Here is a 44905-nt window from a genome sequence, read left to right as displayed (position 1 = left end):
TGAGGGAGGGCGGCTACCCTCTCTCAGCGTTCCTTTCTGACCCATTCGGCAGCGAAAGTCATAAGACAAGCAATTCCAGGAAAAGTGTGAAACGGTTTTCCGTCCGGAATTGCGCAACAAAGACGCCCGGCCGTCGATCCGCCGATACCGATCCGGCACTAAAGCGCGTCGCGTTCGACCGTCGTCATGCGACGCGCTATAGGTTCTTGTTTTGATGCATGGTCGTTATCGCAAAACCGCTGCACACTTTTGCGCGACATGCATTATCGATCGGAGCGGCCCCGCCAAAGCGTCGCAGCACGCTTGTGTTGGCAGGGCAAGGGTCTCGTTCTATTGGAAGAGCCATGCTGTTTTGGGTCATAGCCGCACTCCTGACGCTGGGCGCAAGCTTGGCGGTGCTGCTGCCGTTGGCCGGCGGATCGAAGAACGCGTCCGCTGCCGGCGATCACGACCTTGAAGTCTATCGCGACCAGCTGGCCGAGCTTGACCGCGATATGGCGCGTGGCCTGATCCGGCCAATGGAGGCCGAAGAGGCACGCGCCGAAATCGCCCGCCGCATCCTTCGCCTGAGCAATGCCGGCCACGCCGACGAGACGGCGACGCAGCCGTCGCGGTCGACAAGGCTGGTGGCGACGGCGGCCGTGCTGCTGGTTCCGCTGGTCAGCTGGGGCCTCTATGGCCAGCTCGGCTCACCCGACCTGCCGTCGCAGCCGCTCAGCGAACGCCTGGCCAAGAACCCCGCCGACAGCTCGGTCGACGAGCTGATAGCCCGCGCCGAGGCGCACCTGGCGGCCAACCCATCCGATGGCCGCGGCTGGGACGTGCTGGCGCCGGTCTATCTGCGCATGCAGCGATACGCCGATGCGGTGACCGCCTATCGCAACGCCATCCGCCTCGACGGCGACAGCGCCGCCCGCCAGGCGGGTCTTGGCGAGGCGATCGCCAATGCGGCCGGCGGCATTGTCTCCGCCGAAGCGCAGGCGGCTTTCGAGGCGGCGTTGAAGCTCGATCCGGCCAATCCGAAGGCCTCGTTCTATCTCGCCATGGGCATGGCACAGGAAGGCCGCATAGCTGAAGCCACGGCGGCCTGGCAAAAGATGCTTGCCGCCTTGCCGCAGGGCTCGCCGTGGCGCGGCGCCGTCGAGCAGGCGCTGGCCGAATCCGCCGCCCGCAGCGTCGCTTCTGAGGCGCCCGCGAAAGGGCCGAGCGCCGAGGATATCGATGCTGCCTCCTCGATGTCGCCGCAGGACCGGCAAGCCATGATCAGCACCATGGTTGCCGGCCTCGACGAAAGGCTTCGGCAAAATCCGCGCGACGAGGAAGGGTGGATGCAGCTCGTTCGTTCCTATGCCGTGCTGGGCAAGACAGATCAGGCGCGTGACGCGCTCAATCGCGGTATCGCCGTCTTTGGCGCGGACAGTGACCAGGCCAGGAAATTCACCGCCTTTGCCGCCTCGCTTGGCGTGACGGCGACGGAGTAGACGATGACGCGCAAGCAGAAACGACTGTCGGTGATCGCAGCGGGGCTGGGGTTTCTCGGTGTTGCCACGGGGCTGACCTTCTATGCGCTTGGCCAGAAGGCCTCCTATTTCTACATGCCGGCCGATCTGGCCACCGCCAGCCTTCAGCCGGGCCAGCGCATAAGGCTCGGCGGTCTTGTCGAAAAAGGCACGGTCGAGCGTGGCCAAGGCGCCACCGTCGCCTTTTCGGTGACCGACAACCAGAAGGACGTCAAGGTCACCTATACCGGCATTCTTCCCGACCTCTTCCGGGAAGGACAGGGCGTGATCACCGAAGGCTCGTTTGGCCCTGACGGAATCTTTGTCGCCGACAGCGTGCTGGCCAAGCATGACGAGACCTATATGCCCAAGGAAGTGGCCGACGGCCTCAAGGCCAAGGGCGTATGGCAGGAGAGCAAGAGTGACTAGCGGGTGCGGTGACAATGGTTGAAACCGGACATTTCGCCCTGGTCCTGGCGTTTGCGCTGGCCCTGGTGCAGACGATGGTGCCGCTGTTCGGTGCGCGCACCGGCAACCACAAGATGATGGCCGTCGGCGCACCGGCCGCGCTGACCGGCTTTGCCTTGACGGCGCTGTCTTTCGTGGCGCTGGCAACCGCCTACGCCGGCTCCGACTTCTCGGTTGAGAGCGTCTGGGAGAACTCGCATTCGCTGCAGCCGCTGATCTACAAGATCACCGGAACCTGGGGCAATCACGAAGGTTCGATGCTGCTCTGGGTGCTGATCCTGACCTTCTTCGGCGCGCTCGTCGCCGTCTTCGGCGGCAATCTTCCGGCGACGCTCCGGGCCAATGTGCTTGCCGTGCAGGGAGCGATCGGCGCCACTTTCTTCCTGTTCATCCTGACGACGTCGAACCCGTTCGTCAGGCTCAATCCGGCGCCTATCGAGGGCCGCGATCTCAACCCGATCCTGCAGGACCTCGGCCTCGCCATCCATCCGCCGCTGCTTTATCTCGGCTATGTCGGTTTCTCGATCTGCTTTTCCTTCTCTGTCGCTGCCCTCATCGAGGGCCGCATTGACGCTTCGTGGGCGCGCTGGGTAAGGCCGTGGACATTGGTTGCCTGGATGTTCCTCACCGGCGGCATCGCCATGGGCTCCTACTGGGCCTATTACGAGCTCGGCTGGGGCGGCTTCTGGTTCTGGGATCCGGTCGAGAACGCATCCTTCATGCCGTGGCTGGCGGGCACGGCGCTGCTGCATTCGGCGATCGTCATGGAAAAGCGCTCGGCGCTGAAGATCTGGACGCTGCTTCTGGCGATCCTGACCTTCTCGCTGTCGCTGCTCGGCACCTTCCTGGTGCGTTCCGGCGTGCTGACCTCGGTGCACGCATTCGCCACCGATCCGACGCGTGGCGTGTTCATTCTCTGCATCCTGACGCTGTTCATCGGCGGCTCGCTGGCGCTGTTTGCCTTGCGCGCCTCCCTGCTGACGGCCGGCGGCCTGTTTCACCCGATCTCGCGCGAAGGCGCGCTGGTCCTGAACAATCTGTTCCTGACCACCGCCACCGCCACCGTGCTGGTCGGCACGCTCTACCCGCTCGTCGTCGAAGCCCTATCTGCCGACAAGATTTCGGTCGGCGCGCCGTTCTTCAACCTGACATTCGGCCCGCTGATGGTGCCGCTCTTGGTCGTCGTGCCGTTCGGGCCGCTACTCGCCTGGAAGCGCGGCGACATTTTCGCGGTCGCCCAGCGCCTGATGGCGGCTTTCGCGGCGGCGCTGCTCGCGGTGCTGGTGACGGCCCTGTTCATCGATGGCGCTTCGGTGTTGGCGGCACTCGGTGTCGGCCTTGCCTTCTGGCTGATCTGCGGCGCGCTCACCGATCTCGCCGTCAAATCCGGCTTCGGCACCGTCGCGCCCGCCACCATGCTCAGGCGCTTCGCCGGCCTGCCGCGCTCGGTCTTCGGCACAGCGCTTGCGCATCTCGGCCTCGGGCTGACAACGCTCGGCATTGTCGGCACGCTTTGCTTCGGGACCGAAAAAATCCTGTCGATGCATGCCGGCGAGACCGTCGAACTGTCCGGCCACAAGCTGCGCTTCGAGGGGCTCTACCCGGCCCAGGGGCCTAACTACAGTGAGGATCGCGGCCGCTTCACCCTGCTTGGCGCCGACGGCAGCGTCGCAGGCGAGATCACCTCGGCCAAGCGCTCATATCCGGTGCGCCAGATGACCACGACCGAATCCGGCATCAGGACGATCGGCTTCAGCCAGCTCTATCTTTCGCTTGGCGACGAGGGCAGCGATGGCTCTGTGGTCGTTCGTCTGTGGTGGAAGCCGCTGGTGACGCTGATCTGGGGCGGCGGACTGGTGATGATGGCGGGCGCGGCGATGTCGCTGCTCGACCGCCGCCTGCGCGTCGGCGCACCGTCGCGCCGCAAGGCTGCGGCCGGCGTGCCATCGGCGAGCCTGCAATGAAAAGGGCCACGCTGGCCTCGCTGGTCCTGCTGCTGGCGCTGTTGTTCGCCGGCGCCGCGCAGGCCGTCAAGCCGGACGAGGTGCTCGCCGACCCGGCACTCGAGGCGAGGGCGCGCGCATTGTCGGAAGGCCTGCGCTGCATGGTCTGCCAGAACCAGTCGATCGACGAGTCCGATGCCGACCTCGCCCGCGACCTGCGCGTCCTTGTGCGCCAGCGCCTGGTCGCCGGCGATACCGACCGGCAGGTGATGGACTATGTCGTTTCGCGCTACGGCGAATTCGTGCTGCTGAAGCCACGCTTCAATCTGCGCAATGTTTTGCTCTGGGGGACGCCAGTTCTTCTGCTGCTCGTTGGCGGGACATTCATCCTGCTGGCCGCCCGCTCGCGCCGTTCGACGGTGACCGCTGCATTAACTGCCGAGGAACAGGCGGCGCTGGACAAGATGCTCCGCCGCGATTGATCGATACATTACGAAAGTTTCATGTACCGGAAATGGCGCCGTAATGTGCGGCCCTCTATTTCCTTTGTCGAGGATGCCAATCAAGGGGCGTCCCTTGAAAAGAGGATACGATAACCATGAATGTTGCCCCCAATTCATATCTACGCACCCGCAAACGCCTTTTGGCCGCAGCCGCATCCCTGGCCATTGCCGGCGCGATCGGCTTTGGTGCTGTTGCCACCGGGACAGCCCCGGTGCTGGCCGACGCCGTGCGTGTCGAGGCACCGCAGGTCCCAAGCTTCGCCGATGTGGTCGAGCGCGTTTCGCCGGCGGTCGTCAGCGTGCGCGTCAAGGCCAAGATCCAGTCGACGGCCGATGACGGTTCCGGCCAGATGGACGACGAGGACGGTCTAGGCAATCTTCCCGACAACCCGCAGCTGCGCCGGTTCTTCCGCGAATTCCGCGGCTTTGGCGATCAAGGCGGCGATCAGGGCCCGAACGGAATGCGCCGTTTTGGACACCGTGACCGCAACAACGACCAGCCACGGCCGGTGGCGCAAGGGTCCGGTTTCTTCATCTCCGATGACGGCTATCTCGTCACCAACAACCATGTCGTCGAGGAGGGCACCGCCTTCACCGTGGTGACCAATGACGGCAAGGAACTCGACGCCAAGCTGATCGGCACCGATCCGCGCACCGATCTTGCGGTGCTCAAGGTCGATGACGGCAACAAGTTCACCTATGTCGACTTCGCCGATGATTCCAAGGTTCGCGTCGGCGACTGGGTGGTGGCTGTCGGCAATCCGTTCGGCCTCGGCGGCACGGTTACCGCAGGCATCGTTTCGGCCCGCGGCCGCGACATCGGCGCCGGTCCCTATGACGACTTCATCCAGATCGACGCCTCGGTGAACCGCGGCAATTCGGGTGGCCCGACCTTCAACCTCAACGGCCAGGTTGTCGGCATCAACACCGCGATCTTCTCGCCGTCGGGCGGCAGCGTCGGCATTGCCTTCGACATTCCCGCTTCGACCGCCAAGCAGGTCGTGCAGGATCTGATGAAGAACGGTACAGTGCAGCGCGGCTGGCTCGGTGTCGAAATCCAGCCGGTCACGCCCGAAATCGCCGAGTCGCTTGGCCTTGGGTCCGGCAAGGGCGCGCTCGTTGCCAGCGCGCAGGACAACGGTCCCGGCAAGAAGGCCGGCATCACCGCCGGTGACGTGATCACCCAGGTGGACGGCAAGGACGTTGCTTCGCCGAAGGAACTCGCCCGCCTGATCGGCGCTTACCCGCCCGGCAAATCTGTCGATGTCACGGTGTGGCGCAACGGCAAGAGCGAGGCGGTCAAGGTCGATCTCGGCAAGCTGCCGTCGAGCGACAAGCAGGCCTCGGCCGACCAGCAGCCTGCCCCAGCGCCGAAGACCGACACGCTCGCCGATCTCGGCCTGACCGTCACCAAGTCTGACAATGGCAAGGGCCTTGTGGTGACCGATGTCGAACCCGACAGCGATGCCGCCGATCGCGGTATCCAGCCCGGCGACGTCATCACCTCCGTCAATTCGGCGGAAGTGAACGGCGCCGGCGACGTCGACAAGGCGATGGCCGACGCGGTGAAGTCCGGCCGCAAGGCGGTGCTGATGCAGATCACCCGCGACGACAGCAACCGCTTCGTCGCACTGCCTGTCGCCAAGGGCTGAGCGCATGACCCCGAACACGTATTCCGTTTTCGGAAAGGCTCATGCGCCGATTCAAGGTGCTAGAGCGCCCTTTGCGCGTCCAAGAGGACGCGCGGCGCTCTAGTGGTCGACTTTTCCGGTGCGGCGGTTTTCAACACCCCCGAGCCGCCGCACGGGAAAGCACGGGGCCTGAATACGTTCGTCAGTCATCGTGTTCCGCCCCAGCGGCAGCGGGCTTCCCATCGCCCGCTGCCGCTCGAACATGCCGCTCAAGGCGTGAAGCGGTTTTAGGCTACGACATGCTAAAACAAAGACTTACCGCGTATCCCTGAATCACTTTGTTCGCGATACGCCATGGAGAAGGCCACGATGCATATGCCGGCCACTCAATCTTCCAGCGAAATCGCGTATAACGGTTCTATGAAGATTCTCGTCATAGAAGACGATCGCGAGGCAGCCGACTACCTGCAGAAGGCGTTCGCCGAGGCCGGCCATACCGCCCATGTCGCCGGCGACGGCGAAACCGGCTTCGCGCTCGCCGATTCCGGCGACTATGACGTCATGGTCGTTGATCGCATGATGCCGCGCCGCGATGGCCTGTCCGTCATTGCCGGGCTCAGGTCCCGGGGCAATACGACGCCCGTGCTGATCCTGTCGGCGCTCGGCGAAGTCGACGACCGGGTCACCGGTCTGCGCGCCGGCGGCGACGACTATCTGACCAAACCCTACGCGTTTTCGGAACTGCTCGCCCGCGTCGAGGTGCTGAACCGCCGCGCCAGCGCCAGGGAAGCCGAAACCGTCTACCGGGTCGGTGATCTCGAACTCGACCGGCTGTCGCACTCGGTGCGCCGCGCCGGGCGCGAGATAACGCTGCAGCCGCGCGAGTTCCGCCTGCTCGAATATCTGATGCGCCATGCCGGCCAGGTGGTGACGCGGACCATGCTGCTCGAGAATGTCTGGGACTACCATTTCGATCCGCAGACCAATGTCATCGACGTTCATATCTCGCGGCTGCGGGGCAAGATCGAGAAGGGCTTCGACAAGCCGATCCTGCACACGGTTCGCGGCGCCGGCTATATGCTGAAAAGCGGCTAGAACCCCATGGCTCTTTCCGTGCCGGCCATCATGAAGACGACGGCAGCGCGGCTTTCGGCGCTCTACCTCCTGCTGTTCGCCATCTGCGCGGTGCTGCTCGTGTTCTACATGACCTCGCTGTCGGCGCGCATGCTGACCGGCCAGACCCAGGACACGATCAACGACGAGGTGCTCGGCCTCGCCCGCGCCTATCAGCGCGGCGGCCTCCCGCTGCTGGTCCGCGTCGTCGAGCAGCGCTCCCGCCAGCCCGGCGCCAATCTCTATCTGATCGCCGATGCCAACGGCCAGATCCTGACCGGCAACGTGCAGAGTCTGGAGCCGGGCGTGATCGAGGCCGAGGGCTGGACTACCGAGCCGTTCTCCTACCGCCGCTTCGGCGAGGGCGAGCTCGAGCGGCAGCGCAACCCGGTCTCCGACCCGAACGAGCCCGCCCAGAGCGAAGTACAGGCCGAAGGCGAGAAGGGCCATAACGCCATTGCCCTGGTGCTGCGCCTGCCCAACCAGATGATCATGCTGGTCGGCCGCGACCTCGGCGAGCCGGAGCGCTTCCGCGCCGTCATTCGCCGCGCTCTGATGCTGGCGCTCGGCATGATGGGCGTCGGCGGGCTGCTGATCTGGTTTTTTGTCGGGCGCGCGGCGCTGAAGCGCATCGACAGCGTGTCGGAGGCGAGCCGCCGCATCATGGGCGGCGATCTTTCCGGCCGGCTGCCGGTCACCGGCGCCGGCGACGAGTTCGACCGGCTGTCGGAAAACCTCAATTCCATGCTGGCCAGGATCGCCACGCTGAACGAGGGCCTGAAGCAGGTCTCCGACAACATCGCCCACGACCTGAAGACGCCGCTCACCAGGCTGCGCAATCGCGCCGAGGCGACGCTTTCCGGCAAGCACAACACCAGCGACTACCGGCAGGCGCTGGAAGGAACGATCGCCGAATCCGATCAGCTGATAAAGACCTTCAACGCCATCCTGATGATCTCGCGACTGGAAGCCGGCTATTCCTCGGAAAGCACCACCAGGGTTGATCTGGCCGCTGCCGTGCACGACGTCGTCGAACTCTACGAGCCGGTAGCGGAGCAGGCGGGCGTGACGCTCGAAACTTCGGTGCAAGGTTCCTTCGCCGTCAACGGCAATCGCGAGCTGATTGGCCAGGCGCTGTCCAACATCGTCGACAACGCGATCAAATATTCGACCGACTCGACCTCCAGGCCTACGGTTCGCGTGACGCTGGAGCGTGTTGGTAGCGAGATCAGACTCGCCGTCTCCGACAACGGCCAGGGCATTCCCGACGATGTCGACCGCGCCAGGGTGACCGAGCGTTTCGTGCGGCTGGAAAAGAGCCGCTCGCAGCCGGGTTCCGGCCTTGGCTTGAGCCTCGCCAAGGCGATCATGACATTCCACAATGGACGGCTTGAGCTTCTGCCCGGCAATCCCGGATTGTCGGTCGTCATGAGTTTTCCCGGGCGGGACGATCGCTGATGGTTGCAAGGATAGCAGTGCGACGCCTCGAAACGGACTGGCTGTTGAAGCCGGCGGTAGAGCTCGTTCCGCTGGATGCAAGCCGCGCCAGGCAGGAATTGTCGGAGATCGCCGACGCCGCGCGGCAAAAGGAACTGCCGCGACTGGCGAAATCTCTCGCCGGCAAGGGGGTCGTCCAGGATTTCCTCGCCGCCGTGTTCGACCTGTCGCCGTTCCTGCGCGATACCGCGCGCCGCCGGCCACGGATACTCGATGCGCTTTTCGACGGGAGCGTCGAGGCGCGGCTGTCATCGATCGGCGCCGCGGTCGACACGGCAGCACGCGTAGAGGCCGTCTCCGAAAGCAGCCTGATGATGGAGCTGCGCCAATGTAAGGCGGAGGCGCATTTCCTGATCGCCTTGGCCGATCTCGCCGGCGAGGCCGAGACCTCGCTGACGGTGCGGCGACTGAGCGACCTTGCCGACGCCTGCACGCGTGCGGCTGTCGATTTCCTGCTCCGCGACGCGCATGAGCAAGGCAAGCTCCGATTGCTGGATGCCAAAAATCCGGCGCGACGCTCGGGCTGGATTCTGCTTGGCATGGGCAAGCTCGGCGCGCATGAGCTGAACTTCTCCTCCGACATCGACCTCGTCGTCTTCTTCGACCCCGATGCGCCTGCCGTCGTCGATCCGCTCGATGCCACAGAGCTGTTTTCGCGCCTGACCCGCCGGCTTGTTCGTATCCTCCAGGACCGCACCGAGCACGGTTACGTCTTCCGCACCGATCTCAGGCTTCGTCCCGACCCCGGCTCGACGCCGCTGGCGATCCCGGTCGAGGCGGCGCTGCGCTACTATGAGGCGCGCGGCCAGAACTGGGAGCGCGCCGCCATGATCAAGGCCCGCCCGGTGGCTGGCGATCTTGCCGCCGGCGCCGCGTTCCTGAAGGAACTCCAGCCCTATATCTGGCGCAAATACATGGACTATGCGGCGATTGCCGACGTCCATTCGATCAAGCGCCAGATCCATGCCCACAAAGGCCATGGCGAGGTCGCGGTCAAAGGCCACAATGTCAAGCTCGGTCGCGGCGGCATCCGCGAGATCGAGTTCTTCGTCCAGACCCAGCAGCTTATCGCTGGCGGCCGCTTTCCCGAACTGCGCGGCCGCGAGACCGTGCCGATGCTCGGCGAGCTCGCCGCGCGCGGCTGGATCACCGCCGACGCGCGCGATGCGCTCACCAGGCAATACTGGTTCCTGCGCCGCGTCGAACATGCCATCCAGATGATTGCCGACCAGCAGACGCATATCCTGCCGGAGGACGAAGAGGGGCTGGAGCGCGTCGCCCGCATGCTGGGCTTTGCCGATGCGGCAGGCTTTGCCGAAACGTTCCGCGCGGCGCTGCACCAGGTCGAGCGCCACTACGCAGCGCTGTTCGAAACCGCGCCGGAGCTTTCGGCCGGCATCGGCAATCTGGTCTTTACCGGGGACGTCGACGATCCCGATACCTTGCAGACCTTGCAGCGGCTCGGCTTCCAGCGGCCGAGCGACATCTGCCGGGTTATCCGCGGCTGGCACTTCGGCCGCTACCGCGTCACCCGGTCGGCGGAGGCGCGCGAGCGGCTGACCGAACTGACGCCGGCGCTGCTGCAAGCCTTCGGCCAGACGCGGCGGGCGGACGAGGCAGTGATCCGCTTCGACGAATTCCTTGCCGGCCTGCCTGCCGGCATCCAGCTGTTTTCGCTGCTGCAGTCGAATCCGGCTTTGCTGAAGCTGATGGCGACTATCATGGGCGCGGCACCGCGGCTGGCCGCCATCATCACGCGCCGGCCGCATGTCTTCGATGGGCTGCTCGATCCGGCGCTGCTGAGCGAACTGCCAAACCGCGCCTATCTGTCGGCGCGCCTTGCCGCCTTCCTCGAAGGCGACAGAGCCTATGAAGACGTGCTCGACCGGCTGCGCATCTTTGCTTCGGAGCAAAAATTCCTGATCGGCGTCAGGCTGCTTGCCGGGTCGATCGACCCGCCGCGCGCCGGCCGCGCTTTTTCCGATCTCGCCGACCTGACCATCGAGGCGGCATTGCAGGCGGTGATGGCGGAATTCGCTTTGCGTCATGGCTATATTGCCGGCGGCCGGGTCGCGCTGCTCGGCATGGGCAAGCTCGGCAGCCGCGAACTGACGGCGGGCTCCGACGTCGACCTCATCCTGCTCTACGATCACGACGCCGATGCGGAGGAGTCCGACGGCGACAAGCCGCTTGCCCCGTCGCATTACTACAGCCGGCTGACACAGCGGCTGATCGCCGCCGTTTCCGCGCCGACCGCCGAGGGCGTGCTCTACGAGCTCGACCTTCGCCTGCGGCCGTCCGGCAACAAGGGGCCGGTGGCCACTCATGTCGACGCCTTCAAGAAGTATCAGCGCCAGGACGCCTGGACATGGGAGCACATGGCGCTGGCGCGGGCCCGCACGATCGGCGGCGATGCCGAGCTCTGCCGCGAGATCGAAGGGGACGTTGCCGCAGTACTCGCTCTGCCGCGCGATCCAGCCAAGGTGATGGCCGAGGCATCCGAGATGCGCGCCATGGTCGACAAGGAGAAGCCGCCGCGCGATCCCTGGGACATCAAGCTGATCCCGGGCGGCCTCATCGATCTCGAATTCATTGCCCAGGTTGCGCTGATCACCGGAAAGATCGAGGCAGGCCGCAGGGCCACCGGCACGGCTGAGGTCCTGTCGCGCCTGGCGCCGGATTTCGCCAAGCCCCGGGTCAGGCAGGAACTGGTGGATGCCTATTCGCTCTATCTGGCGCTGACCCAGATGATACGGCTTTGCCTCACCGGCGCGTTCGAACGCGACGACGTTCCGCCAGGGCTTTCCGATCTGCTTCTTGCGGTCACCGACCTGCCGGATTTCGGGGTGCTTGAAGCGCACCTCAAGGAGACGTCGCAGAAGGTCAGAAAGGATTTCGACCTTCTGCTTCGTGCGAAACAACCGTGACGGCAACCAGCCGTACGGGCGAGAGCATCGGGCCCAAAATTGCGACCTGCTTTGGGAGGTTCCGATGTTCAATCAAAGAGATAGAGCGGGGGATTGAAGGTCCGCCGCTCTAGCATCGGGGGTGACGATGCAACAGGAGAAGACCATGAGAAAGACAACCAGACTTGCACTCGTTTTCGCAGCCCTGGCCGGCGCCGTCGGCACCGCTGCCTATGCAGACGAGCACTCCGTGGCCGGGCCGCGCGACGGCATGATGATGCGCCTCGGCAAGGTCATGAAGGACAATGACGGCACCATCACCTTCGACCAGTTCTCCGACGCCATGAACGCGCGGCTGAAGAAGATGGTCGCCGACAATGGCGGCAAGCTGACCGTGGCACAGCTCGCCGACGCGCTCGAGAAAGCACGCTTCGAGCAGATGGCCAGGCGCATCATCGCCCGTTACGACACCAAGGGCAACGGCACGCTGACCGCCGATGACATCACCAGCCGCCAGAAGAAGGTCTTCGCCATGCTCGACCGTGACAATGACGGGAAAATCGAGAAGAACGAACTGCCGAAGGGTCCCGGCGGTCACCGCCAATGGGACGGCGAGGGCAATGATGGCACTGACGGCATGCAGTGAGAAGTGATAACGCTCCGGCGGTGCGAGCCGCCGGAGACTTATTTTGTCATTCAGGCGGCGGCCTTGACCGCCTGCGCGGCTTTCTTGATCGGGATGCGTACCGAGACGATCGTGCCGGTGCCTTCGGTCGAGCGGATCTTCAAGGCGCCACCCTGAAGTTCGGCCAGCGAGCGCGAGATGGCGAGGCCGAGGCCGGAGCCGGCATGGCTCTTGGAGAACTGGTTTTGCACCTGTTCGAATGGCCGCCCGAGCTTGCTCAGCGCCGCCTTCGGGATGCCGCAGCCATTGTCCTCGATCGTCAGGATCAGCGCGCTGGAAATGCTGCGGGCTCTGACCGAGATGTGGCCGCCTTGCCCGGTGAACTTCACCGCATTGGACAGAAGGTTGATGAGGATCTGCTTGATCGCCCTGCGGTCGGCGAACAGCGTCAGCGAATCGGCGATGCGGGTTTCGACGGTGATCGACTTTTCCGCCGCCTGCAGAGAAACGACGCGAACCGTCTCCCTGATGAGCGGGCAGAGATCGATTTCTTCCTGATCCAAGGCGAACTGGCCGGCCTCGATCTTCGACATGTCGAGGATGTCATTGATCACACCGAGAAGATATTTGCCGCTGCCGTTGATGTCGGTGGCATACTCTTCGTAGCGCGGCGAGCCCAGCGGCCCGAACAGCCGCCGCTCCATCAGTTCCGAGAAGCCGATGATCGCGTTGAGCGGGGTGCGCAACTCGTGCGACATGTTGGCCAGGAATTCGGATTTGGCCCGGTTTGCCGCTTCGGCGCGCTCGGTTTCCTTCATGTATTTGCGATTGAGTTCGACGAGCTCACGCGCCCGTTCTTCTTCCGCGCGGCGGGCAAGGCTGAGGTCATGGATTGTCGCCATCAGCCGGCGCTCGCTGTCGACCAGCTTCTCCTGGTGCAGCTTGATCTGGGTGATGTCGGAGCCGACAGAGACGGTACCGCCGTCCCTTGTCCGCAACTCGTTCACCTGCAACCAGCGGCCGTCGGCAAGCTGGCGCTCGAAGGTCACGCCTCCCTGCGGTCCGTTGGTGTTGGCAAGCCGCCGCTCCGAGGCGAAGGCCAGCATGCGTTCCTCCAGAACGGCGCGCGGAGCGCCCGGCATCACGTCGCGATCCAACAGGCCGTTGTCCTGCTGGTATTTGGAATTGCACATGATCAGGCGCTCGGACGAATCCCACAGCACGAAAGATTCGTTGATGTTTTCGATGGCCGTCCTCAGGCGCAGGTCCGCCGCTTCGGAGCGCAGCGCCAGATGCCGCTGCTCGGTGACGTCGACGGCGATGCCGATCAGCTGGATCTCCGGCGCTTCCGGGTCGATAACGTGTGCTCTTGCGCGCATCCAAACCCATTGCCCGTCGGCATGGCGCATCCGGAACACCTGGTCGATATGGTCGATCTCGCGTGCGACGATCCTGTTGGCGAGTTCGAACAAATCGCCGTCCTCGGGATGAATGATTTCATCGACTTCGCCGAACGACAGCATCGTGTCACAAGGCTCGTAGCCCAGCATGTCGTACATCGAGCGCGACCAGTACATCTTGCCGCGCACCATGTCCCAATCCCACAGGCCGCAGCGGCCGCGCACCAGCGCCATGTCGATGCGCTGGTGGGCTTCGAGATAGATGCGATCGGCGGCCTGGGCGCGCGCCGCCTGGCCGAAATAGGCGTAGAGGATGATGATCAGCACACCGGCCGTCAGCACGAACAGCGTGACGTTGAGTGAGACCGTCTTGCGCCAGGCGTCAAAAACTGCCTCCCGCGGCACGAACGCTGCCGCGGCACCCTTTCGGCCGTTCGCCAGGCTCACTGCCGCGTACCAGTCCTGTCCGCCGATGCTGACCTCCATCACCCCGGCGCGGTCGCCGAACATGAACAGCGGCTGCCCGCCCTGTACGACGCCATCGAGCGACCGGCCCTCCCAGTGCATCGACTGCGGCGATACGGCAATGATCTTGAAGGCGCTATCGGTGATCGCCAGTACGTGGCTTCGGCCCATCGCGCCCTGACGACCGGTGCTCTCCAGCAGGTCCTGGATCGCGCCGGGCGTGGAACCCATGGTCGCATCGGCAGCGATCGAACTGGCCAGTTGGCCGGCGGCCAGCGCAAGGATCGCCTTGGCGTCGCGCTCGATCTCGTCGCGCTCGTTCATCAGTGACAGAAAGCGCAGTACTGCGATGATCAACAGAAACATGATAATGAGGGCCGGTATCGATCGCCGCAACAGCGGCTCGGCTGCCAGCAGCCGTCGGTAGGCAGGTTCGGCGATGAGCCGCGTATTGCCCGCGAGACCGTCGCTTCGCGCCTCGCGCCGCCCAAAAGCCGTCCCACCGGGCGCGCCCCACGCGTCCGCCTTCGCCATAAATGGCACTCCCCGATTTTCTGTCCCGCTTGACGATCCGGCAACGCCGCACTTCCGAATCGTCACTAAAGAATCAAAGGTGATTCGCCTTGTCCAGAGGCGCGGCGAAAAAAGATTAAAAATCGACTAAAATAACTGGGTTTTCGGGAGGTCTTCCCTTTTTCCCACAAGGGGACAACGGAGGTCGCTTACGCCAGGGTGCGCTCGACGATGTCTCGCAAATCGGCCGACAGCTTCTCGGTATTGGCGATCGAAAGCAACGCCTCCCTTGCCTTGGCCTGCCGCACCGGTTCGAGCGAGCGCCACGACCTGAGCGCCGTCGCCAGCCTGGCGGCCACCTGCGGGTTGCGTTTTTCGACCTGCAGCACCGTTTCGACGAAAAGCCGGTAGCCTTGGCCGTCGGTGCGATGGAAGCCGGTCTGGTTGGCGCTGCAAAACGTGCCGATGAGTGCCCGTACCCGGTTCGGGTTGGCCATCGAGAACGCAGGGTGGCCTGTCAAGGCGCGCACCGCGTCGACGGTTTGCGGGCCGGGCACGCTGGCCTGGATCTGGAACCATTTGTCCATGACCAGCGGATCGGTTGCATATTTCGCCTCGAAATCCGCCAGCGCCTTGGTCGCCTCCGGTGAGCCATGGTGACGGTGCGCAAGCACGGTCAACCCCGCGGCCCGGTCGGTCATGTTGGTCGCCGACTGGAAGTGCCGGGCAGCGAGTTCCGCACCTCCCGGCAGCAAGCACAGATAATCCAGCAGGACATTGCGCAGCGCCCGCCGCCCGGCACTGGCCGCATCCGGGCTGAACGGACCGTTGTCGGCGAGCCGATCGTAAAGTTTGGAGAATATCTCGCGGTTGGTCTCGGCGATCGCAACCGCCAGCGCCTCGCGCGCCGCGAAAATGGCGTCGGGGTCGATGTTCTTGCCGATGTCGCGGGCGATATCGGCCTCGCCGGGCAGCGCCAGCGCCAGTGCCCGATAGGCGGGTTCGAGCGCTTCGTCGCCGCCTATTTTGCCGGCAAGCCCGGTCAGCCGGGCGCTGAACTCGGGTTGCTTGTGGTCCAGGATCTGGCGGAAGGCTGCAATCAGCGCATCGGTCAAAAGCGAGTTGAACGACTGCCAGCGCGAGAAGGCGTCGCTGTCGTGGCCAGCCAGAAAAAACTGGTCGTCGGGCCGCTGCTCGACCGAAAGTGTCACCGGCGCCGAAAAGCCGCGGTTGAGCGACATGGCTGGACGCTCGGCAATCCCGGAAAACCTGACGACATGGCGGCGTTTGCGGATATGGATGACACCGTCCTCGACGTTCGCCCCTTCGGCGCCGCTGTGGGCTATCGCCTCGCCACCGGCGCCAACCAGGCCGAAGGCAAGCGGAATGTGCATCAGCCGCTTGCGGCTTTCCGACGGCGTTGGCGGCACCGACTGCTCGATTTCGAGCGTGAATTCCCGCGCTGCCGGATTATACGCCGAACTGACGGTCAGGTTCGGCGTACCGGCCTGATGATACCACAGCGAAAACTGCGACAGGTCGCGACCCGAGACGTCTTCGAACACTTTGATGAAGTCTTCGATCGTCGCCGCCTGGCCGTCGTGACGTTCGAAGTAGAGGTCCATGCCGGCGCGGAACGTCTCGGCGCCGAGGATGGTATGGATCATGCGCACGACTTCCGAGCCTTTTTCGTAGACCGTCGCCGTGTAGAAATTGTTGATCTCGCGGTAGCGGCGAGGCCGGACCGGATGCGCCAGCGGCCCTTGGTCCTCGGGAAACTGATGGGCGCGCAGCGTACGAACCTCGGCGATGCGCTTGACGGCGCGCGAGCGCTGATCGGCGGAGAATTCGTGGTCGCGGAAAACCGTCAGGCCTTCCTTCAGGCAAAGCTGGAACCAGTCGCGGCAAGTGATTCTGTTACCTGTCCAATTGTGGAAATACTCATGGGCAATGATGGCCTCGATATTGGCGAAATCGGCGTCGGTCGCGGTTTCCTGGTCGGCCAGCACATATTTGTCGTTGAAGATGTTGAGACCCTTGTTCTCCATTGCGCCCATATTGAAGTCGGACACGGCGACGATGTTGAAGACATCGAGGTCGTATTCGCGGCCGAATGCCTCCTCGTCCCATTTCATCGACCTTTTCAAAGCGTCCATGGCGTAGCCGGCGAGCCTCTCCTTGCCCGGTTCGACATAGATTCCGAGCTCGACCCTGCGGCAAGACAGGGTGACAAAACTGTCCGAGATCTTGCCGAGGTCGCCCGCCACCAGCGCAAACAAATAGGACGGCTTGGGGAAGGGGTCGTGCCAGACCGCATAGTGCCAGCCGCCGGCAAGCTCGCCGCTGCCGGCCGGGTTGCCGTTGGACAAAAGCAGCGGCGCCTCATTGCGCTCAGCTTCGATACGCACCGTATAGACCGACAGGATGTCGGGACGGTCGAGGAAATAAGTGATGCGGCGAAAGCCTTCGGCCTCGCATTGCGTGCAATAGACGTCGCTCGAGCGATAGAGGCCCATCAGCGCTTCGTTCTGCGCCGGCGCCAACACGGTTTCAATTCTCAGCTGGAAGCGCCTTGTCGCAGGGGGGCTGATGATTGTCAGTTGATCGGGCGTGACGAGAAAATCCGCAGGGCTCGGCTCCTGGCCGTCGATGGCGATGCCGCGGAGCGTCAGCCCGTCGCCATCCAGCACCAGTGGCACCGACGCCGCAATCCCGTCGCGGCGTTCGACCGTCAGCACGGCGGTCACATGCGTTGCTTCAGGCGAAAGGCGGAAAGTCAGGCTGGTTTCCGGAATGAGATAATCACTGGGGCGATAGTCTTCGAGCTTGAAGACCTGGCCGGTATCTGTGCGCATTCCTTGATTTTTCCTGTCGATCCGGGTGCGGCGGGCGGGTCCGCTGGTCCAAATAATTTGAAGTCTGCGCTCTTTACACGAAACGCTCCCTCGACAAAACTGCAGCGACGTCTATTTCAGGCGATCATTTCCCAAGCATCATCGCGAGGCTTCCATGACCGTCGTCACGCCGAAATTCGGAACGAGCGCCTCTGTGTTGCGTCGCGAGGATGTGGCCTTCATCAAGGGCGCGCGGGAGGCGGGTACGATCGGGTCGACGCCTGCCGCGCTCAATGCGGTGACCGACGCGCACTACCGCACCTACGGCATCAGGCATATCGACATGCCGGCAACGCCGGCGTGCATCTGGGCGGCGATCGAGGAAGCAAGAGGGGCGTGACAGCCAGACCGGATTTGCCAGTGCTTGCAGTTGGCGACCTTGCCGGCGAGCACAGCACGCTGACCGGAATCTTGCTCAAGATCGTATCGGTGGCGGTCTTCGTCGGCATGTCGTCCTGCATCAAGGCGGCAGGCACCGTCCCGGCGGGCCAGATCGTCTTCTTCCGCTCCTTCTTTGCCATTTTTCCGATCATCGCCTTCCTCGCCTTCCAGGGAAAACTCGGAACCGCCTTTTCGACAAAGCGCCCGCTCAACCACATTGCGCGCGGCGTCGTCGGTGTCTGTGCCATGGGGCTCGGCTTCTTCGCGCTGACGCGGCTGCCGCTGCCGGAGGCGATCACACTGAACTACGCGCAGCCGCTGCTGGTCGTGGTGTTCAGTTCGATCTTCCTCGGCGAAGCCATCCGCATCTATCGCTGGAGTGCGGTTGCCGTCGGCCTGGTCGGGGTGCTGATCATCTCGTGGCCGGAACTGACGCTGCTCAGTTCGGGCGCTGCCCTTGGCGATCAGGAGGTGCTTGGCGTCATCGCCGCCCTGATAGCCGCGGCGATCTCGGCCATCGCCATGCTCCTGGTTCGCAACCTCGTCCAGAGCGAGCGGACGGCGACCATCGTGCTGTGGTTTTCGGTAACCGCGAGCGTCATGGCGCTGCTTTCGCTGCCATTCGGCTGGCAGGCGCTGACGCCAGCACAGGCGGGGCTTCTGATTGCCGCGGGTTTTTGCGGCGGGCTTGGCCAGATTCTGATGACCTCGGCCTATCGCCATGCCGAGGCTTCCGTCGTAGCACCTTTCGAATACACTTCGATGATCCTCGGCGTCGTCGTCGGCTATCTGGTCTTTGGCGATATCGCCACGATCAACATGCTGGTCGGCGGCATGATCGTGGTTGCGGCGGGGATTTTCATCATCTGGCGCGAGCGCCAGCTGGGTCTCGAACGCACCCGCACCCGCAAGGCCGTCGCGCCGGAAGGGTGATCAGCCCGCTGCGTCGGTCCGCTCTTTCGCCAGCCGCATCAGCACCGCCCGCGTCTGCTCGTCGGCGGGGAAAAAAGATTCGATCGCCAGCTCCGCCAGCGTCACGTCGAGCGGCGTGCCGAACACGGTGATGGTGCTGATGAACGACAGCACCGCGTCGCCATGGGCAAGCTTGAGCGGATGGACAATCGCGTTCGGTTCGACCGGCGCCGGCCGGCTGCTTTTAAGGCCGGACGGATAGGCCCGAAGCTCGCGCTCGAGCTCGACCAGAACCGGATCGGCGGCAGCGTCGTTCTGCCGCTTCAGCCGCTCCAGAAGATGCGTCCGCCATTCCGCAAGGTTGACGATGCGCGGCGCGATGCCGCCGGGATGCAGGCTGAGGCGCAAAACGTTGACCGGCGGCTTCAGCAGGGAGGCGTCGGCGACATTGGCGAGGAACGGGCCGATGGCGGCGTTCGCCGACACCAGGTTCCAATGCCGGTCGACGGCAAGCGCCGGGAACGGCTCGTGCGCCTTGAGCACGGTCTCGACCGCCGCCATCGCCGGTGCCATCGAGGCATCGTCAAGTGGTCGTTCGCTGAAGCTCGGGGCAAAGCCGGCGGCCAGCAGCAGCTGGTTGCGCTGCCTGAGCGGGATCGAAAGCTGCTCCGCCAGATGCAGCACCATGTCACGCGAGGGTGCGGCGCGGCCGCTTTCAACGAAACTCAGATGCCGCTGCGAGATCTCGGCCTCCATGGCGAGGTCGAGCTGGCTCATGCGCCGGCGTGTACGCCATTCGCGAATGAGACTGCCGGCGGAAATCTGGGCTGCTGTCATAACGAGATGACTAGGCCGGCAGTGGGCGCATTTCAATTACCTGCGAGATCATGATGCCGCCCTTCCTTCCTCGCAAGGGGAGGACGGAAGACGCGTTCTGCACCGTTACCCAAGTGCCCGCAACTTCGCCTTCACTTCGAGGAAATCCCGCCACGCCAGCTTCTTGTGCGCAGGCGTTCTCAACAAATAGGCCGGATGCAGGGTCGGCATGGCGGGAATGGCGACGCCAGACGGGGTCGTGTGGACGCGCCAGTTGCCGCGCAGCCGCAATATGCCTTCGGAGGTGTTGAGCAGGGTCTTTGCCGACGGGCCGCCGAGATTGACCAGCACCTTCGGATTGACCAGTTCGATCTGCCGCTCGATGAACGGCCGGCAGATCTCGGTCTCGTGCGGCGTCGGCGTGCGGTTGCCCGGCGGCCGCCAGGGAATCACGTTGGCGATGTAGGCAGATGTCCGGTCAAGACCGATCGCGGCCAGCATGCGGTCGAGCAGCCGGCCCGAGCGGCCGACGAACGGCAAGCCCTCTATGTCCTCGTCGCGGCCCGGCGCTTCGCCGACCAGCATCACCGCGGCAGTCGGATTGCCGTCGGCGAACACCAGGTTCTTGGCGGTGAATTTAAGATTGCAGCCGTCGAATGCCGCCATGTGCTGGCGAAGCTCGTCGAGGTTTGCCGCCGATCTCGCCAGTTGCCGCGCCAATGCCGCCTGCGCCTCGTCGGGCACCGTTGACATGGCCGGGGACGTTCGCACTGCCGGTGCCGTATTCGGTCTCTCGCCCATTTCGCCGCGCGACACGCTCGTCGAGCGATGAGGCGATGCATTTTCACCGGCCGGCAGAGCGGCCGCCGCAGGCACCCGCTCCGGCGGCCTGGCTTCTGCAAACCTGTTTACCGGCTGTTCTTCAAGTGCCTCGTCGACGCCGGCGCTGGCGTAGAAGGCCAGCAGCTCGGCGAGATCGGCTCGGCTAGTGTGGGGGGCGGCAGTCATGGTTTCACATTCGGCCGCGGAGCTTGAATTTGCAAGTTCAGCTCGACGGTATGCGCGGATCCTGCACCAGATAGAACGTCCAGCGCGGCGTGTAGTCGGTGATCAGGAAATAGAAGCTGGCGGTCTTCAGCGGGTCGATCTTGCCGTTCTTGAACAGCAGGCGGTCATACGGTTCGAAATTGCGGTCGAAATCGGCGTAGCTGCTCGACCAGATATTTTCGGGCGTTTTGTTGCGCTGGTCGAACGACAGGCCGTCGCCGAACACGCTCGGCTGGTCGAGGATCTCCTGGAGTTCGAACTGGAACTCGACCCAGGCTTGGCCGCTATTGTTGAGCACGTCGATGCGCATATACATCAGACCATTGGCGAAGTCTCCCGCCTTGCCGAACGGCTGGATCGGCCTTGTCGTGCGAATGGCCAGCGTTACCGGCGTCGCTGAATTCAGCTCTTCGGTGATGACCAGCGGATCCTCTTTCGTGCCGATGCCGGAAGCCCCGGTGATGCGGAAACCGCCGCGCTCGTCGGAAAAGGAATAGGCGCCGGTCGCCCAGACCAGTTGCTGCTCGGCACGGGCATCGAGGGCCGTCAGTGGCAGAAGCGCCAAGAGCGCCGCACGGCAAAACCGGCCGGGCGTGAAAAAAAAGCGCGTCGATGAAAAGCCAGCCGGCCCGAATATGCGCATGGCGGGAAGTATGGCCGATAAGCAAGCCGTCGAACAATTAAAAACATCAGTGCGACATATCTGTGCAAACGGAATAGGATTGAAGATTGATGCTCGTCACCGCGAATCTGTGCGGCAGGACGCGACTTTTTGATGAAATCGGTATTGTCACGTCCGCGCCGGTTTCCCGTCGCTATTTGATGCGCTATGCAGCGCGTGAGCCAGCAAGATGCCGGGAATAGCGAGCCAGTGAGGGATCGATGAGCGATATCGAACGCGAAAGCATGGAATTCGACGTGGTCATCGTCGGCGCCGGCCCGGCCGGCCTCGCCGCCGCGATCCGTCTCAAGCAGGTCAATCCCGAGCTTTCCGTCGTCGTGCTGGAAAAGGGCGGCGAAGTCGGCGCGCACATCCTGTCCGGCGCCGTCGTCGATCCGATCGGCATCGACCGGCTGCTGCCCGGCTGGCGCGAAGAGGAGGGTCATCCCTTCAGGACACCGGTCACCGACGACCATTTCCTGGTTCTCGGCCCCGCCGGTTCGTTCCGTCTGCCCAATATCCTGATGCCGCCGCTGATGAACAATCACGGCAATTATATCGTCTCGCTCGGCAATGTCTGCCGCTGGCTGGCGACCAAGGCCGAGGCGCTGGGCGTCGAGATCTATCCGGGCTTTGCCGCGGTCGGCCTGCTCTACAACGAGGCCGGTGCGGTCACCGGCGTCGTCACCGGCGACATGGGCGTCGAGAAGGACGGCACGCACGGTCCGGGCTTTGCGCCGGGCATGGCGCTGATGGGCAAATATGTCTTGATCGGCGAGGGCGCGCGCGGCTCGCTGGCCAAGCAACTGATCGCCAAATACCACCTTTCCGACGGTCGTGAGCCCGGAAAATACGGCATCGGCCTCAAGGAACTCTGGCAGATCAAACCGGAAAACCACCGGCCGGGCCTTGTCCAGCATTCCTTCGGCTGGCCGCTCGATTTGAAGACCGGCGGCGGCTCCTTCCTCTACCATCTCGAGGACAACCAGGTGGCAGTCGGCTTCGTCGTTCACCTGAACTACAAGAATCCCTATCTGTCGCCCTTTGACGAGTTTCAGCGCTTCAAGACCCATCCGGCGATCCGCGGCACCTTCGAGGGTGCCAAGCGGCTGGGCTATGGTGCCCGCGCCATCACCGAAGGCGGCTGGCAATCGGTGCCGAAACTGTCCTTCCCTGGCGGTGCGCTGATCGGCTGCGCAGCCGGCTTCGTCAACGTGCCGCGCATCAAGGGCTCGCACAATGCCGTGCTCTCCGGAATGCTGGCGGCCGAGCATGTCTGTGATGCGATAGCCGCCGGCCGCACCAATGACGAGCTGGCCTCCTACGAGGCCGCCTGGCGCGCCACCGATATCGGCAAGGACCTGAAGAAAGTGCGCAACGTCAAGCCGCTATGGTCGCGCTTCGGCACCATTGTCGGCGTCGGCCTTGGCGGCCTCGACATGTGGCTGAACACGCTGTTCGGCTTCTCGCCCTTCGGCACGATGAAGCACGGCAGGGCCGACTATGCGACGCTGGAACCGGCCGCCGCGCACCAGAAGATCGCCTACCCGAAGCCGGACGGGGTGCTGACCTTCGACCGGCTGTCGTCGGTGTTCCTGTCCAACACCAACCACGAGGAGAACGAGCCGGTGCATCTGCTCGTCGCCGACATGGACCTGCAGAAGCGCTCTGAGCATGACGTCTATGCGGGACCCTCGACGCGTTACTGCCCGGCCAGCGTCTACGAATGGGTCGACAAGGACGGCAATGCCGCCGCCGATCCTGCGGCCAAGGATGTGCGCTTCGTCATCAACGCGCAGAACTGCGTGCACTGCAAGACTTGCGATATCAAGGACCCGAACCAGAACATAAATTGGGTGCCGCCACAGGGCGGCGAGGGCCCGGTCTACCAGAACATGTAAGTCACAAGGTTTGCTCCGGACTAAACAAGATGAGGAGCAGCGCAACCGTAGGATTGTTGAATAAACCGCCTGCCTGTGTTTCCTTTCTGCGGCGACAGGGAGGAAGGAAAAATGCGCCTGGCAGTTCTGACGAGCGTTGTGGCGATCGGGGCATTGTGCGCCCCTGCAGCCTTGGCCGGCACTAAGGTGCTGGTCAAGACACGAACTTACAACATTGCCGGAACCACCGGCGCGGCCCTGATCGAGGCCATGGATCGCAGTGGGCCGAAGCACGGCTTCATGACCCACGCCATCGCGCAGACCGGCTACAGCGTCGATGATTGGACCTTCGACGCCCAACGGGAAAACGGCGTCTGCCGCCTGCGCCAGGCCAACGGGACGCTCAATCTCTTCTATACCTATCCCAAACTAGTCTCAGCCACGTCGCCTGCGCTGCAGAAGCGCTGGAAGCGGTTCTTCGCTGGCGTTCGCGCCCATGAAGAGACCCATGGCCGCATCGCCAGACAGATGATGCGGGCCACCGAAAAGTCGGTTCGAGGGCTGACAGTCGGTGATGACCCGCACTGTTTCGAGGCACGTCGCGAGGCAAAGCGCCGGATCAATGCCATCTATGCCGAATACGAGGCAAAGCAGATCGCCTTCGATGCGCACGAGCATCGCGACGGCGGCCCTGTCGAGCACCTCATCCGCGCTTTTGTGGGCCAGTAATAAGCCAGGTCGAGATTGGACTGCGGATTTTCAGCTTCGCGTCCCGCCAGGCAGCGCCGCAAGCGCGGTCGCCGTCTGGTGCTCGTCGAGCGGCTTTTGTTCATCCGACCGAAGCGAAAACTCCACCAGCACCGGCAGATGGTCTGAGCCGGTGTCCTCAAGGGTCGACGCCGAATGGATAACAATGGCGCCCTTGCTGAAGACCTGGTCGATCGGCAGTCCGGCGAAGCGCAGGAAATCCGGCAGCCTTCTGTAGAGCCAGGTCGGCCCGACCGACGGCATTACAGTCAGCTTGCCAAGCGATGCGACGCGCCGGACGGCGGCGCTCCATGGCGCTGCGTTGCAGTCGCCTGCCAGGATCGACGTCTCGCCAAGCGAGGCGATTTCGTCAGACAACCCTCCAATCTGCCGTGATTGGTTGTGCGGCCATGGCCAGGTGAGGTGGATGGCGGCGACATCGACGTCGGTTCCGCCGAAATCGACCGTGGCGATCGCCATCGCGCCGCGGCTGTCGCAGTGCGGCTCCGTGCCTATGCCAAACGGTCGTCTGGACAGCAGCGCAACGCCGAACACGCCATTGGGATATGGGCAGAGGATCCGGTAGGGATAGCCGCCGGATAGCAGCCCAAGCTTTGCCTTCCACGTTTCGGACACCTCGTCGAGGGTGATAACATCAGGCTGGGTCCGGCCGATCAGCGACAGCACCTTCTCAGGCGTTGGATTGTTGAACCTGAGGTTCATCTGCAGCAGGCGGTAGACTGGCTCGTCACCGAGTTTGGCTTCGTAGGCGGCCTGCACCTGCCATAGCCGCGAAAGCGGCAAGGCATTCTGCGTGGTGGCAAAGGAGGCTATCGCAAACAGCAATGCGACCGCGGCCTGCAGGCGAAACGAGGTGGCGAGCAGCGGCAGCGCGCAAAGCGCCATCAGCACCGAAAAATGGACGCGGAAATGAGCAAAGGAATCGAGGGCCGGATGCAGCGATCCGAAGAACCCGGCCACCAGCGCGGCCGAGAGTGCAAGCATTGCGACGAATGCCAGCGCAACCGTCATGTCCCGAACACGTGCCATCGCTTTGTCTATCGGCAGAAGTGCGGCTCAATCAAGATGACGAAATGTCCTGACCTGGACCGACACATGCGATTCGGCATTTACTGGAAGGCAGTTTCCGAAAAGCTCCTGAGTTTGCGCGAATGCAGTCGGTCCATCGGCATTTCAGCCAGCTTCTCCATCGCCCTGATGCCGATGGTCAGGTGCTGCGCTACTTGCCGCTTGTAGAACTCGGTCGCCATGCCCGGCAACTTCAATTCGCCATGCAGCGGCTTGTCGGATACGCAAAGCAGCGTGCCATAGGGCACCCGGAAGCGGAAGCCGTTGGCGGCGATCGTCGCCGATTCCATGTCGAGCGCGATCGCCCGCGACTGCGACAGCCGCTGGACCGGCCCGCGCTGGTCGCGCAGCTCCCAATTGCGGTTGTCGATAGTGGCGACGGTGCCAGTGCGCATGATGCGCTTGAGATCATATCCGGAAAGCCCGGTGACCTCGGCGACCGCTTCCTGCAGAGCCACCTGGATTTCGGCTAGCGGCGGGATCGGCACCCAGACCGGAAGATCGTCGTCGAGGACATGGTCTTCTCGTACATAGGCATGGGCCAGCACATAATCCCCGAGCGCCTGCGTGTTGCGCAGGCCGGCGCAATGGCCGAGCATCACCCAGGCATGCGGCCGGAGCACCGCAATATGGTCGGTGATCGTCTTGGCGTTGGAAGGCCCAACGCCGATATTGACCATGGTGATGCCGCCATGATTCGGCTTCTTCAGATGATAGGCCGGCATCTGCGGCAGGCGAGGCGGCGCAGCACCCTCACCGGGCGCGCCGTCCCCTGCTTTGGTCACGATGTTGCCCGGCTCGACGAACTCGACATATCCATCACCGCCATTGGCCATCAATTCGCGTGCGCGGGCGACGAATTCGTCGATGTAGAATTGGTAGTTGGTGAACAGCACGAAGTTCTGGAAATGCTGGGGACTTGTCGCCGTATAATGCGACATCCGGTGCAGCGAATAGTCGATGCGTTGCGCGGTGAACGGCGCCAGCGGCCGTGCCTCGCCCAATGCCACTTCGAACGTGCCGTTGGCGATCTGGTCGTCGGTGCCGTCGAGATCCGGCACGTCGAACAGGTCACGGATCGGCCGTTTGATGCGCTCGGCAGCAGTCCCGTCGACATGCGTGCCTTCGAGGAAGGCGAAATGCAGCGGGATGGGAGTGGTCGATTCCGAAACCGTGACGGGAACGCCGTGGTTGCGCATGATCAGCCGAAGCTGTTCGGTGAGGTAGCTTTCGAAAAGAGCAGGCTGGGTGACGGTGGTTGAGAAATGCCCCGGCGTCGGCATGTGGCCATAGGCCTGCCGCGAGTCGATTTGCGTGAAGGAACTCGTGGTGACGCCGATCTCCGGATAGAAAGCCCGGTAGCGTTTGTTGTTGTCGCCGCCCGCGGCGAGCGCGGTAAATGAATCGCGCAGGAACTTGGTGTTGCGGTCGTAAAGCACCTGTAGGGCGGCGACCGCCTTCTTGGCGTCGTTGAAGCTCTGCCGGCCAAACGGCTCCGGCGTGACCACCGATTCAATGGCTTGGGGATAGATTCGCTTTTCCATGACCCAATATAGAGAGTTGGACGCGCGGTTGGGAGGGGGTAAGGCGGCCTCAATACGCGCTGTCGGCGTTTTTCGGTCTGCTAACCGCGCTGCAGGCTAACCAGCAGCACAAAGCCGAGGCCTGACTTCCTCAACGCAGGCGCCTCGATCGTCGAGCCGGCATTGGTGCGCATCGTCGGCACGGCCAGTACCGGTACCGAAAGAACAGTCAGGATGAGCGCCGCGCGCGGCAGCAGCCGAAGCGTCTTGAGGGTGTTGGCGGCGAGGCGGTTCATTGGCGTTTTGCTTTTCTCTAAAGGTTCAGCTCTTTGTCGTTTCAGTGGTGAAGATGGTTCAAGCAACCGAGTCGGCAGGAACTGGCGACGTCCCAGGAGCGGGACGGCCGGCCGGCTTCGGCGACAAGGACGGCGAACAACATGCCGAACAGACTCATCAGCAGGCAGACGATGGTGAAGCGGCGGGCAAGCATTGCGCGGTGTCTCCTTCAACACGCATGACAATGCCTTGCCCCGGCTGAACCGGCTCTGATCCCGGCGTTCATCTGCGGTTCAAAAATGGTTGATGATCTCTGAGAGGGTCCGCTGTGAGTGCAGCGACCCATGGCGACACCATGGCTGCGAGACCGATAACATGAAAACGGGGCCGACTGGCCCCGCTCACCCCGGCAGGAAGGGCACGATCAGAGCTTGTGCCAGGTCTGGCTCTTGCAGATCAGCCCGCCGAGCACGCAGCCGCTCATCTTGAGAGAACTGCCGGAAAGCGAAGCCTTGCCCGAATAGGTCTTGTCGGTTTCCGGGTCGGTTATCGTGCCGGCATATTTGTTGTCGCCGGCAACCTTCAGTGAACCGATGTTCTTGCCGGCAAATTTGCCGGATTTGAGCGTAATCGAAAATGCCCCGCCGCCACCCGAAATGGCGGCAGTCGATCCGGCTTGCGTTTTCCAATTGCCTTCGATCGGATCGGCCCATGCCGCGCCGGTCATCATTATTGCGGCCGCGAGGGCCAGGCTCACTTGTCGAAACATGTCTTTCCTCCCTCAGGTAAGTCCAATCGGGCTCCGTCCCGGGTGTCTGCCCCTTACGCAAACGTAAGCTAGTCCAGCTCCCGGAAAAACAAAAGCGGTGCCGCCACGGAAGGGTTGCGGGTTTTTGCCCGCTCCCGAACGGCCGCGCCGGCGAAAGATGAAACGGGCCGCACACGTCTTTGTCTTCTGTGGTTAGCGGAGTCTTGATCCGCGCCTCGCAAGTTTTCTTCAAATCTTGTGCAAACCGGCGCGATTGCTGGCTTTGTATCCTTAACGAATTTTCGTGTTTACCTCTTGTTTTAGCTTTGTTTTCCTCAAATTAAGCACGCCATTTAACGACGGATTCAAGCCTCCGGGGCATTCTCGAAAGCATCGAAAGAGCGGCCGCCCCCGACGGTAATCAAGGACACCGAGGGACATACGGAGACAGCTCTCGGGAGCCAGAACAGGGGATTTGAAATGGCACGTTTTGAAATGCTTGAAGCCGGCTTCGGCGCCATGGGGGCAACCGCCCAGGCCGATATTCTTTTCGAGTTGGGCATGATGTATGCGACTGGCCGCGATTGCGAGACCGACGTCGTCGCCGCCCACAAATGGTTCAACATCGCCGCGATCAAGGGTTCGGCCCGCGCCGCGGAACTGCGCTCCGAATTGTCTGCCGCCATGTCGAAGGTCGAGATCGCCAAGGCGCTGCGCGAAGCTCGCGAATGGATGACGATGCACTGAATTCGCCGGCATCGGGTACTGACCTCACGACAGGGACGCTTCGGGTCAAGGCCGCGCAGAGGGCCGGGCCCGAAAAATCAAGGCCGCGCAAGACGGCCGGGCCAACAAGATCAAGAACACGGCGGACGAGCCGCGCCATAAACCGTACAAACAGGGAAGGCGAGCGGATCCTGGTGGGGATACCTCGGGAACTCGATGAGAAAAGCTGCGACCGGCCGGAACAAGGCTGGCGCGGCTTTGTCTTTGGAACAGCGCATTACAGGCCCAATCGAGCGCCGACGATGCGTCTAGACAGCTCCGGTGAAGGATGAAATTCTCCCGCCATTCTGGAAGAGGCGCGGCCGGGATGGTCGCGCGAGAGTGGAGGAGTTGTGTCACCATGAAGAAATTCAGTATTTTCAGCGCAGCCATATTTGGCCTGATGATGACCGCGCCGGTCGCCTTCGCCGATGACATCACCTTTTCGGTGGTCGGACCGATGACCGGTCAGCTTGCCAACATCGGCGATCAGTTTAAGCAAGGCGCGCAAGCCGCCGCCGACGCGATCAACGCGGCGGGCGGCGTCGACGGCCGCCAGATCAAGCTCGACATCGAGGATGACCAGTGCGATCCGAAGCAGGCGGTTTCGGTCGCCAACCGCATCATCGCCAACGGTGTCAAGTTCATCGATGGCCACGCCTGCTCGGGCTCCAGCATCCCGGCCTCCGCTGTCTACGCCGAAGCCGGTGCGCTGATGATGAGTCCGGCTTCCTCGAACCCGGTGTTGACCGATGCAGCGGCGAAAGCCGGCTGGCCGACGATCATGCGCCTCTACACGCGCGACGATGCGCAGGGCGCTTTCATCGGTCCCTGGATCGCCAAGAAATATGCCGGCAAGAAAGTCGTCATCCTGCACGACAAGAGCGCCTATGGGCAGGGCGTGGCCGATGCCGTGAAGGCAACGATGAACCAGAACGGTCTCAATGAAATCCTCTACGAGGGCATCAACGCTGGCGAGAAGGACTATTCCGCTCTTGTTACCAAGCTCAAGGAGCTGAAAGCCGACGTCGTCTATTTCGGCGGCTATCACCCCGAAGCCGGCCTGATCCTGCGCCAGTCGGCGGAGCAGAACCTCAAGTTCCAGTTGATCATGCCGGACTCGATCGCTTCGCCGGAATTCTGGCAGGTTGCCGGTCCGGCCGGCGAAGGCACCATGTTCGTCTTCCCATCGAATCCGCAGGCGAAGCCCGAAGCCAAGGAGGCCATCGCCAAGATCAAGGCCGGCGGCTTCGTGCCTGAGGGCTTCACGCTGTTTTCCTATGCGGTGATCCAGGCCTTCGCCGAAGGCATCAAACGCGCCGGCAGCGACGATCCGGCAAAAGTCGCCGAAGCGTTAAAGAACGGCCAGCCGATCAGCACGGTTGTCGGCTCGGTCACCTTCGACGAGAAGGGCGACCTCAAGAACGCGAGCTACGACATCAACCAGTGGCATGACGGCAAATACGCGCCGATCCAACCGTGATGGCCGCGGCGCCGCAAGACGCGCTGCTGTAATCGAACATGGCCGGGGGTCAAACCCGGCCACATTTTTTTTGGCGACGCCTTTGTCACGCGTTCGAGATCACTTCGTGGATAGGGAAACAGCAGTCAACTGAGGTTCCTCGACAAAGCGAACCAGCACGGTGCCGTCGGTTACCTGCGCGCCTTCGGCAGCAATCTCGGCGATAACCCCGTCATGGGGCGCGGCAATGGTGTGCTCCATCTTCATCGCCTCCAGGATCAGCAGCGGCTGGCCCTTGATCACGGACTCGCCTTTGCCTGCACGCACCAATTTGACCAGGCCGGGCATTGGCGCGCGCAGGCTGCCGGAAGCGGCGGCGGCTTCGTCGGCTCGGGCCAGCGGATCCGGCACGGCAAAACCGTAGCCGATGGCGCCATCGAAGACCGTGACGTGGCCCGGCCAGCGGGCGAGGCGAGGCGCCGCGCGGAGATCCCGCGAATTGACGCTGTCATAGGGCGCATCCAGCGCCACCTCGAACCGCCCGTCCGGCCGCACCGACACGCGCGCGCCGATCTCCTGCTCGCCAAACTTCAGCAGGGTGCTCCGCGCTACAGCGTGGAAATGCGCATAGCCGGCCAGTGACGACCAGGGATCGTCCGAGGACGGCAAGTCGCGCGCACCGGACGCGGCAAGTGCCGCGGCGGCAATCGTCTCACCGCTCGGCGGCGGAACCGCCGTCAACGCCTGCTGGTGCCTGGCGATCAGGCCGGTATCGACATCGCCCGCCGCAAAATCCGCAGTAGCGGCCAGCGCGGCAAGAAAGCCAGTGTTGACCGTCGAGCCGGCGATTTCGGTCTGCGACAGTGCCGTGCCAAGCGCCGTGAGCGCCGTCCGTCTGTCCTTGCCATGAACGATCAGCTTGGCGATCATCGGATCGTAGAACGGCGAAATCGCATCGCCAGCGCGTACACCGGTTTCGACGCGCATGGTCGCACCCTCCGGTGCCGGCTGCGGAAATTTCAAATGGTGCAAGGTGCCGGTCGCCGGCAAAAACCCTCTTGCCGCGTCCTCGGCATAGATGCGCGCCTCGAAGGCGTGGCCGGAGAGCGCGATCTCGCTCTGGGTCTTCGGCAGTTTTTCGCCGGAGGCTACCCGCAACTGCCACTCGACCAGGTCGATGCCGGTGACCATTTCGGTGACGGGGTGCTCGACCTGCAGACGGGTGTTCATTTCCATGAACCAGAAACGGTCGGCCTTCAGACCTTGCGAGGCATCGACGATGAACTCGATGGTACCGGCGCCGGAATAGTGGATTGCCTTGGCGGCTTTCACCGCCGCCTCCGTCATCGCCTTGCGCAGTGCCGGCGTCATGCCGGGGGCAGGCGCCTCCTCGATCACCTTCTGGTGGCGGCGCTGCGCCGAGCAGTCGCGTTCGTGAAGATGCACGGCGTTGCCGAAATTGTCACCAAACACCTGCACTTCGATGTGGCGCGGCTTGTCGACATATTTTTCCACCAAGACGCGGTCGTCACCGAACGCGGCTTTCGCCTCGCGCCGCGCGCCCGACAGTGCTTCCGAAAAATCATCGGGATGCTCGACGCGCCGCATGCCTTTGCCGCCGCCGCCGGCGCGCGCCTTGATCAGTACGGGGTAGCCTATCTCGCGCGCCTTGGAGGCGAGCAACACGATCTCCTGCGCTTCGCCGTGATAGCCCGGAACGACAGGCACGCCGGCCTTTTCCATCAGCCGCTTGGCCGCGTCCTTCAGTCCCATGGCACGGATCGAGGCCGCCGACGGCCCAATGAAGATCAGCCCCGCCGCGACCACCTGGTCGACGAAATCGGGGTTTTCCGAAAGAAAGCCGTAGCCCGGGTGGATGGCCGCGGCACCTGTGGCCAAAGCCGCCGCGATGATCTTGTCGCCGTGCAGATAGCTTTCGTTGGCGGTAGAGGCGCCGATATGCACCGCTTCGTCGGCCATTTCGACATGCAAGGCGCGATCGTCGGCGTCGGAATAGACGGCGACGCTGCGCACACCCATCCTGCGTGCCGTGCGGATCACCCGGCAGGCGATCTCGCCACGGTTGGCGATCAGGATCTTGGCGAACATCGGGCCTCCACAGGCAGAGCTGCCGCCAACGGCGCGAATTCTCGTCACGCGAACTGCGGCAATGCCCTGCTTTGTAGTCTGGCGGTCAAAGGGTAGGCAAGCGAGGCCTGCCTACTTTGAGGCCGCGATTTCGCAAGCTCCCCCGGTCGTGACCCTGTAACGGTCGCGGGTGACCTGGCAGGATTTCATCGCCATATCCTCGGCAGCCTTTTGCGAGGGCGCATTCAAGCGCGAGCCGCACAGGATGTACAACGAACGCACCCGGGAATACGGAGTGGTCGCATAAGCTGAATGGCCGCTGGCCGCCACATAGGCCTTATATGCCTTGGTGCATGGCCGATCCGCGGTCGCCGGAAAATACGGGTAGAAGCGGACGTCGCCCTTGCTTCCAGCCAGCGATTCCGCCGCGCCGACATTGGGGCTCGAGATTAGAAGCAACCCGGTTATCAGCGAGAAGACTGCTTGTTTGACGCTTATAGATTTCATTTTTCCCACCCATTGAATATGTCGAAGGCCGACGGGTGTCGGTCTATTTGGAGGCAGCTATGGCGCAGGCCCCTGCAGTCGTGACCTTGTACTTGCTGCGCGCGGACTGGCAGGATTTCAACGCCAGCGCCTCCGCAGCCTTCTGGGATGTTGCATTCAGATAAGCACCGCAAATAGTGAATTCGGTTGCCCAGTTGAATGGCGTCATCGCATAGGCCGAGTGACCGCCAGCCGCCACATAGTCCTTGTAATTCTTGCCGCAGCCTCCGATTGTACCCGGTGCAAAATAGACCGGAAAGCGGCTGTCGCCCTTGCTTCCCGCCAGCGATTCGGCGGCGCCGACATTCGGTGCAGAGGCCACAAGCAGTGCAAGTACCGACATGGTTGCTCGCTTGATTGATAAAGATTTCATTGCCAAACCCATTTGAACCCCAAACACTGAAATATATTCGCCTACTTGGAGGCAGCGATTTCGCAGCCGCCGCCTGTTGTAACTCTGTAACTGTTGCGGGCGGCCTGACAGGATTTCAACGCCAATTCTTCGGCAGCTTGCTGTGACGGTGCATTCAAGCGCGAGCCGCAGATGATGTACAGAAAACGCACCCGGGAATACGGAGTGGTTGCATAGGCTGAATGGCCGCCGGCCGCTACATAGGCCTTGTAGGCCCTGGTACACGGATCCTTCGGGCTCTGCGGCAAATAGGGATAGAAACGGGTCTCGCCCTTGCTTCCCGCCAGCGACTCCGCTGCACTGATGCCAGGCGTCGCTAATATAAGCAACGCCGCAAGTATATGCGCAGTTGTTCTCTGAAAAACCCGCCGCCTCATCTTCGCCCAATCCCCATTGGTATTTGCGATGATCAATAGCCGTGATTCTTTCGTCTGGCCAGATCGAGAAGCAAAAAATAGTCTGGAGATGTGGTGGGTTGTCTCCCGCGCAGGGTCACACCCTGCCGAGTGCAGCGACGACCCGCTGATACAATTCGGCCGTCGGCTCGTCGAAGCAGCAGAAAATGACGGTTGCCGGAGCGATGTTCTGGCCGATGAAGGCGCTCACGGTCCCGACAGCAATTTGCGTCGCCTGATCCTTCGGATAGCGGTAGGCCCCGGTCGAGATCGCAGGAAACGCCACCGTCCGGCAGTCCTTTGCGGCGGCGATTTCGAGCGACCGGCGATAGCAGGAGGCGAGCAGTTCGGCTTCTCCTTTGCTGCCACCTTGCCAGACCGGCCCGACCGTATGAATGACGTAGCGCGCGGGCAGCCTGTAGCCCTTGGTGATTTTTGCGTCTCCGACCTTGCAGCCATGCAAGGTCCGGCATTCTGCCACAAGCTCGGGGCCGGCCGCGCGGTGGATAGCGCCGTCGACGCCGCCGCCTCCGAGAAGAGAGGTATTGGCGGCGTTGACGATGGCATCGACCGCCAGCTTCGTGATGTCGCCGGTTTGAATGCGAATCCTCTGGCCGATTTCGCTCATCTCACATCCTGAACACGCCGAATTTTGTCTCCTCGATCTCGGCGTTGAGCGCGGCCGAAAGGCTGAGCGCCAGCACCTCGCGGGTCTTGGCCGGGTCGATGATGCCGTCGTCCCAGAGCCTTGCCGACGAATAGAGCGGGTGTCCCTCGTGCTCGTACTTCATCAGGATCGGCTTCTTGAATTTCGCTTCCTCCTCAGCGCTCCATTCCCCGCCCTTGCGCTCGATGCCTTCGCGCTTGACCACGGCCAGCACCGTTGCCGCCTGCTCGCCGCCCATCACCGAAATGCGGGCATTCGGCCACATCCACAGGAAGCGTGGCGAATAGGCGCGTCCGCACATGCCGTAATTGCCGGCACCGAACGAGCCGCCGATGATCACGGTCACCTTCGGCACCTTGGCCGTTGCGACCGCCATGACCAGCTTGGCGCCGTCCTTGGCGATGCCGCCGGCCTCGTATTTTCGCCCGACCATGAAGCCGGTGATGTTCTGCAGGAAAATCAGCGGGATCTTGCGCTGGCAGCACAGCTCGATGAAGTGCGCGCCCTTCAGCGCGCTTTCCGAAAACAGCACGCCATTGTTGGCGACGATGCCGACCGGCATGCCGCTGAGATGGGCGAAACCGGTGACCAGCGTGGTGCCATAATTCTGCTTGAACTCATCGAACTCGGAGCCGTCGACGGTGCGGGCGATTACCTCGCGCACGTCATAGGGCTGGCGCAGATCCGTCGGCACGATGCCGTAGAGTTCATGTGGATCGTGAAGCGGCGGAATCGATTTCTGCAAGGCCAGGCTTACATTTTTGTTCCGATTCAGGTTTTTGACGATACGCCGGCATATGGCCAGCGCATGCTCGTCGTCGAGCGCATAGTGGTCGGCAACGCCGGAAAGCCTTGTGTGCACGTCGGCGCCACCGAGGTCCTCGGCGGTGACGTCCTCGCCGGTGGCCGCCTTCACCAGCGGCGGCCCGCCGAGAAAGATGGTTGCCTGGTTGCGCACCATGATTGTCTCATCCGACATCGCAGGCACATAGGCGCCGCCGGCCGTGCACGAGCCCATGACGCAGGCGATCTGCGGAATGCCGGCGGCCGACATGTTGGCCTGGTTGTAGAAGATGCGGCCGAAATGATCGCGGTCGGGAAACACCTCGTCCTGGTTGGGCAGATTGGCGCCGCCGCTGTCGACCAGATAGACGCAAGGCAGATTGTTCTGCAATGCGATCTCCTGTGCACGCAGATGCTTCTTCACCGTCAGCGGATAATAGGTGCCGCCCTTCACCGTGGCGTCGTTGACGACGACCATCACTTCGGTGCCTTCGACGCGGCCGATGCCGGCGATGAGGCCGGCCGAAGGGATGTCCTCGCCATACATCGACCATGCCGCGAACTGGCCGATTTCGAGGAAGGGCGAGCCTGTGTCGAGCAATTGGGCTAGGCGTTGCCGCGGCAGGAGCTTGCCGCGGGAGACGTGCCGCTCACGCGCCTCTTCCGAGCCACCGCGCTCGATGGCGGCGGCTTTTTCAGCAATATCGGCGACCAGCGCCCGCATGCGCCCGGCATTGGCGCGGAAAATATCGGAGGCGGGCGATATCTGCGAGGTGAGGGGGGCCATGGCGCTACCGGATCAGCTCGATCTTGCAGCCGACATCGAGGTCGCCCCAATCGCGATCAGCGGTGACGGCAATGGCATTCTCGCGAATTGCCAGCGCCAGGCAAGCCCGATCGCCCAGCGACAAGCCGCGATGCCGCGTCAATTGGCGAAGCTGCCCGGCGGCGATGCCCATCGCGTCGTCGAAAACGGCGATCGGCATGCCGAGACTGGCGAGGTCGTCCGCAGCCTGTTCCATGCTGCGTCCCTTGTCGATCAGCTTGGCGATGATTTCGGCCGCATTGACCGAACTGCATTGTGCATCCGGCGCGAACCCCAAAGCATTATCGGTGCCTTGCTCGTTGAGCAGGATTGCGAGCGCCGCCGAACTGTCCATGACATAGGGCTTCATTTCGCCCGCTTTCCCGTTGTCCCTTCGGCGTGAAGCCGGTCGAGACGCTTGTCGCTTCGGCGCTGCTCTTCCCGTCGCTCTTTCAGAAATTCGTCGACGACGCTTTCACCGGGCTGTTTCAACGCTGACAATTCGGCCTGGACGCGTCGCAGATTCTGCAGCCACGATCTTACCCGCAGTTCGCCGTTCTCGACATGCAGGATCATATCGTCGCCAGGCTTCACGCCCATCTCCTCGCGCATCGCGGCAGGGATGACGAAGCGCCCGCCCTCGCCAAGCTTGACACGCTCGCGTTTCGCCGGAGCACGAAGCTGTGGTTGGCGAGCGCCGGCATCGAACTGTGTTTGCGGATCTTCGTCAAATCCGGACTTTCCCGTTCTGCCCGCCATGGTCCACCTCGCCTGGATTGTGGCACATTACCCCATGTATGCCACATCGTGCGGCTTCTGGCAAAATCTCAAAAAGACGCCATCAGGCGCCCTCCGCCATGATTTCTCGTCCGATCAGCCAGCGACGGATTTCGCTGGTGCCGGCGCCGATCTCGTAGAGCTTGGCGTCGCGCAAAAGCCGGCCGGTCGGGTAGTCGTTGATGTAGCCGTTGCCGCCCAAAAGCTGGATGGCGTCGAGCGCCATCAGCGTTGCCTTTTCGGCGGCGAAGAGAATACAGCCGGCAGCATCCTTGCGGGCCGTCTCACCGCGATCGCAGGCGGCGGCTACGGCATAGACGTAGGCGCGCGCCGCGTTCATCGTCGCATACATGTCGGCGAGTTTGCCTTGCACCAGCTGGAATTCGCCGATCGGCTGACCGAACTGCCTGCGTTCATGCACGTAAGGTATCGCCACGTCGAGGCACGCTGCCATCAGCCCGACCGGCCCGCCGGCCAGCACGGCGCGTTCGTAGTCGAGGCCCGACATCAACACCTCGACGCCGCGCCCTTCCTCGTGCAGTACATTGTCGAATGGCACTTCGACATTCTCGAACACCAACTCACCGGTGTTCGAGCCGCGCATGCCGAGCTTGTCGAGCTTTTGCGCCACCGAAAAACCGGCAAAGGCTTTTTCGACGATGAAGGCGGTGATGCCGCGCGAATTGAGTTCCGGATCGGTCTTGGCGTAGACGACCAGCGTCTCGGCATCCGGCCCGTTGGTGATCCACATCTTGGTGCCGTTGAGCACATAGCGGTCGTTGCGCTTTTCGGCGCGCAGGCGCAGCGACACGACATCGGAGCCGGCACCCGATTCCGACATCGCCAGTGCGCCGACCTTTTCGCCGCTGCAGAGCGATGGCAGATACTTTTCCTTCTGCGCCTGCGTTGCCCAGCGGTTGATCTGGTTGACGCAGAGGTTGGAATGGGCGCCGTAGGAGAGGCCGACCGAGGCCGAGGCGCGCGAAATCTCCTCCATCGCCACGACATGGGCAAGGTAGCCCATGCCGGTGCCGCCGAAATCGGGATCGGCGGTGATGCCGAGCAGGCCGAGCCCGCCGAGTTCGGCCCACAGATGTGCCGGGAATTCGTTCGAGCGGTCGATTTCGGCGGCGATCGGTGCGATCTTTTCCTGGGCGAAGCGCCGCACCAGGTCGCGCAGCGCCTCGATGTCTTCGTCAAGCCCGAAGTTGAGCGTATGCATGTACATGCCGTTCCTCCCGGCGCACGATCCCGAAATCGGGATCATGCGCGAAATCAAGTTGCTAGAGCGTCCTTTGCGCGCCCGAATAGAGGCGCGGCGTCGTCGCTCGTTGACGCGCCATCGCTCTTTGCTCCAACAAGGCGCATTGTCATTGCCAGATATGTAGCGGTGACTTCGGCGATCGACAGCCGCTCGCCCGGCCGGAACCAGACAATGACGCCGGTCATCATCTGGATCAGCGCCATGGCGGTGAGCCCGGTGTCTTCGATGCTGAATAACCCCGCTTCGACGCCGTCGCGCAGGATGGCGCGCAGCTCCTTCTCGTAGGCCGTGCGCATGCGCAGGATCTGCGTGAGTTTTTCATGCGACAGGCTGCGCAGCTCCATGTTCGAGACATGGGTGGAGTGGCGGCGTTCGATATGGAAAGCGATGTGGTTTTCGACATAAGCGGCAAGCCGCGCTGCCGGATCAGCGCCGACAGGGCGTGTTGCGCGCCACGCCTCGATCAAGCCTTCCATATGCTCACGCATCAGCATGAACAGAAGGTCCTGCTTGGTCGGGAAGTAGCGGTACAGCGCCGCTGCCTGGACGCCGACCTCGGCCGCCAGCTGGCGCATCGACATCGCCTCGTAGCCGAGACGCGCAATCAGGCTGACTGCCGCCTCGCGGACCGCAGCTTCGGTCTTCTCTCCGTCGGAACCGGTCGTACGCGCCATGACAAGCCGCCTTTTCGCGGAAAATAAAACAAACGTTCAATTAATTCAAGAGGCGCGTCCGGGCAGGGCAATGGCTTCAGATTTGCTCTATCTGCACCCTCGAGAACTTTGTGCGATGGAAGCGAATGAGCAGGACCATGCCTTGCTAGGCAACAATCCTGAAATCGGCCGACATGTCGCGAGCCTCGATCTCCTCGACATCGACCTTCGAAACCGCTGCCCCTGGGGGCCCTTGCCGAAGCCGTTCGATCATTGCCAAGACCGCCGCATCGGTCCCTGCAATCAAGGCTGTCACCGAGCCGTCAACTTCGTTGCGCACCCACCCGGCAAGGCCAAGCGCCGACGCCTCGCGCCGCGCCCAGACCCGGTAGCTGACGCCTTGCACCTTGCCGTAAATGCGTACCTGCACAGTCCGGTCGGTCATCACGCTCTCCATCCTCTGAGGCGAGTCTGGCGCATCGCCGTGCAAATTCAACCGCGTTGCCGCCGGTCAGCCACATAGGGCGAAGGCTCTTCAGTTCCCCCGCGCTGCCGCCAGCGCGCCAGGCAGTTCCTCGGCAAAGATGTCGAGTTCGTGATCGAGGCCGACACTGACCCGGATGCAGCGGTCGAGAACCGGCGCCATCGGCTTGCGGATGAAGACGTCGCGTGACAACAGCGCCTGCAGCACTTTTAGTGCGAAAGCGCCGTCGCGGCCGCAGTCGATGGTGACGAAATTGGTCGCCGAAGCCAGCGGCTTCAGCCCGTTCGCTTCGGCTATTGCGGCGATACGCCGGCGGCCGGCGGCGACCCGCGCCACCACGCTCTCCAGCCAGGCCTGATCGGCAAGCGCCTCGACACCGGCGATCTGCGCCATGCGGCTGACGCCATAGTGGTTGCGGATCTTCTCGAAGTCCCGAATCACCTGGGCCTCGGCCACCGCATAGCCGCAGCGTATGCCGGCCAGCCCATAGGCCTTGGAGAAGGTGCGCATGCGGATGACGTTCGGCCGCGCCACATCGATCGGCGGCAGCGCTGAGGCTGGCCCTAATTCGCCATAGGCTTCGTCGAGCACCAGCATTGTGGTCTCCGGCAAGGCTTCGATGAAGCGGCTGAGCTCGGCGGCTTCCCACCAGCTGCCCATCGGATTGTCCGGATTGGACAGGTAGACCAGTGGCGCCTTTTCCCTGGCCACTGCCGCCAGCAGGCCGTCGAGGTTTTCCCGATCGTTCTCGTAGGGCACTGCGACCAGCCGGCCGCCGACGCCGGCAACATGAAAGTTGAAGGTCGGATAGGCGCCGCGCGAGGTCACCACCGCGTCGCCGGGCGCCACATACATGCGCGCCACCAGGCTGAGCAGCCCGTCTATGCCTTCGCCGATGACGACGTTTTCGGCGCCGACGCCGAGATGCCCGGCGGCAGCTACCTTCAAATCGTGATTATCGGGGTCGCAATACATCCACATGTCGCCGGCAATCTCAGCCATGCGGGCAATGACGCGCGGGGAAGGGCCAAAACTGCTCTCATTGGCGCCGATGCGGGCGCGAAAGGCGCGGCCGCGATCACGCTCCTGCGCCTCCGGGCCGACAAACGGCACCGTGGAGGGAAGCGCGTCGATGAGCGGCGTAAGGGGAGGGCGCAGGCGCATGATAGGGCTCGTTCGAAAGCGGGCCTTCTTGCTAGCCTGCCGGCTTGGCCTGCGCAAGTTCCGCGGCAGGCAGGAACGTCAGGCTGGATTCTCCCGGATCATTTTGCTAGCGAGACATGATGAGCAACCGACTGCCACCCGCTTGGTCCAAGCACATAAAGTCCCGCCCGGCGCCGAACGTGCAACCGCCGAAAGCGAAACCGCCGTCGCGCGCGCAGGCCGACGACATGCTGCTGAAACAGGCATATGACTTTCAGCAGGCCAAGCGGTTGGCCGAGGCTAAGGAACTGTGCCGTCGCGTGCTGGAGCGCACGCCCAACCATCCCTTGGCATTGTATATCATGGGCACGCTATTCATCGGGCTCGACGATGAAATTGCATTGCGATATTTGGCGTTAGCCGTCGGCGAGGAGCCTCGAAACCCCTATTACCACCTTAGTCTGGGTGAAACCTATCTGAAGGTCAGCGAATATTCGCCCGCAATCACGCATATCCAGCAGGCCTTGAAGTTGAAGCCGGATTTGCTGGAAGCGCTTTGCGCGTTGGGACGCGCTTACGTCGAATTCGACAAGGCTGACATGGCTCTGCCGCTTTACGAGAGAGCGCTCAAGATCAACCGCGATCATCCCCGCGTTCGGGCGGGATTGGCCAGCGCCCTCATCGGTCTCGGCCGCATGGACGAAGCCGAAATCTATCTGAAAGAGGCGATCGAACGTCGCATAGCCATGCCAGCCGCCTATAATGAGCTTGTGCGCACGCGCAAATTCACTGAAGAGCCTGCGGAACTTAAGTCCATCTTGCGCGAGCTTGGCAACCCAAAGCTTGACCCGGACAGTGCGATGACACTTCATCACGCTGCCGGCAAGGTGCTGAACGACCTTAAGCGCTACGACGACGCGATAGATCATTTCAAGAAAGCCAAACAGGTCGCCGGCTATAAGTTCGATCTGGAAACCTATCGCCGCTGGGTCGACTCCACGATCGAGTTCTTCAACCCGGATATGTTGGCTGCCAAGGCGGGTTATGGAAGCCCATCGGAAGTGCCCGTGTTTGTACTGGGCATGCCCCGCTCGGGGACCACCCTGACCGAGCAGATTTGCGCGAGCCACCCGGATGTTCACGGCGCAGGAGAACTCAGCAAGCTAAGACGAACCGCAAATGCTATCGGCCTTACGAGGCTTTCGGCACAGGGCTTGGCCCAATCGATCGTGCCGATCACCCCCGACCTAGCCAAGATGCTGACCGAGGGGCACCTGTCCTACCTTCGTGAGCGTGCGCCGACCGCACTTCGCATAGTCGACAAAATGCCCCAGAATTTCGAACTTGTCGGTCTTATAGGCCTTCTTTTCCCCAACGCGCGGATTATTCACTGTCGCCGCGACGCCATCGACAATTGCCTCTCATGCTTTTTCCTGAATTTCTCCAAGGGACACAGCTACATCACCGACCTGCAAACGCTCGGGCTGTATTATCGTGAATATGATCGCCTGATGCGACATTGGGACAAGGTTTTTCCGGGACGCATCTTCGAAAGTCGCTACGAGACGCTGGTTGCGGATCAGGAGGCACAATCGCGCCGTCTGATCGATCATCTTGGATTGCCCTGGGACGATGCCTGCCTGCGCTTCTTCGAGAATGACGGTTCGGTCAACACGGCCAGTCGCTGGCAGGTTCGGCAGCCCATCTACAACTCGTCCATCAAGCAATGGAAAAATTATGAGAGCAAGATCCAGCCGCTGATTGACGCCTTGGGCGACCTGGCCGAACTTTGAACAAGTAGGTGCGACAAGGCCCGTTAGAACGAGCAATGTAAGCGAAGCATGCCGCCGACGCCGGCAATATGAAAATTGAAGGTTGGGTTGGCGCCGAGCGAGGTCACCACCGCGTCGCCGGGCGCCATACATGCGCGCCACCAGGCTGAGCAGCCCGTCTATGCCTTCGCCGACGACAACATTGTCGGCGCCGACGCCGAGGGGAGGGCCCTCGCTAGCCTGCCGGCTCGCCTCGCGCAAGTTCCGCGGCAGGCGGAAACGTCAGGCTGGATTCTCCCGGATCATTTTGCTAGCGAGACATGATGAACAACCGACTGCCGCCCGCGTGGTCCAAGCATGTAAAGTCCCGTTCGGCGCCGAAAGTGGAACCGCCGAAAGTGAAACCGCCGTCGCGCGCGCAAGCTGACGACATGCTGCTGCGACAGGCGCTCGAACTTCAGCAAGCCAAGCGGCTCCCGGAGGCGGAGGAATTATGCCATCGCGTTCTCGCCCGCACGCCCAACCACCCGCTTTCGCTCTATATACTCGGCACGTTGGGCCTCGGTGTCGACGATGAGTTGGCTCTCAAATATTTTGCGCGGGCAGTAAGCCAGACGCCTCAAAATCCATATTTCCACCTTAGCCTGGGAGAGGCCGGTCTGAAACTTGGCGACAGCTTGCTTGCGATCAGGCACCTGCAGCGCGCCTGCGAATTGAAGCCCGATCTGGTGGAAGCGCTTTGCGGACTGGCGCGTGGCTACGTCAACTTCGACAGGGCCGAGATGGCTTTGCCCCTTTACGAGAAGGCGCTAAAGATCAACGGCGACCATCCCATGGTCCGGATTGGTCTGGCTGGTGCGCTCACCGGCCTCGGCCGCATGGACGAAGCCAGAGCCTATCTCGATCAGGCAATAGAACGTCGCGTCGATGTTGGGGCAGCCTACAATTACCTGGTCGACACGCAAAAGTTCACCGAAAAACCTGCCGAGCTCGATTCTATCCTGCGCGAATTGTCCAATCCCAGGCTCGAACCGGTTGCTGCATCACAGCTCCATCACGCCGCAGGCAAAGTGCTGAACGATCTCGAGCGCTATGAAGAGGCGATGGATCATTTCAAGAAGGCGAAAAAGGCCGCTGGTCACGATTTCGACCTGGAGCACTACCGCCGAAGTGTCGATTCCATGATCGAGATATTCAGCCCGTCATTATTGGAAGCCAAGGCTGGCCACGGCAGTCCGTCCGAAGTGCCTGTGTTTGTGCTGGGCATGCCCCGGTCGGGGACGACGCTGACCGAGCAGATCTGCGCGAGCCATCCGGATGTCCATGGCGCCGGGGAGCTTACGAAGCTGCGGCGAATCGCGAACTCGATGGGCTTTAGAACACTGTCGGATAAAGACCTGTGCAATTCGATCATGTCGATGACGAGGGATCAGTCGAGGGCGCTGGCCGAAGAATACCTGTCCTATCTGCGCCAGCACGCGCCCGGCGCACTCCGCATCGTCGACAAGATGCCGCACAATTTCGAGTTTATCGGCGTGATCGGAATTCTCTTTCCCAACGCGCGCATCATTCATTGCCGCCGCGATGCCATCGACAATTGCGTGTCCTGCTTCGTCCTACATTTCACCAAGGACCACGGCTACAACGCCGACCTTGAGACACTCGGCCTATACTACCGCGAATATGATCGCTTGATGCGGCATTGGAATAAGGTCTTTCCCGGACGTATATTCGAAAGCCGCTACGAGACGTTGGTTGCGGATCAGGAGACACAGTCGCGTCGTCTCATCGATCATCTTGGATTGCCTTGGGACGATTCCTGCCTGCGCTTTTTCGAGAAGGACAGGTCGGTCAATACCCCCAGCCGCTGGCAGGTCCGGCAGCCGATCTATACATCATCGGTCAAGCGCTGGAAAAAATATGAGAGTACGATCCAGCCGCTGATCCAGTCGCTTGGCGATCTCGCCGAGATTTGATTTGGGGTTGGCGGTCCACATTGCGTGGATCGTGATATCTGAACTGCGCAGGCTTACGGCGGATTTCCCAGCGTGCGGCCAGATATCTGTCGGTAGAATTTCTCAGCAACTGGCAGAGAACGATCGCGACCTGTAACCGGCGCCATGCTCACGCGGCTTGGTAGCGGAGTCGCCCTGATAGAAAAACCCGGCGGTTGCCCGCCGGGTTCAATATAAATCTGGCTCGGACTGTTAGAATGAGCGCTGGAAGCGGAGCATCCCGCCGACGCTGTCCTTGTCGTCGGCATTGGTCCAGTTGCGATCGTAGGCTTTATCAAACTGGCCGTCGCGGGCCCAATCGACTTCGGCAGTGATCGTGAGACCGGGAACGATATCGTAGGCAATGTTCGCAGCGACGCCGTAGTTCTTGTCGTCGTCAGCCGAGGCCTGGAGATTGAACGAGGTCTTCTCGTTGATGGTGTAGGTGCCACCGCCCCAAACTGCCCAGTTGCCGCCCCATTGCTTGTAGAAGTTGCGGTCGATGTTGTCGTCAGAGCCGTAGCCGGCCATCAGGAACAGTGTCAGGTTCTGTATCGGCGTAACGTCGACGCGAACCTTGCCGGCCCACTCTTCCCAGGTGCTGTCGTAGGCGGCGACACCGGTGATCGAGCCCCAGCCCTGTGTGTATTTGATACCGCCGACGACATACGGGACATAGCTGTCGATGGAATCATTGCCGCTGTTGCTGTCTTGGAAAATGCCAGGATCCGCAGCGGCACTGCCCGAACCGGTTTCCAACGAAGCCACGGCCGAGAAGCCGTTTCCGGCATCGAAGTAATACTGAACGACGTTGGTGTCGAAGCCGCCGTAGGGGACCAGCGTATCCTGGATGACGTTGCCGGCGTAGCCGATGAAGGTATCGAAGGCCGATTCGTCCTTACCGACGCGCAAACCACCGAGCTGGACCCAGGCAAAGTTCAGCGAAACGCTCGTACCGCCATTGAAGTTGTCATCAAGGTAATCGTTGTGGTTACCCCAGTTGAAGCGCGTCTCGGTGTATGTCTTCAGGGTGCCGAGCTCGGTTTCCTGGCCGGTCCAGGTCTTCAGCGTGAAGCGGGCGTGCTTGTAGTAGGTATCCTGCGAGTCGCCGTCCTGCTGATCGGTAGTCTTTGCACCGTCGAATGAGCCGACGTCACCGATGCCGATGTCATAGCGGACGTAGCCGCCGATGCGCAGGCAGGTTTCAGTGCCGGGGATGTAGAAGTAGCCAGCGCCGTAGACGTCGCAGATCTTGACGTATTCAGCGGGTTCCGGCTCGGCGACGACGACGGCGTCGGCGGCGCGCGCACCGGAAACTGCGATCAGTGCCGCAGCGGAGCCGAGAAGAAGGCTCTTGA

41 protein-coding genes and 1 pseudogene are annotated in these 44905 nt (G+C 62.6%); 18 read left to right on the top strand and 24 right to left on the bottom strand.

Going from position 1 to position 44905, the window contains the following annotated elements:
* Positions 1 to 344 precede the first annotated feature (344 nt).
* The 9 genes from ccmI to NKH49_RS29980 all read left to right on the top strand — a co-directional run bounded on the left by ccmI (position 345) and on the right by NKH49_RS29980 (position 12206).
* Entirely contained in the window at positions 345 to 1481 is a 1137-nt protein-coding gene (gene ccmI / locus NKH49_RS30020; RefSeq protein ID WP_352471011.1) for a c-type cytochrome biogenesis protein CcmI, read from the top strand.
* 3 nt (positions 1482 to 1484) lie between these two features.
* On the top strand, positions 1485 to 1928 hold the full coding sequence (gene ccmE / locus NKH49_RS30015) for a cytochrome c maturation protein CcmE (RefSeq protein WP_352471012.1): 444 nt from the start codon (positions 1485 to 1487) through the stop codon (positions 1926 to 1928).
* Between the two features lie 14 nt (positions 1929 to 1942).
* On the top strand, positions 1943 to 3931 hold the full coding sequence (locus tag NKH49_RS30010) for a heme lyase CcmF/NrfE family subunit (protein ID WP_352819404.1): 1989 nt from the start codon (positions 1943 to 1945) through the stop codon (positions 3929 to 3931).
* Complete coding sequence (locus NKH49_RS30005; RefSeq protein ID WP_352616899.1) at positions 3928 to 4392, top strand: cytochrome c-type biogenesis protein; 465 nt, start codon at positions 3928 to 3930, stop codon at positions 4390 to 4392. The genes NKH49_RS30010 and NKH49_RS30005 overlap by 4 nt, the downstream gene beginning before the upstream one ends.
* A gap of 116 nt (positions 4393 to 4508) precedes the next feature.
* Positions 4509 to 6065 carry a Do family serine endopeptidase gene (locus NKH49_RS30000; protein ID WP_352616897.1) on the top strand — a complete coding sequence of 519 codons (1557 nt, stop codon included), beginning with the start codon at positions 4509 to 4511 and terminating at the stop codon, positions 6063 to 6065.
* 399 nt (positions 6066 to 6464) lie between these two features.
* The gene (locus NKH49_RS29995; RefSeq protein WP_254819962.1) at positions 6465 to 7139 is read left to right on the top strand and encodes a response regulator transcription factor; all 675 of its coding nucleotides are present in this window, start codon (positions 6465 to 6467) and stop codon (positions 7137 to 7139) included.
* Between the two features lie 6 nt (positions 7140 to 7145).
* Positions 7146 to 8615, top strand: coding sequence for a sensor histidine kinase (locus NKH49_RS29990; protein WP_352471016.1), 1470 nt, complete (start codon positions 7146 to 7148; stop codon positions 8613 to 8615).
* Positions 8615 to 11581 (top strand): bifunctional [glutamine synthetase] adenylyltransferase/[glutamine synthetase]-adenylyl-L-tyrosine phosphorylase, encoded by a 2967-nt coding sequence (locus NKH49_RS29985; protein ID WP_352929114.1) that lies wholly within the window; start codon positions 8615 to 8617, stop codon positions 11579 to 11581. The genes NKH49_RS29990 and NKH49_RS29985 overlap by 1 nt, the downstream gene beginning before the upstream one ends.
* A gap of 145 nt (positions 11582 to 11726) precedes the next feature.
* Positions 11727 to 12206: an EF-hand domain-containing protein gene (locus tag NKH49_RS29980; protein WP_352471018.1), complete on the top strand. Its 480-nt coding sequence runs from the start codon at positions 11727 to 11729 to the stop codon at positions 12204 to 12206.
* Positions 12207 to 12256: 50 nt separating this feature from the next.
* Here the strand turns inward: NKH49_RS29980 and NKH49_RS29975 are convergent, their stop codons facing one another.
* Positions 12257 to 14584 carry a PAS domain-containing sensor histidine kinase gene (locus NKH49_RS29975; RefSeq protein WP_352471019.1) on the bottom strand — a complete coding sequence of 776 codons (2328 nt, stop codon included), beginning with the start codon at positions 14582 to 14584 and terminating at the stop codon, positions 12257 to 12259.
* A 188-nt stretch (positions 14585 to 14772) separates the two neighbouring features.
* Positions 14773 to 17418: an aminopeptidase N gene (gene pepN, locus NKH49_RS29970; protein ID WP_352929111.1), complete on the bottom strand. Its 2646-nt coding sequence runs from the start codon at positions 17416 to 17418 to the stop codon at positions 14773 to 14775.
* Between the two features lie 154 nt (positions 17419 to 17572).
* On the opposite strand from pepN, the gene NKH49_RS29965 reads away from it, so the two are divergent.
* Both NKH49_RS29965 and NKH49_RS29960 read left to right on the top strand, forming a co-directional pair.
* Positions 17573 to 17797 (top strand): hypothetical protein, encoded by a 225-nt coding sequence (locus tag NKH49_RS29965; protein ID WP_352616908.1) that lies wholly within the window; start codon positions 17573 to 17575, stop codon positions 17795 to 17797.
* Between the two features lie 20 nt (positions 17798 to 17817).
* Positions 17818 to 18771 carry a DMT family transporter gene (locus tag NKH49_RS29960; RefSeq protein ID WP_352616906.1) on the top strand — a complete coding sequence of 318 codons (954 nt, stop codon included), beginning with the start codon at positions 17818 to 17820 and terminating at the stop codon, positions 18769 to 18771.
* On the opposite strand, the gene NKH49_RS29955 is transcribed toward NKH49_RS29960, so the two are convergent.
* The 3 genes from NKH49_RS29955 to NKH49_RS29945 all read right to left on the bottom strand — a co-directional run bounded on the left by NKH49_RS29955 (position 18772) and on the right by NKH49_RS29945 (position 21256).
* Positions 18772 to 19587, bottom strand: coding sequence for a helix-turn-helix domain-containing protein (locus NKH49_RS29955; RefSeq protein WP_352471021.1), 816 nt, complete (start codon positions 19585 to 19587; stop codon positions 18772 to 18774).
* Positions 19588 to 19692: 105 nt separating this feature from the next.
* Entirely contained in the window at positions 19693 to 20574 is an 882-nt protein-coding gene (locus tag NKH49_RS29950) for a uracil-DNA glycosylase (protein ID WP_352501793.1), read from the bottom strand.
* A gap of 37 nt (positions 20575 to 20611) precedes the next feature.
* A complete protein-coding gene (locus NKH49_RS29945) occupies positions 20612 to 21256 on the bottom strand; it encodes a hypothetical protein (protein ID WP_023677808.1) in 645 nt (214 codons plus the stop codon).
* On the opposite strand from NKH49_RS29945, the gene NKH49_RS29940 reads away from it, so the two are divergent.
* From NKH49_RS29940 to NKH49_RS29930, 3 genes are all read left to right on the top strand, one after another.
* Positions 21207 to 21389 (top strand): hypothetical protein, encoded by a 183-nt coding sequence (locus NKH49_RS29940; protein WP_198023574.1) that lies wholly within the window; start codon positions 21207 to 21209, stop codon positions 21387 to 21389. The genes NKH49_RS29945 and NKH49_RS29940 overlap by 50 nt on opposite strands.
* 106 nt (positions 21390 to 21495) lie before the next feature.
* A complete protein-coding gene (locus NKH49_RS29935; protein WP_352471023.1) occupies positions 21496 to 23175 on the top strand; it encodes an electron transfer flavoprotein-ubiquinone oxidoreductase in 1680 nt (559 codons plus the stop codon).
* Positions 23176 to 23286: 111 nt separating this feature from the next.
* Positions 23287 to 23883, top strand: a complete 597-nt coding sequence (locus tag NKH49_RS29930) for a DUF922 domain-containing protein (RefSeq protein ID WP_352501795.1) — start codon at positions 23287 to 23289, stop codon at positions 23881 to 23883.
* Positions 23884 to 23913: 30 nt separating this feature from the next.
* On the opposite strand, the gene NKH49_RS29925 is transcribed toward NKH49_RS29930, so the two are convergent.
* From NKH49_RS29925 to NKH49_RS29905, 5 genes are all read right to left on the bottom strand, one after another.
* Complete coding sequence (locus NKH49_RS29925; protein WP_352616882.1) at positions 23914 to 24951, bottom strand: endonuclease/exonuclease/phosphatase family protein; 1038 nt, start codon at positions 24949 to 24951, stop codon at positions 23914 to 23916.
* Between the two features lie 80 nt (positions 24952 to 25031).
* Entirely contained in the window at positions 25032 to 26534 is a 1503-nt protein-coding gene (locus NKH49_RS29920) for an AMP nucleosidase (protein WP_352540756.1), read from the bottom strand.
* Positions 26535 to 26614: 80 nt separating this feature from the next.
* Positions 26615 to 26809 carry a hypothetical protein gene (locus NKH49_RS29915; protein WP_352454349.1) on the bottom strand — a complete coding sequence of 65 codons (195 nt, stop codon included), beginning with the start codon at positions 26807 to 26809 and terminating at the stop codon, positions 26615 to 26617.
* Positions 26810 to 26850: 41 nt separating this feature from the next.
* The gene (locus NKH49_RS29910; RefSeq protein WP_023677802.1) at positions 26851 to 27003 is read right to left on the bottom strand and encodes a hypothetical protein; all 153 of its coding nucleotides are present in this window, start codon (positions 27001 to 27003) and stop codon (positions 26851 to 26853) included.
* Positions 27004 to 27213: 210 nt separating this feature from the next.
* Complete coding sequence (locus NKH49_RS29905; RefSeq protein WP_023677801.1) at positions 27214 to 27558, bottom strand: DUF2147 domain-containing protein; 345 nt, start codon at positions 27556 to 27558, stop codon at positions 27214 to 27216.
* 459 nt (positions 27559 to 28017) lie between these two features.
* Here NKH49_RS29905 and NKH49_RS29900 point away from each other — a divergent pair, with 459 nt between their 5' ends.
* Together NKH49_RS29900 and NKH49_RS29895 are read left to right on the top strand one after the other, a co-directional pair.
* On the top strand, positions 28018 to 28284 hold the full coding sequence (locus tag NKH49_RS29900) for an SEL1-like repeat protein (protein WP_010915070.1): 267 nt from the start codon (positions 28018 to 28020) through the stop codon (positions 28282 to 28284).
* A 379-nt stretch (positions 28285 to 28663) separates the two neighbouring features.
* Positions 28664 to 29785, top strand: a complete 1122-nt coding sequence (locus NKH49_RS29895; RefSeq protein ID WP_352471026.1) for a branched-chain amino acid ABC transporter substrate-binding protein — start codon at positions 28664 to 28666, stop codon at positions 29783 to 29785.
* 99 nt (positions 29786 to 29884) lie between these two features.
* Here the strand turns inward: NKH49_RS29895 and NKH49_RS29890 are convergent, their stop codons facing one another.
* From NKH49_RS29890 to NKH49_RS29835, 12 genes are all read right to left on the bottom strand, one after another.
* Positions 29885 to 31873 carry an acetyl/propionyl/methylcrotonyl-CoA carboxylase subunit alpha gene (locus NKH49_RS29890; RefSeq protein WP_352929109.1) on the bottom strand — a complete coding sequence of 663 codons (1989 nt, stop codon included), beginning with the start codon at positions 31871 to 31873 and terminating at the stop codon, positions 29885 to 29887.
* Positions 31874 to 31984: 111 nt separating this feature from the next.
* Positions 31985 to 32359 carry a hypothetical protein gene (locus NKH49_RS29885; RefSeq protein ID WP_023677798.1) on the bottom strand — a complete coding sequence of 125 codons (375 nt, stop codon included), beginning with the start codon at positions 32357 to 32359 and terminating at the stop codon, positions 31985 to 31987.
* 43 nt (positions 32360 to 32402) lie between these two features.
* Positions 32403 to 32783, bottom strand: coding sequence for a hypothetical protein (locus NKH49_RS29880; protein ID WP_245274740.1), 381 nt, complete (start codon positions 32781 to 32783; stop codon positions 32403 to 32405).
* A gap of 29 nt (positions 32784 to 32812) precedes the next feature.
* Complete coding sequence (locus NKH49_RS29875; RefSeq protein ID WP_352471111.1) at positions 32813 to 33187, bottom strand: hypothetical protein; 375 nt, start codon at positions 33185 to 33187, stop codon at positions 32813 to 32815.
* Positions 33188 to 33302: 115 nt separating this feature from the next.
* Complete coding sequence (locus tag NKH49_RS29870; protein WP_352616871.1) at positions 33303 to 33833, bottom strand: O-acetyl-ADP-ribose deacetylase; 531 nt, start codon at positions 33831 to 33833, stop codon at positions 33303 to 33305.
* A gap of 1 nt (position 33834) precedes the next feature.
* Positions 33835 to 35442 carry a carboxyl transferase domain-containing protein gene (locus NKH49_RS29865; protein WP_352616868.1) on the bottom strand — a complete coding sequence of 536 codons (1608 nt, stop codon included), beginning with the start codon at positions 35440 to 35442 and terminating at the stop codon, positions 33835 to 33837.
* A 4-nt stretch (positions 35443 to 35446) separates the two neighbouring features.
* Entirely contained in the window at positions 35447 to 35830 is a 384-nt protein-coding gene (locus tag NKH49_RS29860) for a type II toxin-antitoxin system VapC family toxin (protein ID WP_023677795.1), read from the bottom strand.
* A complete protein-coding gene (locus NKH49_RS29855; protein ID WP_352616865.1) occupies positions 35827 to 36219 on the bottom strand; it encodes an AbrB/MazE/SpoVT family DNA-binding domain-containing protein in 393 nt (130 codons plus the stop codon). Before NKH49_RS29855 ends, NKH49_RS29860 begins: the two co-directional genes overlap by 4 nt.
* A gap of 82 nt (positions 36220 to 36301) precedes the next feature.
* On the bottom strand, positions 36302 to 37465 hold the full coding sequence (locus NKH49_RS29850; protein WP_352566160.1) for an isovaleryl-CoA dehydrogenase: 1164 nt from the start codon (positions 37463 to 37465) through the stop codon (positions 36302 to 36304).
* A 47-nt stretch (positions 37466 to 37512) separates the two neighbouring features.
* Positions 37513 to 38175 (bottom strand): TetR/AcrR family transcriptional regulator, encoded by a 663-nt coding sequence (locus tag NKH49_RS29845; protein WP_352616861.1) that lies wholly within the window; start codon positions 38173 to 38175, stop codon positions 37513 to 37515.
* A 145-nt stretch (positions 38176 to 38320) separates the two neighbouring features.
* On the bottom strand, positions 38321 to 38599 hold the full coding sequence (locus NKH49_RS29840) for an acylphosphatase (RefSeq protein WP_352616858.1): 279 nt from the start codon (positions 38597 to 38599) through the stop codon (positions 38321 to 38323).
* Between the two features lie 90 nt (positions 38600 to 38689).
* A complete protein-coding gene (locus tag NKH49_RS29835; protein WP_352616855.1) occupies positions 38690 to 39802 on the bottom strand; it encodes a pyridoxal phosphate-dependent aminotransferase in 1113 nt (370 codons plus the stop codon).
* 119 nt (positions 39803 to 39921) lie between these two features.
* Here NKH49_RS29835 and NKH49_RS29830 point away from each other — a divergent pair, with 119 nt between their 5' ends.
* The gene (locus NKH49_RS29830; protein WP_352616852.1) at positions 39922 to 41574 is read left to right on the top strand and encodes a tetratricopeptide repeat-containing sulfotransferase family protein; all 1653 of its coding nucleotides are present in this window, start codon (positions 39922 to 39924) and stop codon (positions 41572 to 41574) included.
* Between the two features lie 44 nt (positions 41575 to 41618).
* On the opposite strand, the pseudogene NKH49_RS29825 reads toward NKH49_RS29830, so the two are convergent.
* Positions 41619 to 41769 (bottom strand): annotated as a pseudogene (locus NKH49_RS29825) (pyridoxal phosphate-dependent aminotransferase); the annotation flags it as partial.
* A gap of 107 nt (positions 41770 to 41876) precedes the next feature.
* Between NKH49_RS29825 and NKH49_RS29820 the strand changes: the two are divergent.
* On the top strand, positions 41877 to 43529 hold the full coding sequence (locus tag NKH49_RS29820) for a tetratricopeptide repeat-containing sulfotransferase family protein (protein WP_352819417.1): 1653 nt from the start codon (positions 41877 to 41879) through the stop codon (positions 43527 to 43529).
* Between the two features lie 231 nt (positions 43530 to 43760).
* On the opposite strand, the gene NKH49_RS29815 is transcribed toward NKH49_RS29820, so the two are convergent.
* A partial coding sequence (locus NKH49_RS29815; RefSeq protein ID WP_352929106.1) for a porin occupies positions 43761 to 44905 on the bottom strand: 1145 nt, incomplete at its 5' end.

Source organism: Mesorhizobium sp. M1088, from assembly GCF_040318575.1.
Lineage (GTDB): Bacteria > Pseudomonadota > Alphaproteobacteria > Rhizobiales > Rhizobiaceae > Mesorhizobium.
The sequence above is the reverse complement of the archived record's forward strand: the minus strand, read 5'-3'. Positions and strand labels throughout refer to the sequence as shown.

Coding starts and splice junctions, on each gene's coding strand:
- NKH49_RS29870 (WP_352616871.1), bottom strand. CDS start 33,833: ATGAGCGAAATCGGCCAGAGGATTCGCATTCAAACCGGCGACATCACG.
- NKH49_RS29925 (WP_352616882.1), bottom strand. CDS start 24,951: ATGGCACGTGTTCGGGACATGACGGTTGCGCTGGCATTCGTCGCAATG.
- pepN (WP_352929111.1), bottom strand. CDS start 17,418: ATGCGCACAGATACCGGCCAGGTCTTCAAGCTCGAAGACTATCGCCCC.
- ccmE (WP_352471012.1), top strand. CDS start 1,485: ATGACGCGCAAGCAGAAACGACTGTCGGTGATCGCAGCGGGGCTGGGG.
- NKH49_RS29850 (WP_352566160.1), bottom strand. CDS start 37,465: ATGTACATGCATACGCTCAACTTCGGGCTTGACGAAGACATCGAGGCG.
- NKH49_RS29950 (WP_352501793.1), bottom strand. CDS start 20,574: ATGACTGCCGCCCCCCACACTAGCCGAGCCGATCTCGCCGAGCTGCTG.
- NKH49_RS30000 (WP_352616897.1), top strand. CDS start 4,509: ATGAATGTTGCCCCCAATTCATATCTACGCACCCGCAAACGCCTTTTG.
- NKH49_RS29895 (WP_352471026.1), top strand. CDS start 28,664: ATGAAGAAATTCAGTATTTTCAGCGCAGCCATATTTGGCCTGATGATG.
- NKH49_RS29980 (WP_352471018.1), top strand. CDS start 11,727: ATGAGAAAGACAACCAGACTTGCACTCGTTTTCGCAGCCCTGGCCGGC.
- NKH49_RS29935 (WP_352471023.1), top strand. CDS start 21,496: ATGAGCGATATCGAACGCGAAAGCATGGAATTCGACGTGGTCATCGTC.
- NKH49_RS29915 (WP_352454349.1), bottom strand. CDS start 26,809: ATGAACCGCCTCGCCGCCAACACCCTCAAGACGCTTCGGCTGCTGCCG.
- NKH49_RS29900 (WP_010915070.1), top strand. CDS start 28,018: ATGGCACGTTTTGAAATGCTTGAAGCCGGCTTCGGCGCCATGGGGGCA.
- NKH49_RS29865 (WP_352616868.1), bottom strand. CDS start 35,442: ATGGCCCCCCTCACCTCGCAGATATCGCCCGCCTCCGATATTTTCCGC.
- NKH49_RS29835 (WP_352616855.1), bottom strand. CDS start 39,802: ATGCGCCTGCGCCCTCCCCTTACGCCGCTCATCGACGCGCTTCCCTCC.
- NKH49_RS29840 (WP_352616858.1), bottom strand. CDS start 38,599: ATGACCGACCGGACTGTGCAGGTACGCATTTACGGCAAGGTGCAAGGC.
- NKH49_RS29880 (WP_245274740.1), bottom strand. CDS start 32,783: ATGGGTTTGGCAATGAAATCTTTATCAATCAAGCGAGCAACCATGTCG.
- NKH49_RS29985 (WP_352929114.1), top strand. CDS start 8,615: ATGGTTGCAAGGATAGCAGTGCGACGCCTCGAAACGGACTGGCTGTTG.
- NKH49_RS29860 (WP_023677795.1), bottom strand. CDS start 35,830: ATGAAGCCCTATGTCATGGACAGTTCGGCGGCGCTCGCAATCCTGCTC.
- NKH49_RS29875 (WP_352471111.1), bottom strand. CDS start 33,187: ATGAGGCGGCGGGTTTTTCAGAGAACAACTGCGCATATACTTGCGGCG.
- NKH49_RS29920 (WP_352540756.1), bottom strand. CDS start 26,534: ATGGAAAAGCGAATCTATCCCCAAGCCATTGAATCGGTGGTCACGCCG.
- NKH49_RS29910 (WP_023677802.1), bottom strand. CDS start 27,003: ATGCTTGCCCGCCGCTTCACCATCGTCTGCCTGCTGATGAGTCTGTTC.
- NKH49_RS29890 (WP_352929109.1), bottom strand. CDS start 31,873: ATGTTCGCCAAGATCCTGATCGCCAACCGTGGCGAGATCGCCTGCCGG.
- NKH49_RS29975 (WP_352471019.1), bottom strand. CDS start 14,584: ATGGCGAAGGCGGACGCGTGGGGCGCGCCCGGTGGGACGGCTTTTGGG.
- NKH49_RS30010 (WP_352819404.1), top strand. CDS start 1,943: ATGGTTGAAACCGGACATTTCGCCCTGGTCCTGGCGTTTGCGCTGGCC.
- NKH49_RS30005 (WP_352616899.1), top strand. CDS start 3,928: ATGAAAAGGGCCACGCTGGCCTCGCTGGTCCTGCTGCTGGCGCTGTTG.
- NKH49_RS29930 (WP_352501795.1), top strand. CDS start 23,287: ATGCGCCTGGCAGTTCTGACGAGCGTTGTGGCGATCGGGGCATTGTGC.
- NKH49_RS29995 (WP_254819962.1), top strand. CDS start 6,465: ATGAAGATTCTCGTCATAGAAGACGATCGCGAGGCAGCCGACTACCTG.
- NKH49_RS29830 (WP_352616852.1), top strand. CDS start 39,922: ATGAGCAACCGACTGCCACCCGCTTGGTCCAAGCACATAAAGTCCCGC.
- NKH49_RS29990 (WP_352471016.1), top strand. CDS start 7,146: ATGGCTCTTTCCGTGCCGGCCATCATGAAGACGACGGCAGCGCGGCTT.
- NKH49_RS29845 (WP_352616861.1), bottom strand. CDS start 38,175: ATGGCGCGTACGACCGGTTCCGACGGAGAGAAGACCGAAGCTGCGGTC.
- NKH49_RS29820 (WP_352819417.1), top strand. CDS start 41,877: ATGAACAACCGACTGCCGCCCGCGTGGTCCAAGCATGTAAAGTCCCGT.
- ccmI (WP_352471011.1), top strand. CDS start 345: ATGCTGTTTTGGGTCATAGCCGCACTCCTGACGCTGGGCGCAAGCTTG.
- NKH49_RS29905 (WP_023677801.1), bottom strand. CDS start 27,558: ATGTTTCGACAAGTGAGCCTGGCCCTCGCGGCCGCAATAATGATGACC.
- NKH49_RS29885 (WP_023677798.1), bottom strand. CDS start 32,359: ATGAAATCTATAAGCGTCAAACAAGCAGTCTTCTCGCTGATAACCGGG.
- NKH49_RS29945 (WP_023677808.1), bottom strand. CDS start 21,256: ATGCGCATATTCGGGCCGGCTGGCTTTTCATCGACGCGCTTTTTTTTC.
- NKH49_RS29955 (WP_352471021.1), bottom strand. CDS start 19,587: ATGACAGCAGCCCAGATTTCCGCCGGCAGTCTCATTCGCGAATGGCGT.
- NKH49_RS29965 (WP_352616908.1), top strand. CDS start 17,573: ATGACCGTCGTCACGCCGAAATTCGGAACGAGCGCCTCTGTGTTGCGT.
- NKH49_RS29855 (WP_352616865.1), bottom strand. CDS start 36,219: ATGGCGGGCAGAACGGGAAAGTCCGGATTTGACGAAGATCCGCAAACA.